This is a genomic window from Pseudomonas morbosilactucae, from assembly GCF_023241715.1.
In the GTDB taxonomy this organism is placed as follows: Bacteria; Pseudomonadota; Gammaproteobacteria; order Pseudomonadales; family Pseudomonadaceae; genus Aquipseudomonas; species Aquipseudomonas morbosilactucae.
In genome coordinates this window covers 1-57,671 of record NZ_JALQCW010000077.1, presented here as the reverse complement: position 1 = coordinate 57,671, position 57,671 = coordinate 1, and the positions used below count along the sequence as shown (strand labels likewise).

Genomic DNA, 57,671 nt, shown 5'->3' with positions numbered 1-57,671 from the left:
CCCGCTGGCCCCCACTTGCCGGTCGCGGCCCATGAAACCGTCGTCCACCGCCACCCGTGAAGCCCCCTCGGTGGCGCCCAGGGCGGCCGCGGCCTGGTGAAACAAAGGCCAGTCCTTGACCCCGTTGCCGCCAGAGAAGATGAACTCAGCCTCGGCCATGGGAATCGCCGCGGGGTCCACCGCCACCGCGCCCAAATCCTCGATCCGCGCCAAGCTGCGGGCCACGCTTGTGGATAATTCCACCGGCAGGGCCTCGTGGCGGGTTTCGCTGACCGGCTCCGCGCATTCCGCAGCTGCCAGGATCAGCCGTGCAGCGGGCCGCGCCAGGTCCTGCAGGCCGGCACCGGCACGGCCGATGCACTGCCCGTCCTTGACCTGCCAGACCCGGGTCGCCGGGCGCTCGCCCAAGGCCGCGGCAAAACGCCGGCCCAGCTCACCGCCACCGGAGCGGCTGTCAGGCAGCAGCCAGTGACGGGGGTTGAATTGGTTATCCACAGCCCGCAGGCCCTGCACCCGTTGTTCCGGTGCATAACCGTCGAACTCGCTGCCGTCCAGCACCAGTAGGCGATCGACGCCGGCCGTCTCAAAGGCCGACTCTTTGTGTTCGCCAAACACCACCGCCAGCACCGCACCGTCCTGGCCCGCCAGTTGATGGGCCAAGCCCAGCAAGTCGCGGTCGTGGCTGCTCAGGCGGCCACCGACCATGTCCGGCACCACGCTGATGTAGAACGCCGGTTGTGCCACCTGGTGCAATGGCAGCTGTACTTGCGCGGCCGCCGTGCGCTTGGTCGTGCCGCCCTGCTGGGCGCCACTGCGGTCGATGCGCTTGAGGCCGTTGGGGCCGATAAACCCGATGCCGTGGGGGTTCTTGCGGATCAGCCCGTTGGGCCCCATCCAGCTGTGCTCCACAGCCTGCATGGCCGCGTGCAGCGGGTGCAGACGGTTACGGGCAATCCATTCGGCCCGGGGATCGCGGCGGATAATGTCGCTCATCAGTGCACCTCCGCAGGTTCTGGCTTCACCGAGGCCGGCACTTTGCTCGGCGCGGCGTCTTCAAGCAGGGCATCGGCCACCAGTTCGGCGATGTCTTTGATCAGGGGCCGAGGCTCGACCACCCCTTCGAGCATCGCCGTGCACTGTGGACAACCCACGGCCACCAGTTCTGCGCCGGTTTCGCGGATGTCGTCCATGCGCATGTCGGGGATTCGCTGCTTGCCCGGGATGTCGGTGATCGGCGCGCCGCCGCCACCGCCGCAGCAACGGGAACGGAACCCCGAGCGCTGCATCTCCTTGACCTCGATACCCAGGGCCCGCAGCACGTCGCGCGGCGCTTCGTACTCACCGTTGTAACGGCCCAGGTAGCAGGGGTCGTGATACGTCACGCTGCTGCCCTTGTGCTGGCCCAGATTAAGGGCTCCGGCACCAATCAGCTCGGCCATGTAGGTGCTGTGGTGCTGCACCTGGTAGTTGCCGTCGAAGGCGCCGTATTCGTTTTTCAGCACGTGGAAGCTATGGGGGTCGCAGGTCACGATGCGCTTGAAGCTGTACTTGGCCAGGGTCTGGATATTGCGCTTGGCCAACAACTGGAAGGTCGCTTCGTCCCCCAGGCGTCGGGCCACATCACCGCTATCGCGTTCTTCCAGGCCGAGCACGGCGAAGTCCACCTTGGCTGCCTTGAGCACTTTGACGAAGGCCCGCAGGGTGCGCTGGTTGCGCATGTCGAAGGCACCGTCGCCGACCCAGAACAGCACGTCGGTGGTTTTCTTGTCGCTGAGCAGGGACAGGTTCAGGTCCGCTGCCCAGTTCATCCGACCACCCGGGTTGAAACCGCCGGGGTTGTCGGTGGCAATCAGGTTTTCCAGGACTTCGGCGCCCTTGTTCGGCGTGGCGCCTTTTTCCAGGGTCAGGTGGCGGCGCATATCAACGATGGCATCGACGTGCTCGATCATCATCGGGCACTCCTCGACGCAGGCCCGGCACGTGGTGCACGACCACAGGGTCTCGGCGTCCACCAGGCCGTTGACGATGGGCTGGTGCGGATTGCCGCCATGTTCGCCAATGGCTTTGCCAGGGTAAGGGCTGCCGGCGAACTGCGCATCGGTGCCGCCAGCCAGGCCGACCACCATGTCCTGAATCAGTTTTTTCGGGTTCAACGGCTGGCCGGCAGCAAAGGCCGGGCACGCCGCTTCGCACTTGCCGCACTGCACGCAGGCGTCGAAACCCAACAGTTGGTTCCAGGTGAAATCCTTGGGTTTTTCCACCCCCAGGGGAGCAGACGGGTCTTCCAGGTCCAGGGGCTTGAGGCCCGTGGAACGGCCGCCACCAAAGCGCTCCGAACGTCGGTGCCAGGCCAGGTGCAGGGCGCCGGCGAAGGCGTGCTTCATGGGCCCGCCCCAGGTCATGCCGAAAAACATCTCCGACACGCCCCAAAGCACGCCAAGCGCGAGGACTGCGGCCAACAGCCAGCCGCCGAAATCCGCCGGCAGAATGCCCGCCACCGGCAAGGTCACGAGGAAGAAGCTCACCGAGAACGCCAACAGGCTTTTCGGCAAGCGCATCCACGGCCCCTTGGACAGGCGTGCCGGTGGGTTGCGCCGGCGCTTGGCGACAAACAGCGCGCCGACAAACATCAGCGTGGTGGCCAGCAGCAAGGCGTAACCGAGGATGCGGTTATGCAGGCCGAAACCGTGCACCAGGATCGCCAGTACGGCAGCCAGGACAAAGCCGCCCGCCGTGGCCACGTGGGTATTGGCGATGTATTTGTCCCGGGCCACCACATGGTGCAGATCCACCATGTAGCGCTTGGGCATGGCCAGCAGGCCGCCAATCAGGTCGACCTTGGACGCCCGACCGCGGCGCCACATGGCCACACGGCGCAGAGCGCCAAGGACCGCAAGGCCCAGGGCGGCGAACAATAGGAGGGGAAGAAGGGTGTTCAACATCACAGTCACCTCTGGCGAGGTGCAAGCAGCAAGCTTCAAGCGGCAAGAAAGAGCAATGCTGAACGCCCGCTTTCACTTGCAGCTTGCAGCTTGAAACTTGCAGCTGCCGCTAAAAATCCTTACAGAGCCGAAGTGCGTCATAGATAGCGGCATGCGTATTGCGCTGGGACACACAGTCACCGATGCGGAACAGCAGGTAGCCCTCTCCCGCTTCGCTCAGGCACGGTTGCGGTTTGATCGCGAACAGCGCCTCGACGTCCATCTGGCCCTTGTTGCGCGAACCTTCCTTGAGCCCGTAATACAGGGCTTCGTCAGGACGCACGCCGTTCTCCACCACCACCTGGTCCACCACCCGCTCCTCGCGGGCGCCGGTGTATTCGTTCTCCAGCACCGCCACCAGCTTGTCGCCTTCGCGGTAGACCTTCTCCAGGGTCAGGTCCCCGGTCATGATCACTTCCTTGGGGTACAGGCTGCGGTAGTAGGTCGGGAACGAGGTGCCGCCCACGGCGATGCCCGGCTTGATGTCGTCGGTGACGATCTCCACTTGCGAGCCTTTGTCGGCGATGAAGTCGGTGACCGACATGCCGGTGAACTCACAGATGGTGTCGTAGACCAGCACGTTCTTGCCCGGCGCCACCTTGCCATCGAGGATGTCCCAACTGCTGACCACCAAACCTTCGGCGGCGCCCCAGTGTTCGTTCTGCTCGATGAAGGGATGGCCGCCCACAGCCAGCACCACCACATCGGGGCGCAAGTCGAGGATGGTCGCGGTGTCCGCGGCGGTGCCCAGGCGCAGGTCGACTTTCAGCCGCGCCAACTCCAGTTGGTACCAGCGAGTGATGCCGGCAATCTGGTCCCGTTGCGGGGCTTTGGAGGCGGTGGTGATCTGCCCGCCAATGGCCTCTTTTTTCTCGAACAGGGTCACGTCATGGCCGCGCTCGGCCGCCACGCGGGCGGCTTCCATACCAGCAGGGCCGGCGCCGACCACCACCACTTTGCGCTTGATGCCGGTGGTCTTTTCGATGATGTGCGGCACCCCCAGGTATTCACGGGAGGTGGCGGCGTTCTGGATGCAGAGTACGTCCAGGCCCTGGTACTGGCGGTCGATGCAGTAGTTGGCACCGACGCACTGTTTGATCTGGTCGATCTGGCCCATCTTGATCTTGGCAATCAGGTGCGGGTCGGCCATGTGAGCGCGGGTCATGCCCACCATGTCGACATAACCGCCTTCCAGAATGCGCGTGGCCTGGTTCGGGTCCTTGATGTTCTGGGCGTGCAGCACCGGGACCTTGACCACTTCCTTGATGCCGGCCGCCAGGTGCAGGAACGGCTCCGGCGGGTAGCTCATGTTGGGAATCACGTTGGCCAGGGTGTTGTGGGTGTCGCACCCCGAGCCGACCACACCGAGGAAGTCCAGCATGCCGGTGTCGTCGTAGTACTTGGCGATCTGTTTCATGTCCTCGTGGGACAGGCCGTCCGGGTGAAATTCGTCACCACAGATGCGCATGCCGACGCAGAAATCGTCACCGACTTCGGCGCGCACCGCCTTGAGCACCTCCAGGCCGAAACGCATGCGTTTCTCGAAGGTGCCACCCCATTCGTCGGTCCGCTTGTTGACCCGAGGGCTCCAGAACTGGTCGATCATGTGTTGGTGCACGGCGGACAGTTCCACACCGTCCAGGCCCCCGTCCTTGGCCCGACGTGCGGCCTGAGCGTAGTTGCCGATCACCCGCCAGATCTCTTCCGGCTCGATGGTCTTGCACGTGGCGCGGTGCACCGGCTCGCGCACGCCAGACGGCGACATCAGGGTCGGCCAGTTGAAGCCGTCCCAGCGCGAGCGGCGGCCCATGTGGGTAATCTGGATCATGATCTTGGCGCCATGCTTGTGCATGGCGTCAGCCAGGTTCTGGAAGTGCGGAATGATGCGGTCGGTGGACAGGTTCACCGAGCTCCACCATTCCTGGGGGCTGTCGATGGCGACCACCGAAGACCCGCCGCAAATTGCCAGGCCGATGCCGCCCTTGGCTTTTTCCTCGTAGTACTTCACGTAGCGCTCGGTGGTCATGCCGCCGTCAGTCGCATAGACCTCGGCGTGGGCAGTACTGAGCACACGGTTACGGATGGTCAGTTTGCCGATCTGGATCGGCTGGAACATCGCTTCGAAAGCCATTTTCTTAACTCCGCTTACAACGGTTTGACGACGAACAGGCCATCGTCGTGGCCTTCTTCGGAACCACCGTAAACCTGCTCTGCCACTGTGCGGATCGAGCTGCCGCGGGCTTGGAGAATCTGGTCCATGGCGCCGGCGAACCAGCCGGTGAACATGTAGTCCACCTTGCGCCCGACTTTGCCGTAGACGTAGACGAACGCCGAGTGCTCAAGCTTGACGCTGGCGGTGCCTTGGTCCAGGTCGATGTCCTGGATCTTGAACAGGCCCCAACCGCGTTGCGACAAGCGCTTCATGTAGTGCTCGAACACCGCCACGCCTTCCAGGCCATGGCATTCGGCTTCTTTTTCGCACCAGTGCCAGGCGGACTTGTAGCCGGCCTTGTAGAGGATTTCAGCGTAGGCTTCAGCGCCCAGCACTTCCTCGATGCCCATGTGGTTATTGACGAAGAAATGCCGTGGCACGTAGAGCATCGGCAGGGCGTCGGAGGTCCAGACACCGGTTTCGCTGTCGACTTCGATTGGCAATTGCGGGGCGATCTTGGCCATGGAAACTTAACTCCAGAAAATTCGTTTTGATGCCCCGGCGCGGATGGCCGGGGAAAAGAAGTGTCAGCGGTGGCTTACTCGCCCCAGACGTCCTTGAGGACGTTGACCCAGTTCTCGCCCATGATCTTGCGCACCACGCGCTCGCTATGGCCGCGCTTGAGCAGGGTCTCGGTAAGGTTGGGGAACTCGCCCACGGTGCGGATGCCCAGGGGGTTGATGATCTTGCCGAAGTTGGTCAGGCGCCGGGCGTAGCCCTTGTCATGGGTCAGCATTTCGAAGAAATCCTGGCCATGGCCCTGGGTGAAGTCGGTGCCGATGCCGATGGCGTCTTCACCGACGATGTTCATGGTGTATTCGATGGCTTCGGCGTAGTCGTCGATGGTCGAGTCGATGCCTTTGGCCAGGAACGGCGCAAACATGGTCACGCCGACAAACCCGCCGTGATCGGCAATGAACTTCAACTCTGCATCGGACTTGTTGCGCGGGTGCTCCTTGAGCCCCGACGGCAGGCAGTGGGAGTAGCAGACGGGCTTCTTGGATTCGAGGATGACTTCCTCGGAGGTCTTGGAACCGACGTGGGACAGGTCGCACATGATGCCGGCACGGTTCATTTCCGCGACCACTTCACGACCGAAACCCGAGAGACCGCCATCACGCTCGTAGCAACCGGTACCCACCAGGTTCTGGGTGTTGTAGCACATCTGTACCACGCCCACGCCGAGCTGCTTGAAGATCTCCACGTAGCCCAATTGGTCTTCAAAGGCATGGGCGTTCTGGAAGCCGAAGATGATCCCGGTCTTGCCCTGCTCCTTGGCCCGGCGGATGTCGGCGGTGGTTTTGACCGGGATCACCAGGTCGCTGTTGTCGCGAATCAGTTTCTGGCTGGCGACGATGTTGTTGATGGTGGCCTGGAAGCCTTCCCACACCGACACGGTGCAGTTGGCCGCGGTCAGGCCGCCCTTGCGCATGTCCTCGAACAGCTCGCGGTTCCACTTGGCAATGATCAGCCCGTCGATAACGATGCTGTCGGCGTGTAATTCGGCTGGGCTCATCAGGCTGTCCCCTTTTAGGCGATTCATGCGCCGAATCGTCTGCCGGCGCTTTGGGGTCAGCATATGCTTGAGGGCCGGGGCGACCGGGTGCAAAAACGACAGGGGAATTGCCGAAAGCGTCAACAGGCGACAAAGGGCCTGCAACCGGGCTATCGGGCCATCTGTTCTTTAGCCGGGGCTTACGCCAGAATTCGCCCCATCAACGGATGCTTCACTGGATTAGGGCGACGCTGCGATGAAACCGATTTTCCTGGCTTTGGCACTGATGGCGACCGGCGCACAAGCCGCCGAAGAGGCTGACAGCTCGCCATGCGACGGCGTCGAGAACGACGTGCAGACCCTGGAATGTGCCACCTACAACCGCACCACCGCCGAACAACTGCTCAACGACAACGTGCAGGGCCTGCTAGAGCGCCTAGGCACCCTGTACGGCCACGACAAGGCGCAACTCAGCGACGTCAGCGCCAAGGTCAAGAATGCCCAGCAACTGTGGCTCAAGCAGCGCGACGCCGATTGCGCGATCGAAACCTTCCCGGCCAAGCCCGGCAGCAAGGCCTACACCATCGCCAACAACGACTGCTTGTCGCGCATGAGCGACGAGCGCTCGGAATTCATCGAGTCCATCGCCCAGGAATAACCCCGTCGCCAACGCCGTTGTAGGAGCCGGCTTGCTGGCGAGGGGCCCTTCAAGATCGCCAGCGCTGGCAAGCCAGCGCCTACAGGATGGGTGAGGACCGACCCACTACCTGATGGGCAACATGTGGACAACGTTGCAGGGTTGCCAGTCCACACAGCGTCAGTAAGCGAAGAAGTCGCCACACGCCTGGGGGTTTCCCGACCGGCCTACGCCCAACAGGAAAGCGTGGCCAAGCCGCGCCGCGCCACCCGCGAGAAAATCGCCCAGGCATTTGGCATTCGCGCCGACCAGTTGGAGCTGTAAGCTGCACGCCATTACCGAATCTAAGGAACGCTCATGAGCATCTGCGGCATCGAAATCAAAGGCAGTGAAGCCATCTTCGCCATTGCCTCCTTGCAGGGCGACGCGCTGCAGCATGTGGCCATCGCCACCAAGAAAATCGCCCTTGAAGACGATGACGAAGCGGCCAACGTCAAGGCGTTCGCAGCCCAGGTCGCGGCCTTTGTCAGTGAGAACGGTATCAGCCGCCTCGCCATCAAGAAGCGCAGCAAGAAAGGTGAATTCGCCGGCGGCCCGACCACCTTTAAAATCGAGGGGGTGTTCCAGCTGCTGGACTGCGAGGTCACCCTGCTCTCGCCACAAACCATCAATGCGCAGAATAAAAAGCACAACTTCGAGCTGCCAAGCACCTTGAACAAGTACCAGCACGAAGCCTACAAAACCGCCTGTTCGGCCCTGCTGAAAAAATAACGGCGCCTACTCTATGGGCGCCTGCAGAGGGGCCGTGTGCGCAGCCTCTCGGCGCCGATCCTCCCGTGGGCAGCTGGCAAACCTGGCGCGGTAGCTGCGGGTGAAATAGGACGGCGATTCAAAGCCGCAGGCGATGCTGACTTCCAGCACGCTCATGTCGGTCTGACGCAGCAGTTGTCGGGCCTTTTCCAGGCGCAGCCCCAGGTAGAAGTTGCTCGGTGTGTCATTGAGGTGCAGGCGAAACAGGCGCTCCAGTTGGCGCCGGGTGACCTTGACCAACTCGGCCAGGGCCAGGGTGCTCAGCGGCGGTTCGCTGTGTTGCTCCATTTCGCCAATCACCTGCACCAGTTTCTGGTTACGGATGCCGTAGCGGGTGGCGACCTCCATGCGCTGGTGGTCCTTGCGCGGGCGAATACGCCCCAGCACAAATTGCTCGCTGACCTGGATCGCCAAGGGCGCGCCATGGGCCTGGCCGATCAGGTCGAGCATCATGTCGATGGATGCGGTGCCTCCGGCCGAGGTAATGCGTCGTCGGTCGATCTCGAACAGTTCCTGGGTGACGTGCAACTGCGGGTAGGACTCCTTGAATGCCTCGATCGCTTCCCAGTGCAGGGTCAGGCGATGGCCCTCCAGAAGGCCGGCATCGGCCAGGACCACGCTGCCGGTGTCGATACCGCCCAGGGTGACACCTTCCAGATCCAGGCGGCGCAACCAGTGCACCAAAGGCGCAGTGACGCACTTGAGCGGTTCGAACCCGGCCACCACCCACAAGGTTGCGCCTTTTTTCAGCGGCTCCAACGCAGCATCGGCGTTCAGCGACATGCCATTGCTGGCCAATACCGCCCCGCCGTCGCAGCTCAGCACATGCCAGCGATACAACTCCCCGCGAAAGCGGTTGGCCACCCGCAGGGGCTCGATGGCCGAAATAAAGCCGATGGCGGAAAAGCCCGGCATCAGCAAAAAGTAGAAATCCTGGGACATGAAACGCACTCCGAGGGGCGGGTAGCGTGGAGCCCGTGATACGCCAATCGCCAGCCCCCGACAAGGGCGGAGGTCGCTGCTGTGCAAGAGTGGGTCGCCACTGTGCGCTTTCAGCCGACGCCAGCTGCGTAACGTGGCGGCACCAGCGCACAAAGACGCCGGGACCGACAATAACGACCTGCCGAGGAACCCACCATGAAACGATTGATCAGCAGCTGTGCTCTTGCTCTCAGCGGTAGTGTTTTCTTGAGTTCCGGCGCCATCGCGGCCGATGCCGCCAGTTGCCAGAACGTGCGCCTGGGCGTGGTCAACTGGACCGACGTGATCGCCACCAGCGCCATGACCCAAGTGCTGCTCGACGGCCTCGGCTACAAGACCAAACAAACCAGCGCCTCCCAGCAAATCATCTTCGCCGGCATCCGCGACCAGCGTCTGGACATGTTCCTCGGCTACTGGAACCCGCTGATGACCCAGACCATCACGCCGTTCGTCGAGGCCAATCAAGTCAAGGTCCTGGCCGAACCGAGCCTCAAGGACGCGCGCGCCACACTGGCAGTGCCCACCTACCTGGCCGACAAGGGGCTGAAGACATTTGCCGACATCGCCCGCTTTGAAAAAGAGCTGGGCGGCAAAATCTACGGCATCGAACCCGGCTCGGGGGCCAACACCCAGATCAAGGACATGATCGCCAAGAACCAGTTCGGCCTGGGCAAGTTCCAACTGGTGGAATCCAGCGAGGCCGGCATGCTGTCGGCGGTGAGCCGCGCGGTGAAACGCAACGAAGCCATCGTGTTCTTCGGCTGGGCACCGCACCCGATGAACATCAATCAGAAAATGACCTACCTCACCGGCAGCGAGGGTGCCCTGGGGCCCAACGAAGGCATGGCCACGGTCTGGACCGTGACCGCGCCAAACTACGCCCAACAGTGCCCGAACGTCAGTCGGCTGTTGAGCAACCTGACCTTCAGCGCCGAGGACGAGAGCCGAATGATGCAACCGCTGCTCGACCACAAGGACGCCCTGGAATCGGCTCGGCAATGGCTCAAGGACCATCCGCAAGACCAGCAGCGCTGGCTGGAAGGCGTGACCACCTTCGATGGCAAGCCGGCCGCCGAACACCTGCAACTGACCGCCAAGTAAGCCCAATGCAACCGCGCCTCGCAGCCGTCCCAGGCTGCGAATGGCGCAGCCATGCCCAAAAATCACGCCTGTAAGGAACCTGCACCATGAACCACGACGTCATCATCACCTGCGCACTCACCGGTGCTGGCGACACGTCCGCCAAGAGCCCCCATGTGCCGGTCACCCCCAAGCAAATCGCCGCGGCCGCCGTGGAAGCGGCCAAGGCCGGTGCCACGGTGGTGCATTGCCACGTCCGTGCCCCGCAGACCGGCAAGTTCAGCCGCGACGTGGCGCTGTACCGCGAAGTGATGGAGCGTATTCGCGAAGCCGACATCGACATCATCGTCAACCTCACCGCCGGCATGGGCGGCGACCTGGAGATCGGCGCCGGTGAACACCCCATGGAGTTCGGCCCCAACACCGACATGGTGGGCCCCCTGACCCGTCTGGCCCACGTCGAGGCACTGCTGCCGGAAATCTGCACCCTGGACTGCGGCACCCTCAACTTCGGCGACGGCGACACCATTTACGTCTCCACCCCGGCGCAACTGCGGGCGGGCGCCAAGCGCATCCAGGCGCTGGGGGTGAAGGCTGAGCTGGAGATTTTCGACACCGGGCACCTGTGGTTCGCCAAGCAGATGATCAAGGAAGGCCTGCTGGATAACCCGCTGTTCCAACTGTGCCTGGGCATTCCATGGGGCGCGCCGGCGGACACCACCACCATGAAAGCCATGGTCGACAACCTGCCGGCGGACGCGGTCTGGGCCGGGTTCGGCATCGGCCGCATGCAAATGCCCATGGCCGCCCAGGCGGTGCTGCTGGGAGGCAACGTCCGGGTCGGCCTGGAAGACAACCTGTGGCTGGACAAAGGCGTGCTCGCCACCAACGGCCAATTGGTGGAACGGGCCACGGAAATCCTCAGCCGTCTCGGCGCCCGGGTCCTGACACCCGCCGAAGGCCGCAAAAAAATGGGCCTGACCCAACGCGGCTAACCCGAATCCACCGTCCCTCTGTAGGAGCCGGCGTGCCGGCGAAGGGGCCCGCAAGGTCGCCAACAGTTTCTCTGGCCAGCCAGCCCCTACGGATTGTTTATCTGGAGTACACGATGAGCTTTATCACTGACATCAAAACCTTCGCCGCCCTGGGCAGCGGCGTGATCGGCAGCGGTTGGGTGGCCCGTGCCCTGGCCCACGGCCTGGACGTGGTGGCCTGGGACCCGGCGCCGGGGGCTGAAGCCGGCCTGCGCAAGCGGGTCGCCAATGCCTGGGGTGCCCTGGAACAACAAGGCCTGGCGCCGGGTGCCGCGCAAGACCGGCTGCGCTTTGTCGCCACCATTGAGGAATGCGTGAAAGACGCCGACTTCATCCAGGAAAGCGCCCCGGAACGCCTGGAGTTGAAACTGCAACTGCACAGCCAGATCAGCGCAGCGGCCAAGCCCAACGCCCTGATCGGTTCCAGCACCTCGGGCCTGCTGCCCAGCGAATTCTACGAAGGCTCGACTTACCCGGAACGCTGTGTGGTGGGTCACCCGTTCAACCCGGTTTACCTGCTGCCGCTGGTGGAAGTGGTCGGTGGCAAACGCACTGCGCCGGAAGCTGTGCAAGCGGCGATCAAGGTTTATGAATCCCTGGGCATGCGCCCATTGCACGTGCGCAAGGAGGTTCCCGGGTTTATCGCAGACCGTCTCTTGGAAGCGCTGTGGCGCGAGGCCCTGCACTTGGTCAATGACGGCGTGGCCACCACCGGCGAAATCGACGACGCGATCCGTTTTGGCGCAGGCCTGCGCTGGTCGTTCATGGGCACCTTCCTCACCTATACCCTGGCCGGGGGCGACGCCGGCATGCGTCACTTCATGGCCCAGTTCGGCCCGGCGCTGCAACTGCCCTGGACCTACCTGCCTGCGCCGCAGCTGACCGACAAACTGATCGATGACGTGGTCGAAGGCACCGCCGAGCAACTGGGCCACCACAGCATCTCGGCCCTGGAGCGCTATCGTGATGATTGCCTGCTGGCGGTGCTGGACGCGGTGAAAGCCACCAAAGCCAAGCACGGCATGAACTTCCACGACTAACCCCGTGTAGGAGCTGGCTTGCCAGCGAAGACGCCCTGAAGCCTTGCAGCGCTCAGGTAGACGCCATCGCCGGCAAGCCGGCGCCTACAGACCAGGAGATATTTATGCCTGCGCTTACCCCTTACCGCACCCACGTCATCAGCGATTGGGTCGACTACAACGGCCACCTGCGTGATGCCTTTTACCTGCTGATTTTCAGCTACGCCACCGACGCCCTGATGGACCAACTGGGCCTGGACAGCGAACACCGCGAAGCAAGCGGTCACTCACTGTTCACCCTGGAGCTGCACCTCAATTACCTGCACGAAGTGAAGCTCGACACCCACGTCGAAGTGCACACCCAGATCATCGGTCACGACCGCAAACGCCTGCACCTGTACCACAGCCTGCATAAGGTCGGTGATCCCCAGGAACTGGCCGGCAACGAGCAGATGCTGCTCCATGTCGACCTCGCCGGCCCGCGCTCGACGCCCTTCAGCGAGGCGCTGCTCAATCGCCTGCAGGCCATCAGCGCCGAACACGCCAAGCTACCGCGACCGGCCTACATCGGCCGAGTCATGGCCTTGCCGCCGGAACGCTGAATAGGCGCAAACTCCCGGCAAAAAAAAGCCCCGATCAAGCCGTGACAAGATCGAGGCAGGGAGTGCTGTTGAGGAGCTGTGCGTGAGGGTGACCAAACCGTCCCGGTATCAGCTGAGCCCAGTGTGCACAGTCTGCGACGCCACAAGTTAGCCGAAAACGACCTGTTCATAGGTAAACGGGCCATCGCGACGATTTGCCCTTGCCGCCACTTGGAACGGCTACCAGAATCGGCTCACGACCACGCTCCCTGAAAAAGGATAAGAGTCATGATGCACGCGGATTTGATTGACCAGGACGACCTGCTGGGCCAACTCCGGGCCCTGGGTTTCGAGATGCCGGCCGTGCCAGCGCCGACGAAGCCTGCGAGTGTGCGGTACGGGGTTTGAGCGATGCCCGGGCCAAGGCCCTCAAGGGCATGGTGGAACAGATGCTGACCGGTAACGCGACCATTCTGCCGGCAGTGCGCCAAGCCATCGATCGCCAGTTGCTACCGGCGCTGGCCGAGTATCAGCAACACAAACGCGCCTGATACGGCCACGCCATCCAGGCCAGAAAAAAGGGCTCGGTTTCACGGAAACCGAGCCCTTTTTCATTCAGCCAACGCGCGGGGTCAGAGCCGTACGCTGGCGAAGGTCGACTCGTTGCGTGCCTGGCTCAAGGCCGACAGCGGGCCGGACAACGGCGCCAGCACCAGAGCTTGCGGCAGCGGCATCATCGCTACTTGTTGAGTGGTGTTGGAACCGACGCGCTCGTCACGCGGCGGAATGCCGAAGTACTCGCGGTAGCACTTGGAGAAGTGCGGCGTAGAAACAAAACCACAGACCGAGGCCACTTCGATGATCGACATCGGCGTCTGCTTGAGCAGTTGCCGGGCGCGGATCAGCCGCAGCTTCAGGTAATAGCGTGAAGGCGAACAGTGCAGGTACTTCTGGAACAGCCGCTCCAGTTGGCGTCGCGATACCGCCACATAGACCGCCAGCTCGTCGAGGTCGATCGGCTCCTCCAGGTTGGCTTCCATCAGCGCAACGATTTCCTGCAACTTCGGCTGGTTGGTGCCGAGCATGTGCTTGAGCGGCACGCGCTGGTGGTCCTGCTCGTTGCGGATGCGTTCGTAGACAAACATTTCCGAGATCGCCGCCGACAGTTCACGGCCATGATCACGGCTGATCAGGTGCAGCATCATGTCCAGCGGCGCGGTGCCACCGGAACTGGTGAAGCGGTTGCGGTCGAGGGTGAACAGGCGGGTGCTCATGGCCACACGGGGGAAGGCCTCCTGCATCGAGGCCAGGCATTCCCAGTGCACGCTGCAATCGAAGCCGTCCAACAGGCCGGCGCAGGCCAGGGCCCAACTGCCGGTGCAGACTGCACCCAGGCGGCGCGACTGGCGGGCCTGGCTTTGCAGCCACGACACGTGTTCACGGGTCACGGTGCGCTGGATGCCGATGCCGCCGCAGACGATCACGGTGTCCAGGCTCGGGGCTTTGTGCATCGCGGCGTCGGGGGTGATTTGCAATCCGTCGCTGGCCCAGACCTGACCGCCATCGACGCTGAGGGTGGTCCAGCGATACAGCTCGCGGCCGGACAGTTGGTTGGCCATGCGCAGGGGTTCGACTGCGGAAGCCAGGGAAATCAGCGTGAAATTGTCCAGCAGCAAAAAGCCGATGGATTGAGGCGTACGGTTCTGGGGTTGAGCCCCGGAGTTGAACGACGTCATCGCGATATCTCCTCACACAAAGCGGGTGGTGGCCTCAGGCGGAGGCTCTTGTTATTGCCATTGCTCTTGGGAGCCGGGCTTTGTCATGACAGAGCAATTGCCATGCCTAAAGTTGAATGGGTATTCAATAACTCCTGAAAACGACATCGGAGAGCGTCTATATAAGCCGCGTACAGAGTGTGGGTTATAAGCGTCACGAAGGCCGATCAGCGCCCTGACCCGGGTGCTGTGAGCAAATAGGTAGCACTTGTGGGAACGGCGTGTCGCGGCGTCCGCGAGGAGTGTCACCACAAGCACAGGCGACGGGTGGTCGCGTCCATAGAATGGCAGAGCGCGCCACCCGGGACTTATCCAAACGCGACGCGCCAAAAGGTGGCGCATCGCGGCACGCGTGGGCAATTTGCGCGCAGCACCCCACGAGCAACCGTCCACTGTAGGCGCTGGCTTGCCAGCGATAGCGTCCTTAAGGGCAATGCATGGCTTGAGGGCCTATCGCCGGTAAGCCGGCTCCCATGGAGTCAGCATTCCACGGCGCTGACGGCCAGGCCGCCGCGGGAGGTTTCCTTGTATTTGTCGTGCATGTCGGCGCCGGTGTCGCGCATGGTACGAATCACCCGGTCCAGGGAGATGAAATGCTGGCCATCGCCACGCAAGGCCATCTGCGCCGCGTTGATGGCTTTCACCGCAGCAATCGCGTTGCGCTCGATGCACGGCACTTGCACCAGGCCGCCCACCGGATCACAGGTCAGGCCCAGGTTATGTTCCAGGCCGATTTCCGCGGCGTTGCACAGTTGTTCCGGGCTCGCCCCGAGGATCTCCGCCAAGCCGGCCGCCGCCATGGCGCAGGCCGAGCCGACTTCACCCTGGCAACCCACCTCGGCACCGGAGATCGACGCGTTCTTCTTGCACAGGATCCCCACGGCCGCGGCACCGAGGAAATAGTCCACGACGTTGGCCTCGGTCACGTATTCGCTGAACTTCATGAAGTAGTGCAGCACCGCCGGAATGATTCCCGCCGCGCCATTGGTGGGGGCCGTGACCATGCGCCCGCCCGCAGCGTTCTCTTCATTGACCGCCAGGGCAAACAGGTTGACCCACTCCATGGCACTCAAGGTCGAGCCGATGACGTTGGGCTTGTTCAGCTCCTGCAGGCTGCGGTGCAACTTGGCGGCACGGCGGCGCACATTCAGCCCGCCCGGCAGAATGCCTTCGTGCTTCAGGCCTTGCTCGACGCAATCCTGCATGGCCCGCCACAAGGTCATCAGGCCGCTGCGGATCTCCTCTTCCGAACGCCAGACCTTCTCGTTGGCCAGCATCAGTTCGGCCACCCGCAGGTTGTGCGTGCGGCACAGACTGAGCAGCTCCACTGCACTGGAAAAATCGTAAGGCAACTCGGTGCGATCCAGGTCCACCACGCCGCTGCTGGCCTGGGCCTGATCGACGACAAAACCGCCGCCCACCGAATAGTAGGTATCGCGATACAACTCACCGCCCTCACCTTCGGCCACCAGGGTCATGGCGTTGGGGTGGAACGGCAGATTTTCGTCGATCAGGCGCATGTCCCGGGACCAGATAAAGGACAGCGGCAAGCGACCATCGAGCATCAGGGTGTTGGTTTCCCGCAGTTGCTGGATGCGCGGGCCGATCTGCGACGGGTCGATTGCATCCGGCCACTCGCCCATCAGCCCCATGATGACCGCGTTGTCGCTGCCGTGGCCGATGCCGGTGGCCGACAGCGAGCCGAACAGTTGCACTTCGACCCGCCGTACACGTTCCAGCAGGCCCTGTTCCCGCAACCCCTGAACGAACAACGCGGCGGCCCGCATCGGGCCAACGGTGTGGGAACTGGAGGGGCCGATGCCAATTTTGAACAGGTCGAAAACGCTGATTGCCATGCCTGCGAAACTCCTCGATGAGCACAGTCCAGGCGCCGAAAACGCCCGGTGACGGAGCTGCTACGCTCAAGCTGCAATCCGTCGAGAGAACTTCATCATCCGGCTTTTACGCTGAGGTTCGACGTCTCACACCGACCCACTCATGCCCACTAACGTCGCTCGGCGACAAGGGTGGTTTTTGCGCGGTTTTTGCGGCTCAGATGCCCGTAAAACCACGAAAAAAACACTGTAAGCGACCTCATCGACACTGGATGCGACCCTCCCTGTACTGGATACGACGCGCCCTGTAGGCGTCAGATTTTCACTGGTACATGATCGTCTCGACTCGATTGCAAGGCACTGTGGCAGAGCTGTCGCAGACGCCCCAACCGCCACACTGATAAGTGCGGTCCCAACGCCGCCAAAAAAGAACACCAAGGAGTCTCCCCCTATGAAAGGTTCCCCGTCGTTGTTGTTGGCTGCCATGCTGAGTCTGCCGCTTCTGGCGAACGCCGCAGAGCCGGCCCAATGCAGCACCGTAAACTTCTCCGATGTCGGCTGGACCGACATCACCGTCACCACCGCCACCACCAGCGTGGTGCTGGACGCCTTGGGCTACAAAACCAAGACCACGATGATTTCCGTGCCGGTGACCTACAAGTCCCTGGCCGATGGCAAGAACATGGACGTGTTCCTCGGCAACTGGATGCCGACCATGGAAAACGACATCAAGGCCTACCGCGAAGCCGGCACCGTCGAGACCCTGCGCGCCAACCTGGAAAACGCCAAGTACACCCTGGCGGTCCCCGAGGACCTGTACAACAAAGGCCTCAAGGACTTCGCCGACATCGTCAAATTCAAGAAGGAACTGGACGGCAAGATCTACGGCATCGAGCCGGGCAACGACGGTAACCGCCTGATCCAGAGCATGATCGACAAGAACGCCTTCGGCCTCAAAGACGCCGGCTTCAAAGTGGTCGAGTCCAGCGAAGCGGGCATGCTGTCCCAGGTCGATCGCGCCCAGCGGCGCGCCACCGCGGTGGTGTTCCTGGGCTGGGAACCGCACCCGATGAACACCCGCTTCAAGATGAAGTATCTGACCGGGGGTGACGACTACTTCGGCCCCAACTTCGGCCAGGCGACCATCTACACCAACACCCGCAAAGGCTACGCCCAGGAGTGCAGCAACGTGGGTCAGTTGCTGAAGAACCTGTCGTTCACCCTGAACATGGAAAGCACCCTGATGGGCAATGTGCTGGACGACAAGATGAAGCCTGATGCGGCCGCCAAGGCCTGGCTGAAAAATAACCCGCAAGTCCTCGACACCTGGCTTGCCGGCGTCACCACCATTGACGGTAAACCTGGCCTGGAAGCCGTGAAAGCCAAACTCGGGTTGTAATCGCTTACGCCGGGCGGGTTTGCCCGCCCGGGCTGTTTTTTCCTTGCATGCGGACGTTCGATACCATGCTTATTGATCAGAAAATCCCCCTAGGCCAGTACATCGCTGCCTTCGTAGAATGGCTGACGCAACACGGCGCCAGTACATTCGATGCGATTGCCACGACCCTGGAAACGATGATCCACGGTGTGACCTTTGCGCTGACCTGGTTCAATCCGCTGGCGTTGATCGGCCTGATTGCCTTGCTCGCGCACCTGATTCAACGCAAATGGGGGCTGACGGCGTTTGTCGTCCTGTCGTTCCTGCTGATTCTCAACCTGGGTTACTGGCAAGAGACCATGGAAACCCTGGCCCAGGTGCTGTTCGCCACCCTGGTCTGCGTGTTGATCGGCGTGCCTCTGGGTATCGTCGCCGCGCACAAACCGCTGTTCTACACCATGATGCGCCCGGTGCTCGACCTGATGCAGACCGTGCCCACCTTCGTCTACCTGATTCCAACCCTGACCCTGTTCGGCCTGGGCGTCGTACCCGGGCTGATTTCCACCGTGGTGTTCGCCATCGCTGCGCCGATCCGCCTGACCTACCTGGGCATCCGCGATGTACCACAAGAGTTGATGGACGCCGGCAAGGCCTTTGGCTGCTCGCGCCGTCAGTTGTTGTCGCGCATTGAGTTGCCCCACGCCATGCCGAGCATTGCCGCCGGCATTACCCAGTGCATCATGCTGTCGCTGTCGATGGTGGTGATCGCCGCCCTGGTCGGCGCCGACGGCCTGGGCAAGCCTGTGGTCAACGCCTTGAACACCGCCGACATCGCCCTGGGCTTCGAAGCCGGCCTGGCGATCGTATTGCTGGCAATCATGCTCGATCGCATCTGCAAACAACCTGACGCCAAAGTAGGGGGTGACGCATGAGCATAATCCGCTTCGATAACGTAGACGTTATCTTCTCCAAGGATCCACGGGAGGCGCTCAAGCTCCTGGATCAAGGCATGACCCGCAACGAAATCCTGAAGAAAACCGGGCAGATCGTGGGCGTGGAAAAGGCCAGCCTGGACATCGAAAAGGGCGAAATCTGCGTGCTGATGGGCCTCTCCGGTTCCGGCAAGTCGAGTCTCTTGCGCTGTATCAACGGCCTCAACACCGTGAGCCGCGGCCAATTGTTCGTCGAGCATGAAGGGCGGCAGATCGACATCGCCTCCTGCACCCCGGCCGAGCTGAAAATGATGCGCACCCAGCGCATCGCCATGGTGTTCCAGAAGTTCGCCCTGATGCCCTGGCTGACGGTGCGCGAGAACATCAGTTTCGGCCTGGAAATGCAGGGCCGACCGGAAAAGGAACGGCGCAAGCTGGTGGACGAAAAGCTGGAGCTGGTGGGCCTGACCCAGTGGCGCAACAAGAAACCCGACGAGTTGTCCGGCGGCATGCAGCAGCGGGTGGGCCTGGCCCGCGCCCTGGCCATGGATGCCGATATCCTGCTGATGGACGAACCCTTCTCGGCCCTCGACCCGCTGATCCGCCAGGGCCTGCAGGACGAGCTGCTGGAGCTGCAACGCAAGCTGAGCAAGACCATCGTGTTCGTCAGCCACGACCTGGATGAGGCGCTGAAACTGGGCAGCCGTATCGCCATCATGAAAGATGGGCGGATCATCCAGTACAGCAAGCCGGAAGAGATTGTCCTCAACCCGGCGGACGACTATGTGCGCACCTTCGTCGCCCACACCAACCCACTGAACGTGCTCTGCGGGCGCAGCCTGATGCGCACCCTGGACAACTGCAAGCGGGTCAACGGTTCGGTGTGCCTGGACCCGGGTGGTGATTCCTGGCTGGACCTAGCCGACGGCAATACCATCAAGGGCGCACGCAAGAACGGCGCGCAAATGGACTTGCAGAACTGGGCTCCGGGCCAGTCGGTGGAAGGCCTGGATCGCCGCCCGACCCTGGTGGACTCCAACATCGGCATGCGCGACGCCTTGCAGATCCGCTACCAGACCGGCAACAAACTGGTCCTGCACGACAACCAGCAAGTGGTGGGGATCCTCGGTGACAGCGAGCTCTACCACGCCTTACTCGGCAAGAACCTAGGCTGAGGGGCAGACACAAAAACGCCGCGAGCAATCGCGGCGTTTTGTTTTAGCGGCTGTGATCGCCATGACCTTTGTAGGAGCCGGCTTGCCGGCGAAGCGGTGTTCAGCAAGACCGCGGTGCAGCCATCGCTGGCAAGCCAGCGCCTATCTTGACTCAGCTATAGACACGGCTAAGGAGCTGCCGATGGCTTTCAAACTGATCGAGCACATCACGGGTGATTTGCTCAGGGGTGAAGCCCATCAAGTCGTACTCCTGGCTGCCGTTGTGCAGGTAAACCTCGGCGCGGTAGTAGCGCGTGCGCTCTTCCTCGGCGTCGGTGGACTCGCTCGGCGCCGCCAGGTAACCATCCAGGCTCACCTCGTAGACAAAGGGGTTACCCTCTTCCATCTCGACTCGCACGCCCATGCAACGCTTGGACTTGCCCAGCAGGGTCTGCACATCCAAGCCTTGGGCCCGCAACAGCACCGCCGCCTCTTCAAGGGCCGGGGTGACCTTTTTATCCATAAAACGCTGCACCACCGACTGGGTCGGTTGCAGGTCCAGCTGGGTCAGTCGCTCGCTGAAACCACGACGACCGCGGGCGGCCAGTTCCGCCTGCTCCAGCTCGATCTGAGTGTCCTGGCGCATGGCCTTGTGCAAGCCGAACATAAAGCACACCAGCACCACCGAGAACGGCAAGCCGGCCAGCACCACCATGGTTTGCATGGCTTCGAAATTACCGGCAAACAGCAAACCGATGGTCACCAGGGTGATGATCACCGACCAGAAAATCCGCAGCCAATGGGGGGCGTCTTCATCGACGTTGCCGCCTTTGCACGAAAGGTTGGCCATCATCACCGCTCCCGAGTCTGCGGGGGTCAGGAACAGCACGAAGCCGACAAAAATCGACACGCCGATGACCACTTTCGACGCTGGGTAATGCTCCAGCAACTGGTAGATCGCCATGGACGGCTGTTCCAGCGCCGTCTTGCCCAGCTCCACCGCCCCGTGGTTCATCACCAGGTCCAGGGCCGAGTTACCGAAGATCGACAGCCACGCCAGGGTGAAGCCCAGGGGAATCAGCAACACGCCTGCCACCAGCTCACGCACCGTGCGACCACGGGAAATACGCGCAATGAACATGCCGACGAAAGGAGCCCAGGAAATCCACCAAGCCCAGTAGAACAGGGTCCACAGGCCCAGCCAGCGATCAGACTTTTCGCTGTCGCCTGCATACACATACAAGTCGAAGGTCTTGAGCACCACACCGTTGAGGTAGTCGCCGATGTTCTGCACGAAGCCATTGAGCAGGTGCAGGGTCGGGCCGCACAGCAAGACAAAGATCAACAGGCCGCTGAACAGCACGATGTTCAGGTTGGACAGGCGGCGGATGCCGTTTTCCACACCGGACACCGCCGCGATGGTCGCCACAGTACTCATGACGATGATCACGATCAGCAGGTTGGTGTTGCTATGGGCGATGCCGAACAAGTTTTCCAGGCCGGACGACACCTGCAACGCGCCGATGCCCAGGTTGGTCACCAGGCCCAGCAGGGTCACGAACATGCCGAAACCGTCCACCGCGTGGCCGGCGGCGCCTTTGACCCAGCGCTCCCCCACCAGCGGGTACAACGCCGAACGCAAGGCCAGTGGCTGGTTGTGCCGGTAGGCAAAGTACGCCACCGCCAGCCCCACCAAGGCATATATCGCCCAGCCGTGCAGGCCCCAGTGAAGGAACGTCAGCTGCACCGCCTGGCGCGCCGCCAGGTTGCTGCCGGCCACGCCTTCAGGCGGATTGAAGTAGTGGTCCAAGGGCTCGGAGGCCCCGAAGTACAAGAGCGAAATACCGATCCCCGAGGAGAACAGCATGCCGGCCCAGGCGCCATAGCTGAAATCCGGGGTGTCTTGCTTGGTCCCCAGCTTGAGCTTGCCGTAAGAGGAAAATGCCAGGCCCACCACAAACACCAGGTAAGCGGCGATCACCACCATGTAGTACCAGCCGAAGCTGCGGGACAGCCAGGCCTGGGCGATGCCCAGCAGTCTGCCGGCATCTTTCGGGGCGTAGATCAGAATGGCGGTCAACAGCAGGATCAGCGCGGTAGAGGTGTAGAACACCCAACCGTTGACCCGCACCTTTTCCGGCGGGGTCTTTATAAGAGAGGCAGAACTCATTGCACAGATGCTCCAGGCAGTGCGAGAGAAGGACACAAGGCAACACGGTCCCCGACTAATCGGTTAGTTGGCAGCCGATCGTCGGGTGATATAAAGACACCCCGAAAAAACCCGAAACCGCAGAAACCGCGTTGCGCACCAGCATCGAAGGTTGGGCATGAACCTACCGTTCAACGCCTGGCCCCCGGAGCGTCCTGCCCCATCAACACGTCCGTTCTCTTGCCGGTCAACGCCATGCCACTGGTCGGTTCTGGTTTTTTCAGAGGCCGCTTTTCCGTCGTCTGCGAGCAGGTGAACCCCTCAGGCAGCGACGATTTGTCGCAGAGCTTATTCTTTGTTGATTGAACGTTCAATCAAAACAAAATAGACTGGCCCAGTTGCCGACAGCTGTATTACGTCTGCCGGCGGGCCTAAGGAGAGGTGCAAGATGCCCAAGGTCGGTATGCAACCCATACGCCGCCAGCAATTGATCGAAGCCACGCTACAGGCGGTTGATCAGGTCGGAATGGGGGACGCCAGCATTGCGCTGATCGCCCGTTTGGCCGGTGTCTCGAACGGCATCATCAGTCATTACTTTCAGGACAAGAACGGCCTGATCGCCGCCACGATGCGGTACCTGATGAATGTCCTGATAGAGAACGTCACCGCGCGTCGACTGGCGCTGACAGATGACAGCCCTCGGGCTCATCTGCAGGTGATTATCGAAGGCAACTTCGACGCCAGCCAGGTCAATGGCCCGGCAATGAAAACCTGGCTGGCCTTCTGGGCCACCAGCATGCACCACCCGTCTTTGCACCGGTTGCAGCGGATCAACGATCACCGCCTGTATTCCAACCTGTGCTGCCAGTTCCGCCGCGTTCTGCCTCTGAATGATGCACGCAACGCAGCCCGGGGCCTGGCCGCCCTGATCGACGGATTGTGGTTGCGTGGCGCGCTGTCGGGAGACGCTTTCGACACGGAGCAGGCGCAGCGAATCGCTTACGAATACATGGATTTCCAATTGGCCAAGCAGGTGAGTTAGAGCCCACATAAACGCTCAACCCCTGAACTGCTGCTGATCGGTGTTGCCAGAACCTTAAGGCTCACCCCAGCGGTCAACGCCAACCACTTATGCACTTGCGAGGACTTTATGGCCCGTTTCGAACTGCAAAAACTCTACATTGACGGCGGCTACAGCGACGCTGGCAGCGATGCCACCTTCGACGCCATCAACCCGGCTAACGGTGAAGTTCTCGCCAAAGTGCAACGTGCCACCCAAGCCGACGTTGAACGCGCCGTGGTCAGCGCCGAAAAAGGCCAGAAAATCTGGGCCGCCATGACCGCCATGGAGCGTTCGCGCATCCTGCGTCGCGCCGTCGAAATCCTGCGTGAGCGCAACGACGAACTGGCCGCTCTGGAAACCCTGGACACCGGCAAGGCGTTCTCCGAAACCAAGTATGTCGACATCGTCACCGGCGCCGACGTGCTGGAATATTACGCAGGCCTGGTGCCCGCCATCGAAGGCGAGCAGATCCCCCTGCGCACCACTTCTTTCGTCTACACCCGTCGCGAGCCTCTGGGCGTCGTGGCCGGTATCGGCGCCTGGAACTATCCGATCCAGATCGCCCTGTGGAAATCCGCGCCAGCCCTGGCTGCCGGTAACGCGATGATCTTCAAGCCCAGCGAAGTCACCTCGCTGACCACCCTGAAACTGGCCGAGATCTACACCGAAGCCGGCGTTCCGGATGGCGTGTTCAACGTTCTCACCGGCAGCGGCCGTGAAGTCGGCACCTGGCTGACCGAGCACCCGCGCATCGAAAAAATCTCCTTCACCGGCGGCACCGACACCGGCAAGAAGGTCATGGCCAGCGCTTCTAGCTCCTCGCTGAAAGACGTGACCATGGAACTGGGCGGCAAGTCCCCGCTGATCATTTTCGACGACGCCGACCTGGATCGCGCCGCCGACACCGCCATGATGGCCAACTTCTACAGCTCGGGTCAGGTCTGCACCAACGGCACTCGTGTGTTCGTACCGAGCCACCTGAAAGCCGCGTTCGAAGCCAAGATCGTTGAACGTGTAGCGCGCATCCGCATCGGCAACCCGGAAGACGAAAACACCAACTTCGGTCCGCTGGTGAGCTTCGCCCACATGGAAAGCGTGCTGGGCTACATCGCCAAGGGCAAGGAAGAAGGCGCCCGCGTACTGTGCGGCGGCGAACGCCTGACCGAAGGCGAATTCGCCAAAGGCGCCTTTGTTGCACCGACCGTATTCACCGACTGCACCGACGAGATGACCATCGTCCGCGAAGAAATCTTCGGCCCGGTGATGGCGATCCTGACTTACGAAACCGAAGAAGAAGTCATCCGTCGTGCCAACGACACCGACTTCGGCCTCGCTGCCGGCCTGGTCACCAAAGACCTGAACCGTGCCCACCGCGTGATTCATCAACTCGAAGCCGGTATCTGCTGGATCAACGCCTGGGGCGAATCCGACGCCAAGATGCCAGTCGGCGGCTACAAGCAGTCGGGCGTGGGCCGTGAAAACGGGATCAGCTCGCTGAACAATTTCACCCGCATCAAGTCGGTACAGGTCGAGCTGGGCGATTACGTCTCGGTGTTCTGAGCAGCCGCAAGCAACTAGCGACAAGCTGCAAGCAAAGGCCAAGGCATTTGCTTGCAGCGACCACCCGACTCTCAGAGAGCCTAATCGCTCACTGTTTTTCTCTTGCAGCTTGAAGCGTAAAGCTTGTCGCTGCATCCGGAGGATGCTTCATGGAATACGACTACATCATTGTGGGTGCCGGCTCTGCCGGTAACACCCTGGCGACCCGTCTGACTGAAGACGCCGGCGTCACTGTCCTGCTGCTGGAAGCCGGCGGCCCGGACTACCGTTTCGACTTCCGCACCCAGATGCCGGCGGCCCTGGCGTTCCCGCTGCAAGGCCGTCGCTACAACTGGGCCTACGAAACCGATCCAGAGCCGCACATGGACGGTCGTCGCATGGAATGCGGTCGCGGCAAAGGCCTGGGCGGCTCGTCGCTGATCAACGGCATGTGCTACATCCGCGGCAACGCCATGGACTACGACAACTGGGCCAAGCTGCCAGGTCTTGAAGACTGGGACTACCTCAACTGCCTGCCGTACTTCAGAAAAGCGGAAACCCGTGACATCGGTCCCAACGACTACCACGGTGGCGAAGGCCCGGTCAGTGTGACCACGCCCAAAGCTGGCAACAACCCGCTGTTCCACGCCATGGTCGAAGCCGGCGTGCAGGCCGGTTACCCGCGCACCGAAGACTTGAACGGCTACCAGCAGGAAGGCTTCGGTCCGATGGACCGCACCGTCACCCCTAAAGGTCGTCGCGCCAGCACCGCCCGCGGTTACCTCGACGTGGCCAAGCAGCGTTCGACCCTGACCATCGTCACCCACGCCCTGACCGACAAGGTCCTGTTTGAAGGCAAGCGTGCCGTAGGCGTGCGTTACCTGGTCGCGCCGCCGAAGAACGCGTGGAAGCCCGCGCGCGCAAGGAAGTGCTGGTGTGCAGCGGTGCAATCGCCTCGCCACAACTGCTGCAACGCTCCGGCGTCGGCCCGGCCAAGCTCCTGGAAAGCCTGGACATCCCGGTGGTCCACGACCTGCCGGGCGTGGGTGAAAACCTGCAGGACCACCTGGAGCTGTACCTGCAATACGCCTGCACCCAGCCAGTCTCGCTGTACCCATCGCTGCTGTGGTGGAACCAGCCGGCCATCGGTGCCGAGTGGCTGTTCAACGGTACCGGTATCGGCGCCAGCAACCAGTTCGAAGCCGGTGGTTTCATCCGTACCCGCGAAGAGTTCGAATGGCCGAACATCCAGTACCACTTCCTGCCGGTGGCGATTAACTACAACGGCAGCAACGGGGTAAAAGAGCACGGCTTCCAGGCGCACATGGGCTCCATGCGTTCGCCGAGCCGTGGCCGCGTGCAGCTCAAGTCCAAGGACCCGCGCCAGCACCCAAGCATCCTCTTCAACTACATGGCCACCGAGCAGGACTGGCAGGAATTCCGCGACGGCATCCGCCTGACCCGGGAAATCATGCAACAGCCAGCGCTGGACCCATACCGTGGCCGCGAAATCAGCCCGGGCATCGAAGTGCAGACCGACGAGCAACTGGATACTTTCATCCGCGAGCACGCCGAAACCGCGTTCCACCCGTCCTGCTCGTGCAAGATGGGCACCGACGAGATGGCCGTGGTCGATGGCGAAGGTCGCGTGCATGGCATGCAAGGTCTGCGCGTCGTGGATGCCTCGATCATGCCGATCATCACCACCGGCAACCTCAACGCACCGACGATCATGATCGCCGAGAAAATCGCCGACAAGATCCGTGGTCGCCAGCCGCTGCCACGCAGCACTGCCGACTACTACGTGGCCGGTGAAGCACCGGTACGTGGCAAGCCGCTGCGTGAAGTGAGCCCGACCGCGCAGTAAGCAACATCGGCGTCGACCGCAAGGGTCGGCGCCGTTTCACCTCGTTGCCCCCGCCTCATTCCCCCGCTTGATCCTGCGCCCTTCAGCGGCCTAATCTAGTCGCCTTCCCCAAAGCTCCTGTAGGAGCCGGCATGCCGGCGATCAAAGCCAGGCAGCCCCCGCGTGTCACAAGGAGGTCCCCGCATGTTCGACTTTCACCCCCAGCTCAAGCAGCGCTTCGCTGCCTTGCGCACGGGCGCCGAATTCTTTTCCCTGCGTTACGTGCGCGAGTCGGGCCAGTACCTCTCGGTGCGCAAGAACGTCGCGGAACCGCCCAGCCTGAGACGCGACGAAGGCGCCATGCTCACCGTGCGTGTGAAGGGTGTCGAAGCCTATGCGGCCACCAACGACCTGTCCCAGACCGGGCTCCAGGCCGCCCTGGAGCGCGCCGAACAGCAAGCCCGGCTAATCGCCGACCACGCCCTGTTGGACCTGCGCCAGCAAGCGGTTTCCAGTGATCGGGCTGATTATTTTTCGCCGAACCTAGAGCAGCCCTTCCCGTCTCTCAGCGAGTGCTACCAACTGCTGGGGGAAGAATCGGCCTCGGTGCCCCGGGACGACCGCCTGGTGAACTGGCAAGTGAGTATTGGCATCACCCACGTCGAGCAGATTTACCTCAACAGCGCCGGTGCAGAACTGCGCCAGGCCCAGCGCTTTGTCTACCCTGGCCTGGACGTGACGGCCTACGACGGCAATGACAGCCAGACCCGCAGCCTCGGCCGCGAGAACTTCGGCCAACAGGGCGGCGCCGACGTGATCAGCCGTTGCGGCCTGCAAGGCGCCGCGCCCCACGTGGCCGACCAGGCCCTGCAATTGCTGCTGGCGCCCAACACGCCCCAGGGCCCACGGGACCTGCTGCTGATGCCTGACCAGATGATGCTGCAGATCCACGAGTCCATCGGCCATCCTCTGGAGCTGGACCGGATCCTCGGCGACGAGCGCAATTACGCCGGCACCAGTTTCGTCAAGACCAGCGACTTCGGCCACTTGCAATACGGCTCCCGCCTGCTCAACGTGACGTTCGACCCGGACATCCCCGAACAGCTCGCCAGCTACGGCCATGACGACGACGGCAGCGCCGCCAGCAAACAATTCCTGATCCGCGAAGGCCTGCTGGTCCGCCCCCTCGGCGGCGCCCTCTCGCAATACCGGGCCGGCCTCGACGGCGTGGCCAACAGCCGCGCCTGCAGCTGGAACCGCCCACCCATCGACCGCATGGCCAACCTCAATATCGAGCCAGGGGACCAGCCCCTGGAGCAACTGATCGGCAACATCGAGCACGGCATCCTGATGTCCACCAACCGTTCCTGGTCCATCGACGACGCACGCAACAAATTCCAGTTCGGCTGCGAATGGGGCCAACTGATCGAAAACGGTGAACTCAAGGGCGTGGTGAAGAACCCCAACTACCGGGGCATCTCCGCGCGTTTCTGGGGCAACCTCAGCGCCGTGGGCGATGCCGGCACCTTCAAGGTCCTGGGCACGCCGAATTGCGGCAAGGGCGAACCGAACCAGGTGATCCGCGTCGGCCATGCCTCACCAGCCTGCGTGTTCAGCAAGATTGATGTATTCGGAGGAGACGCCTGATGAGCCCGTCCAAGAATCAGGCTACGCATTTCAAGGCCTTGGTCGCCTGGCTGCAGGATGCCTTGCGCGAGCCGGAACAGTTCACCCTGAGCTACGCCGCCGAAGCCTCGGAATTCATCCGTTTCAACCACGCCCAGGTGCGTCAGGCCGGCCAGGTGCAACAGGCCAGCCTGGGCTTCAAGCTGATCGACAACGGCCGCCACGCCGACCTGGACATCACCTTGGCCGGCGATCTCGAGGTCGATCAGCAGCGCCTCGCCGAAGGCCTGCAACAACTGCGGGACACCTTGCCCCTGCTGCCCAAGGACCCGTACCTGTTGCTCAATCACAACGCCTGGCAGACCCGCGATGTGCAGGAACACCCGCTGCCGGGCAGCGAACAGGTGGTGGCCGAAATCGGCCGTGCCGCCGCTGGGCTGGACCTGGTGGGCTTCTACGCCGCCGGCCCCATCAGCCGCGGTTTCGCCAGTTCTTCGGGGGCCTTCGGCTGGCACCAGGCCAACAGCTTCAACTTCGACTTCAGCCTGTTCCACGCGAACGGCGAAGCGGTGAAAGCCAGCTACGCCGGGCATGCCTGGAACAGCGAGGACTTTGCCCGGCGCTTCGAGCAGGCGCGCCAGCAACTGGAGTTCCTTGGCCGGCCGCTGCGCACCCTGGCCCCGGGGCAGTACCGGGCCTACCTGGCGCCGGCGGCCCTGGAAGAAATCATGGGCATGCTCAGCTGGGGCGGCTTCTCGGCCCAGGCCATTGCCAGCAAACACAGCCCGCTGCAGAAGCTCTATGCCGGCGACGCTCGCCTCAGCCCCTTGGTCTCCCTCGGTGAGCAGGTCAGCGGCTCGTTGAGCCCGGCGTTCTCCGACGAAGGTTATCCGCGCAGTGACCTGGCGCTGATCGCCCAAGGTGCCGCCGGGGATCAACTGATCAACTCCCGCAGCGCCGCCGAGTACGGCCTGACCACCAACGGCGCCGACGCCGGCGAGTCTCCCAGCGCACTGAACATGGCGCCCGGGCAGTTACCGCAGGAAGAGGTTTTGCGGCAACTGGGCACCGGCCTGTACATCAGCAACCTGTGGTACCTGAACTATTCGGACCAGCCAGCGGCGCGCCTGACCGGCATGACCCGCTTCGCCACCTTCTGGGTGGAAGACGGGCAGATCCAGGCACCGGTGAGCACCATGCGCTTCGATGACAGCGTCTACAGTTTGCTCGGCACCCAGCTTGAGGCCCTGACCCGCGAGCGCGATCTGATTCTGTCTGCCAGCACCTACAGCCAGCGGCAGACCGGCTCCATGGAACTGCCGGGCGCCCTGGTCAGCCGCCTGACCTTGACCTTATGAAATCAGCTGCAAGCAGCGAGCTTGCGGCTTGACGCTGCCTAACCGGTTACTGCCCTGAAGAGGTCCCATGCCCAACCGCCCGGTTCTTGACGCCACCACCACCCGCTGGCTGCCGTGGGTGGTGGCAATCGCCTTTTTCATGCAGTCCCTGGACGGCACCATCCTCAACACCGCGCTGCCAGCCATGGCCCGGGACCTGGCGGAAAACCCGCTGCGCATGCAGGGCGTGATCATTGCCTACATGCTCACCGTGGCCCTGCTGATTCCAGCCTCGGGCTGGATCGCTGATCGCTTCGGCACCAAGCGCATCTTCTTTGGCGCGATCTTGCTGTTCAGCATCGGTTCGCTGCTCTGCGCCCTGTCCAACTCCCTGAGCCTGTTGATTGGCGCCCGGGTGATTCAGGGCCTGGGCGGTGCGCTGATGCTGCCGGTGGGGCGATTGGTGGTGCTGCGTGCCTACCCGCGCTCCGAGCTGGTACGGATCATGGGCTTCATTACCATCCCCGGCTTGCTCGGGCCGCTGCTGGGCCCGACCCTGGGCGGCTGGATGGTGGAGTACCTGAGCTGGCACTGGATCTTCCTGATCAACCTGCCGGTGGGCGCTATTGGTTGCTACGCGGTGTGGCGCTTCATTCCAGACCTGCGCGGCAGTGAACGCACGCGTTTCGACGGCCCGGGCTTCTTGCTGTTCGGCGCGGCGATGGTGCTCATCACCATCGCCATGGAGGGCCTGGGTGAACTGCACCTGCCCCATCTGCGGGTGATGTTGCTGCTGTTCGGCGGCCTGGCGTGCCTGGCGGCGTACTGGCTGCGGGCGGTGCACATCGACAACCCGTTGTTCGCCCCGTCGCTGTTCAAGGTACGGACCTTTGCCGTGGGCATTCTCGGCAACCTGTTCGCTCGCTTGGGCAGCGGTGCCCTGCCGTTCCTGGTGCCGCTGCTGCTGCAAGTGGCGCTGGGCTATTCGCCGTCCCAGGCAGGCATGAGCATGCTGCCCCTGGCGGCGGCGGCAATGCTGGCCAAGTCGGTGGCGCGGCCACTGATCGAGCGCCTGGGTTATCGCGTGGTGCTGACCGGCAACACCCTGGCCCTGGGTTTGATGCTGGCCTGCATGGGCCTGGTGAGTGAACAGACACCCTACCCGTTGCTGCTGGCCATGCTCGGACTACTGGGGGCGATCAACTCGCTGCAGTTCACGGCCATGAACACCGTGACCCTGATCGACCTCGACGACGCCTCCGCCAGCAGCGGCAACAGCCTGCTCTCGGTGGTCGCGCAACTGTCCCTGAGCCTGGGGGTGGCGTGTGCCGGTGCGCTGCTCGGCGGCTTTACCGCCAAGGTCGGCAACGACGGCGTGGAGACCGTGCTGGGGGCCTTTCAACTGACCTTCCTCACCGTGGGGATCATGGCCATGCTGGCGGCGGGGATCTTCCTCCAGCTCTCCCCCACCGACGGTCGCCGAGCCCGCAAAGTCGAAGAACACATCGAACACTAGCCACACTGTAGGAGCCGGCTTGGGAGCTTGAGGCTTGCAGCGCTGTTGAAACCGCCATCGCTGGCAAGCCAGCTCCTACGTGCGACATAGGCGTGGTGTCGGGTGGCTGCTCGTCCAGAATTTGCAGGTTGAGGGAGCGGGACTGATACACTGCGCGACATTTTGTTTTGCAGGCCCAGTCCCGTGACCACCATTGCCACCGCTTTTAATACTTTGCCCCTGTCAGCCGCCATGCTGGCTAACCTCGAATCACTCGGTTATGCCCAGATGACGCCGATCCAGGCGCAAAGCTTGCCGGTGATTCTCAAGGGCATGGACCTGATCGCCCAGGCCAAGACCGGCAGTGGCAAAACCGCCGCCTTCGGCATCGGCCTGCTGAACCCGATCAACCCGCGCTACTTCGGCTGCCAGGCTCTGGTGATCTGCCCAACCCGCGAGCTGGCCGATCAGGTGGCCAAGGAAATCCGTCGCCTGGCCCGGTCTGAAGACAACATCAAGGTCCTGACCCTGTGCGGCGGCGTGTCCTTCGGCCCGCAGATCGCTTCCCTGGAGCACGGCGCGCACATCATCGTCGGCACCCCGGGGCGTATCCAGCAACACCTGCGCAAGGGTTCGCTGGTGCTTGATGGCCTGAACACGCTGATCCTCGACGAAGCCGACCGCATGCTCGACATGGGTTTCTACGACGCTATCGAAGACATCATCGAGCAGACCCCATCGCGCCGGCAGACCCTGCTGTTCTCCGCCACATACCCAGTGGGCATCAAGCAATTGGCGTCGAAATTCATGCGTGATCCGCAGACGGTAAAAGCCGAAGCGTTCCACGACGACACGCAGATCGAACAGCGTTTCTACGAGATTTCCCCGGAAGAACGCATGAGCGCAGTGACCAAAGTCCTGCACCACTTCCGCCCGGCTTCCTGCGTCGCTTTCTGCTTCACCAAGCAGCAAGTACAGGAAACCGTCGATCACCTGACCTCCAAAGGCATTTCCGCCGTCGGCCTGCACGGCGATCTGGAACAGCGTGACCGCGACCAAGTGCTGGCGATGTTCGCCAACCGCAGTACTTCGGTACTGGTCGCCACAGACGTGGCCGCCCGTGGCCTGGACATCGATGCGCTGGACATGGTGATCAACGTCGAGCTGGCCCGCGATTCGGAAATCCACATTCACCGCGTTGGCCGTACCGGTCGCGCTGGCGAGAAAGGTATCGCGGTCAGCCTCGTCGCACCGTCCGAAGCCCATCGCGCGCAAGCCATCGAACAGCTGCAGAAAGCCCCGCTGAACTGGGATCAGGTCGACAACCTCAAGTCCCAGGGCGGCGCCCCGCTGCAGCCACCGATGAGCACGCTGTGCATCGCTGGCGGGCGCAAGGACAAAGTGCGTCCGGGCGATATTCTCGGTGCACTGACTGGCGATGCAGGCATCCCGGGCGCCCAGGTCGGCAAGATTGCGATCTTCGACTTCCAGTCGTATGTGGCGGTTGAACGCACCGTGGTCATGCAGGCGCTGCAGCGTTTGAACAACGGCAAGATCAAGGGCCGTTCGCTGCGCGTGCGTGTTTTGTAACTGATCTTCCATCCAAAGGAGATCCCCTGTGGGAGCGAGCCGGCTCGCTCCCACAGTTTGTTTTGTCGCGCCCCACCAAGAGGACACCGTTTTGCGTTCTACCGAAGTCGTGATCATTGGCGCTGGCGCCGCAGGCTTGATGTGCGCGCTGACCGCGGCCGGCCGAGGACGCCAGGTGCTATTGCTGGACCACGCCAACAAGGCCGGCAAGAAGATCCTCATGTCCGGCGGCGGCCGCTGCAACTTCACCAACATGTACACCGAGCCGGCCAACTTCCTCTCGCACAACTCGCACTTCTGCAAGTCGGCGCTGGCCCGCTACACCCAGTGGGACTTCATCGGCCTGGTGGCCAAGCACGGCGTGCCTTACCACGAGAAGAAGCTCGGCCAACTGTTCTGCGATAACAAGTCCAGCGACATCCTCGGCATGCTGCTCGACGAGTGCGACCAGGTCGGCGTCGAGCTGCACCTGGACACCTCGATCCAGCAGATCGAGAAGCTGGAGTCTGGCTACCTGCTGCAAACCACCCTCGGCCAGGTGCAGTGCCAGTCCCTGGTGATCGCCACCGGCGGCCTGTCGATCCCGACCCTGGGCGCCACCGGCTTCGGTTATCAGGTGGCCAAGCAGTTCGGCCATGAGTTGCTGCCGACCCGTGCCGGCCTGGTGCCGTTCACCATCACCGACCAGCTCAAGGAATTGTGTGGCGAGCTGTCGGGCACCTCGGTGGACTGCCTGGTGAGCTGCAACGAGCAGAGTTTCCGCGAGAACATCCTGTTCACCCACCGTGGCCTCAGCGGCCCGGCGATCCTGCAGATTTCTTCCTACTGGCAGCCGGGCGACAGCATCGAGATCAACCTGCTGCCCGACCATGACGCCCACGGCTGGCTGCAACAGCAGCAGGCCGAACGGCCCAACAGCGAACTGAAAACCCTGCTTGGGGAAATCTTCACCAAGAAGATGGCCAACCTGCTGGCGGACAACTGGTTCGCCTCCAAGCCAATGAAGCAGTACACCCACGCCGAAATCGCCGAGATCGCCGACAAGCTGGGGCGCTGGACCTTGATCCCTGCGGGCACCGAGGGCTACCGCACCGCCGAAGTGACCCTGGGCGGGGTGGACACGCGGGAAGTTTCGTCCAAGACCATGGAATCCCTGAAAAGCCCGGGGCTGTATTTTGTCGGCGAAGTGCTGGACGTGACCGGGCACCTGGGCGGCTTCAATTTCCAATGGGCCTGGGCCTCGGGCTACGCCGCCGCGCAATACGTGTAAAAGGGTTCGATCAAGGAACAAATTTTGCTGGAGAAGGTGACGGCGCCATTGCATCGCCGTCATAACTCCCTCAATTTAGATCAATCGCTTAGCCGCAGGCCTCTTCCCTTCCATGGCATCGACCTCCTTTCATCAGTCTCTGCGCCGCCTCTGGGCGCTGGATAAATTCAGCTACAGCGTGCGGGTCTTCATCGCCCTGACGGGCAGCATGGCCCTGTGTTGGTACCAGGATGAAATGGCCCTGCTGATCCCGCTGTTCCTGGGGATTATCGCCAGCGCCCTGGCCGAGACCGACGACAGTTGGCAGGGCCGCCTCAATGCCCTGGCCGTGACCCTGGTGTGCTTCAGCGTCGCCGCCCTGTCCGTGGAACTGCTGTTCCCCTACCCGTGGATTTTCGTCATCGCCCTGGCCCTGGCCAGTTTCGGCCTGACCATGCTCGGTGCCCTGGGTGAACGCTACGGCGCCATCGCCTCGGCAACCCTGATCCTCTCGGTCTACACCATGATCGGTGTGGACCAGCGCGGCGGCGCGGTGATCGACTTCTGGCACGAGCCGGTGCTGCTGGTGGCCGGCGCCGCGTGGTATGGCCTGCTCTCCGTACTGTGGCAGGCACTGTTTTCCAATCAGCCGGTGCAGCAGAGCCTGGCCCGGCTGTTCCGTGAGCTGGGTTTCTACCTCAAGCTCAAGTCATCCCTGTTCGAACCGATCCGGCAGCTGGATGTGGAAGCCCGGCGCCTGGAGCTGGCCCAGCAAAACGGCAAGGTGGTGGCGGCCCTCAACGCCGCCAAGGAAATCATCCTGCACCGGGTGGGCAATGGCCGGCCGGGGTCGAAAGTCAGCCGCTACCTGAAGCTGTACTTCCTTGCCCAGGACATCCACGAGCGTGCCAGTTCATCCCACTACCCCTATAACGCCCTGACCGACGCGTTCTTCCACAGCGACGTGCTGTTCCGCTGCCAGCGCTTGTTGCGCCAGCAGGGCAAGGCCTGTCGCGCCCTGGCGGAATCCATCCAACTGCGCCAGCCGTTCGTCTATGACGCCAGCTTTGCCGAAGCCCTGGGTGACCTGCACGCGTCCCTGGAACACTTGCGGATCCAGAGCAACCCGGCCTGGCGCGGACTGCTGCGCTCCCTGCGTGCGCTGGCGGCCAACCTGGGTACGCTCGACCGCCTGCTCAGCGACGCCAGCAACCCCGATGCGCTGGCCGACGCCACCGACAGCAGCCTGCTGGACCGTTCGCCGCGCAACTTCAAGGATGTCTGGACCCGCCTGCGCACCCAGCTGACGCCGACCTCGCTGCTGTTCCGCCACGCCTTGCGCCTGCCGCTGGCGCTGACCATCGGCTATGGCATGGTGCACTTGATCCACCCGTCCCAGGGCTACTGGATCATCCTCACCACGCTGTTCGTCTGCCAGCCCAACTACGGCGCCACCCGGCGCAAGCTGGGCCAGCGGATCATCGGCACCGCCATCGGCCTGACCATCGCCTGGGCTCTGTTCGACCTGTTCCCCAGCCCGCTGGTGCAGTCGCTGTTCGCGATCGCCGCCGGCGTGGTGTTCTTTACCAACCGCACCACGCGCTACACCCTGGCCACCGCCGCGATCACCTTGATGGTGCTGTTCTGCTTCAACCAGGTAGGCGACGGTTACGGGCTGTTCCTGCCACGGCTGTTCGATACCTTGCTCGGTAGCCTGATCGCCGGCCTGGCGGTGTTCCTGTTCCTCCCGGACTGGCAGGGGCGGCGCCTGAACAAGGTGCTGGCCAATACCCTGAGTTGCAACAGCATCTACCTGCGGCAAATCATGCAGCAGTACGCCGCGGGCAAGAGCGACGACCTGGCTTACCGCCTGGCACGCCGCAACGCACACAACGCCGACGCGGCGCTGTCCACCACCCTGGCCAACATGCTCATGGAGCCGGGGCATTTCCGGAAGGAAGCCGACGTGGGTTTCCGCTTCTTGGTGCTGTCCCACACCCTGCTCAGCTACCTATCGGGATTGGGCGCGCACCGGGAAACCCAGTTGCCGGGGGAAGTCCGGGTGCACCTGATCAATGGCGCCGGGGTCAGCCTGGCGGCGAGCATCGACGAGATCGCCCAGGGCCTGGCCAACAAGACCCCGATCGCCATCCAGAGCGATGCCGAGGAGGCCTTGGCCAACGAGCTGGAGCAGATGCCGGATGAAATCGACGAAGGCCAGCGCCTGGTGCAGACCCAGCTAGCACTGATCTGCCGACAACTGGGCCCGTTGCGGACCCTGGCGGCGCATTTGATCAAGGCCGCTTGAGGGCCGCTACAAGCGGCAAGAGCTGCGCGAACGGCTCTGGCTTGCCGCTTGCCGCTCAAAGCCTGCCACTCCCCGCCTTACATCCCGTGCTGGCGCAGCAGGCGGTCGTAGCTGCCGTCGGCTTTCATGGCGGCGATCTCGCGGTCGAAGCCGGCGACGATCTGCGCATGCTTGGGATTCTTCAGGCTCACCAGGATATGCAGGCTGTTTTCGCTCAAGGGCTTGGGCAGGAACTCCACTGCATTGCGCACGCGCAATGACTCCCGGGCCAGGTAATAGCGGGCCACGTATTCATCTTCCACGGTCAACTTGACCCGGTCGGCCGCCAGCATGCGCACCGCCATGGCAAAGCTGTGCACCGGGACTTTCTGCAACTGCGGGTCGCCATCGAATTCGGGGGAATAGGCATAACCGCGCACCACCGCAATCGGGTATTCGTGCAATTGCTGCAGGTTGTTGTATTCAAGTGCCGTGTCCTTGCGCTTGATAAAACGCACGCGGTTAAGCAGGTACTCCGCGGAAAACTGCCCCAACTGGGTGCGCGCTTCGTTGTACCAGGCATTCACCAGTACGTCGTAGCGCCCCTCACCCACCCCCAACAGGGCTCGCGCCCACGGTACCTGTTCGAACTCGCTGGCATAGCCGGCCCGGGCCAGGGCCGTGCTGACGATGTCCGTGGCCAACCCGCCATTGACCAGGGTCGCATCGGTGAACGGTGGCCAGGCATCCGCCACCAGACGCAGTTTTTCTCCATGAGCTTGCGGGCCCAGCAACAGCAATCCGATCAAAGCCAAAGCTCGATACCGTCGCAGCATGCTTAAAGATCCTTAGCGGGCGCAGAGCCCGGCGCGTTCCAGCCCACACGACACGGGCCCATGGCCCAATCCAGCAACAGCCAGGCGTTAACCTTAGCTCACCAACACCACCTCACTGGGCCTGGATGCAGATTACACAAAGAACCCAAAGCCCAGCGAGGGAAAGTAATGGCATTTTGACCTAACTCACGGATTGCTCGGCTCCGGCAAGACATCCGCAGGTCAGACGCTTAGTATTCGTGCAGCTTTTTCAAGGGACATACACATGACAATCGAATGGGTCTGCAAACATCACACCGACTTGGGCAAAGAACAGCTCTACGCAGTGCTGCAGCTGCGTACGGAGGTCTTTGTGGTCGAACAGAAATGCCCCTACCAGGAAGTCGACGGCCAGGATCTGGAAGGCGACACCTGTCACCTGATGGCGTGGCAGGACGACCGGCTGCTGGCTTATCTGCGCCTGCTGGACCCGACCTCCCAAGGGGGCGACGTGGTCATCGGCCGCGTGGTGATCGCGGCCGAGGCGCGGGGCCAAGGCCTTGGGCATGAACTGATGGAGCAGGCCCTGAAGCAGGCGGAAAAGCATTGGCCGCAGACGCCGATCTACCTTTCGGCGCAGGCACATTTGCAAGGCTATTACGGGCGCTACGGTTTCACCGTGGCCAGCGAACCCTACCTCGAAGATGGCATTCCCCATATCGGCATGCGTCGGACCTGAGGCCCGGTTCCGGCCAGCGGCGAATCAGGGGTAGCCGAGCACACTCTTGATCTGCCGCAGATTGGGCTCGATCCAGCCTTTGTCGATCGCCCCCCAACTGTGGATACGGTAGCGCCCAGCATGATTGCGCCCGCCGTCCTGCTGCTCGAACTCGCAGAGGATGTCCAGATCGGCCAGGGCCGCGATGGTGTCCTGGGCCGTGCGCCGGGGCATGCCGGTGACTTCGGTCAAGGCCGGCACGTTGCTGGCCAGGCCGCTGTCGATCAAATAGGCCACGTACAAGCGGCGGTAAAAACTGCTCTTGGTCTTGCTGACATCCATCGCCTACTCCTTGCTTTGCAGGTCACGCCAGGTCAGATAAACCCGCAGGTCGAATTCCAGCTGGTGGTAGCCCGGCAGCATGTGCTCGCAGAGCTTGTAGAACGCTTTGTTGTGGTCGCTTTCCTTGAAGTGGGCCAATTCGTGCACCACGATCATGCGCAAGAATTCCGGCGCCGCCTCCTTGAACAACGACGCAATGCGGATCTCTTTCTTGGACTTGAGCTTGCCCCCCTGAACCCGCGACACCGTGGTGTGCAACCCCAAGGCGCGGTGGGTCAGGTCCAGGCGGTTGTCGAACAGCACCTTGTCGATGGGCGGCGCGTTGCGCAGGTATTCCTGCTTCAGCTCCAGGGCGTAGCCGTACAGCGCCTTGTCGCTCTGCACCGAATGCCGTTCGGGGTAACGCTGGTTCAGGTAATCGCCCAAGCGCCCCTGGGCAATCAGCTGTTGAACTTGCTCTTGCAAGGCGGCCGGGTAGGCCTGGAGGTATTTCAGCGCGGTCATGGGGGCGGTAACGCAATCACGAAAGTGCGCCAGTGTAGCGAATTCAAGCCTGCAGCGCGCTCCAGTCAAAGGGCTGGGCAAAGCCACTGGCATCGCTGGCGATCAGGGGGCGGGCCACCAGGAAGCCCTGTACATACTCACAACCGTGGGCCTGCAGCCATTGGTACTGCTCAATGGTTTCCACCCCCTCGGCAATCACCAGCAGGCCGAACTCTTTACTCAGTTCGATGACGCTGCGGGCCACCGCCGCGTCCCGTGGCGAATCCAGCAGACGGGCGATCAGGTGCCGGTCGAGCTTGAGAGTGTCGAGCTCCAAATCCCGCAGATGCGCCAGGGAACAGTTGCCCGAACCGAAGTCGTCCAGGGCCACCCGCACCCCCAGCTCACGCAGCAAGCGCAGTTGCTTGCGGGTGTCGTCGAGGTTTTGGGTCAAGGCCTCTTCGGTGACCTCGACTTCCAACTGCTGGGGCCGCAACCCGTGCTGCTCCAGGACCTGCCTCAATTCCGCGACCAGGTTCGGCATGGCGAACTGGGTGGCACTGAGGCTGACCCCAAGCACCAGATCGCTGCTGAACACCGACTCCCAGGCCTGGCGCTGGGCAGCGCCCTGCTGATAGATCCAGCTACCCAGGCGGCTGATCAGTCGCGCCTCTTCCAGCAACGGCAGGAACAGCCCCGGCGGCACATCGCCCACACTCGGGTGACGCCAGCGCAGCAACGCCTCGAAGCCCCGCAGACGACCGTCGGCAACGGCCACCTGGGGCTGGTAGACCAAGTTGAATTCCTTGCGCCTCACCGCGCTGCGCACACTCTCTTCAAGCATCAACCGCGAGCGCGCGCGGCCGTTCATTTCCTGGTCGTAATAGCGGTACTGCTGGCGACCGGCGCGCTTGGCTTCGTACATGGCGATATCCGCCGCGCGCATCAGGCCCTCAAGGTTGGAGCCGCAATCCGGGTAGATGGCGATGCCGATGCTCATGCCCATGGTCACTTCCAGGCCATCCAGCTGCTGGCAGATCGAGACCCGTTCGATCAGGCGTTCGGCCACCTTCGCCGCCTGCTCGGGGAACTCCAGCTCCAGCAAGGCGGTGAACTCATCCCCGCCCATACGCGCCAGAACATCGAATGAATGCAGGCAATCCTTCAACTGCTCCGAGACCCAGCGCAGCACCCGATCGCCAGCATCGTGCCCCAGGCAATCGTTGATCCGCTTGAAACCGTCGAGGTCGAGGTAGAGCAGCACCAGGGACTTTTCCGAACGCTCGCTGCGCAACAGGATGCTTTCCACCGTCTGGTAGAAGCCCCGGCGGTTGAGCAAGCCGGTCAAGGGATCGGTGACCGCCTGGTACTCCAACTGCTGGTGCAGGTGCCGCACCTCGGACATGTCCAGCAGGGTAACCACCATCGCCTGCTGCTCCTTGGGCAACGCGGCACAAGACAACGCCACCGCGACCTGCTGCCCCGGCGCGGTACGCAACAGGGCGTCGTGCAGGCGATAGGTCTCGCCCTTGCGGTAGCTGGCGTACAACTCGGAATCGGCCCAGTTCGGCAGGTGGGGCTTTTGCAGGAAATCCAGGAAGGGCGCGCCTTGCAGCTCCTTGGCCTGGGCATTGAGCAAGCGCGAGACCGCCGGATTGGCGAAGCGGATCAACCCTTCTTCGTCCACCACCAGGATGCCCTCGGCGGCGTTGTTCAGGACCGAAGCGTTGAACGCCCGGGCCGCTTCCAGGTCATGGCTCAGGCGCTGCAGGGCCCGGCGATTGCGCTGATGTTCCAGCAAGGCCTGGACCTTGGGCTTGAGGATCTGCGGGTCGAAAGGCTTGAACAGGTAATCCACGGCACCGCTGGCGTAGCCCTTGATCACGGCGTCCTGGGACTGTTCGTTGGCGGTGAGGAAAATGATCGGAGTCAGGCGCGTACGCTGGCTGCCACGCATCAGACGCGCGACTTCAAAGCCATCCATGCCGGGCATCTGCACATCCAGCAGGACCAGGTCGACTTCATGGCGCAGCAATAACTCCAGGGCCTCGATACCCGACACAGCCGTCATGACTTGCCAGTCCTGACGCTGCAACAGGGCACGCATGCTGATGAGGTTTTCCGGGTAATCGTCGACGATCAAAAGAACTGAGCTGCCGTCATTGGGAGTCGGTTGCACGCATTCCATGCTGCTTCTCTTGTCTGTATGAGGGCTCTTGTGGGGATAACCGCACGAAAACTGAGTCTTCACTCTAGACCCGGATCCAGAAAAGCAGAAGCTGTCATGAAGCCATCATTTAGCCAAAGTCCATGGCTCCCGACTAACGGTCAGTCCGCAAGCCCAACAAATACAGCGAAGGTGGCTTTTTGACATTTGCTTGACGTCAAGCGTCCGCCGTACGGCGCTCGCCAAGGCTTGCATCTACGTTATAAAGGCGCCTCCAAATGCTCAGACTAGAGCCTTCGCCGACCCGTAATTGTGGAAGCTGTAACTATGATCGACCTGGCAACCTGGAACCTCAGCGTTCCCGTCGGCTCCCCGCCGGCCACCATCGACACCCCAAAACTGGTCAGCGGTTTCAAAAACCAATATTTCCATTCCAACACCGGCACTCTGTTCTTTTGGTCACCGGTCACCGGCTCAAAAACCGAGAACGCCATCTATCCGCGCACCGAATTGCGGGAAACCTACTCCAACGGCACCCTGCGCAACTGGACCTACCCCGAAGCCGACAACCTGCTGTACGCCACCCTCGCGGTCAACAAGGTGCCGTCATCGGGCAAGATCGTCATCGGCCAGATTCATGCCTACAACAGCACCAAGCCGCTGGTGAAGGTGGAGTACCAGTACAAAACCAGCAAAGCCGCCGGCAACATCGTAGTAAAGGTGCGCCTGCGCCCGGACGATGCCGAGGGCCGGGTGATCACCATCGCCGAGAACGTGAAACTGGATCGGGATTTCTCCTACCTGATCCACCTGAGCCCCGGCGGCGCCTTGAGCGTCAGCGCCGCTGGCAATCAGTGGGACACCAAGATCAGCGCCACCTGGCGTAACAAGCCGCTGTATTTCAAGGCCGGCGTGTATGTCCAGGACAACGAGGGCAAGACCAGCGAAGGCGGCCAAGTGACCTTCAGCAAGCTGGACATCGACCACAACAAAACCTGACGTCTCTTGTAGGAGCCGGCTTGCCGGCAAATCGCCCTCCCCCGACACACAATCCACAGGCACAAAAAAGCCCGCATCGCTGCGGGCTTTTTCATTCAACGCTAGGGCTTAGTTGACCTTGGCGTTCAGCTCACCCTTGAGGTAACGCTGGAACATCGCTTCCAGGGAGATCGGTTTGATCTTCGAAGCGTTGCCTGCGGTACCGAAGGCTTCGTAACGGGCGATGCACACGTCACGCATGGCCGTCACGGTGGCACCGAAGAACTTGCGCGGGTCGAACTCGCTCGGATTGGTGGCCATCAGGCGGCGCATGGCACCGGTGGACGCCAGGCGCAGGTCGGTGTCGATGTTGACTTTACGCACGCCGTACTTGATGCCTTCAACGATTTCTTCAACCGGCACGCCGTAGGTTTCTTTGATGTCGCCGCCGTACTGGTTGATGATCGCCAGCCACTCTTGTGGAACCGACGAAGAGCCGTGCATCACCAGGTGAGTGTTAGGGATGCGCTTGTGGATTTCCTTGATGCGGTCGATGGCCAGCACGTCGCCGGTAGGCGGCTTAGTGAACTTGTAAGCACCGTGGCTGGTACCGATGGCGATAGCCAGGGCGTCGACCTGGGTCTTCTTGACGAAGTCCGCAGCTTCTTCCGGGTCGGTCAGCATCTGGCTGTGGTCGAGCACGCCTTCAGCGCCAATGCCGTCTTCTTCACCGGCCATGCCGGTTTCCAGGGAACCCAGGCAGCCCAGCTCGCCTTCAACCGACACGCCGCAGGCGTGAGCCATGGCTACGGTCTGTTGGGTGACGCGCACGTTGTATTCGTAATCGGTTGGGGTCTTGCCGTCTTCGCCCAGGGAGCCGTCCATCATGACCGAGGAGAAGCCCAGCTGGATCGAGCGCTGGCAAACGTCAGGGCTGGTGCCGTGGTCCTGGTGCATGCACACCGGGATATGCGGGAATTCTTCGATGGCGGCCAGGATCAGGTGACGCAGGAACGGGGCACCGGCGTATTTGCGAGCACCGGCGGAAGCCTGGACGATCACCGGGGAGTCAGTCTTGTCAGCCGCTTCCATGATGGCGCGCATCTGCTCAAGGTTGTTGACGTTGAAAGCTGGAACGCCGTAGCCGAATTCGGCTGCGTGGTCCAACATCTGGCGCATGCTGATGAGTGCCATTGTGTGTGTCTCTCCCGGTCGAGGGTCGTTAATCGTGCAAGCCTGCCGGAGCGGCGGCTGCTATTCAAGTGATTGCGGATCGGGGGTCAGCCCGCTCCGTTTGATTCGGTAAAGCTCATTCCATACAGCCTTGTAGCAGCCGACTTGCCGGCGAAAGGACCACTGGGCCTCTACAGGTCCATGAAGCCGCTTTCACTGGCCAACCAGTTCCTACGGGGCTTTGCAGCCGCGGCCGATCAAATCGTTGGTGGCGACCCAGTAAACCAGGCCTTCATCACCCTTTATGTGAAACGCCAGCATGTCATCGCTGTACAACGAACCCGATGCACCCGGCTCCAGCTTCAAGCGACGCACCTGATCGGCACCACCCAGACGCACCTCGACTTCTTCGCGACGGCTATCGGTGTAGCGCCACACCACTTGTGCCTGGCTATCGCACACCCAGGTGGTCCAAGGGTCGGTCGGTGACGACTGGAACAGGTTCAGGTTGGCGCAACCTGCAAGCAAACCCAGCATCGCCAGGGCGATCAAGCCTTTCATCGGTGTTCCTCGGTCGACGGCACGCGGCCGTCGACACTGCGCGTTATCGAATCTGACCCGTCAAGGGCAACCCTGTTCCCGAGCCTTTGACGGTGTCTCGTATTTGTCCAAGCCATCGGGGCCCAGACGCTTGTTGATCACCGGAGCGGTCTCGGCCTGCCAATCAGCCTGGTAGCAGCCCTCCTCCGGCGGCTTTGCCTCGGCGTCCGGGCCAACCTGCGGGTCACTGCTGCACCCCGTCAATAGCGCCGCAACGATCAGCAACGGCAATGTCGTCTTGACCATATGAACACTCCTTTGCCTGGCCAACGGGTCCGTCAGGCCTTGGCCCGCGCTTCCAGAACTTCAACCGCCGGCAGCACCTTGCCTTCGACGAATTCCAGGAACGCGCCACCACCGGTGGAAATGTAGGAGATCTGCTGGGCAACGCCATATTTGTCGATGGCTGCCAGGGTGTCGCCGCCGCCAGCGATGGAGAACGCCGCGCTGTCAGCAATAGCCTGGGCCAGGACCTTGGTGCCGTTGCCGAACTGGTCGAATTCAAACACGCCGACCGGGCCGTTCCAGAGAATGGTCTTGGAGGTCTTCAGCAGTTCAGCGAAGTGCGCGGCGGTCTGCGGGCCGATGTCCAGGATCATGTCGTCAGCCGCGACGTCAGCGATCAGCTTGACGGTGGCTTCGGCGCTTTCAGCGAATTCCTTGGCCACGACCACGTCCACCGGCAGCGGCACGCTGACCTTGGCAGCGATGGCGCGGGCGGTGTCCAGCAGGTCCGGCTCGTACAGCGACTTGCCCACCGGGTGGCCGGCAGCGGCCAGGAAGGTGTTGGCAATACCGCCGCCGACGATCAGTTGGTCGCAGATCTGGCTCAGGCTGTTGAGTACGTCGAGCTTGGTGGACACCTTGGAACCGGCGACGATTGCCGCCATTGGCTGGGCCGGAGCGCCGAGGGCCTTGCCCAGTGCGTCCAGTTCAGCAGCCAGCAATGGGCCGGCCGCCGCGACCTTGGCGAACTTGGCCACGCCGTGGGTCGAACCCTCGGCACGGTGGGCGGTACCGAAGGCGTCCATCACGAACACGTCGCACAGCGCAGCGTATTGCTGGGCCAGTTCGTCGGCGTTCTTTTTCTCGCCCTTGTTGAAGCGCACGTTTTCGAACAGCACGATGTCGCCGGCCTTGATGTCAACGCCGCCCAGGTAATCGGACACCAGCGGCACGTCGCGGCCCAGGGCCTTGCTCAGGTAAGCGGCGACAGGCGCCAGGCTGTTCTCGGCCGAGAACTCGCCTTCGGTCGGACGGCCAAGGTGCGAGCAGACCATCACGGCCGCACCTTTTTCCAGGGCCAGCTTGATGGTCGGCAGCGAAGCCAGGATTCGCGCATCGCTGGTGACAACACCGTCCTTGACTGGGACGTTGAGGTCTTCGCGGATCAGTACGCGCTTACCTTGCAGATCGAGGTCGGTCATCTTCAACACGGTCATGGGTCGCAATTCCTGGGTTACTGAATTTTAGAGACTGGGAGTGGAGCAGCGGCATGCAGATAGTGCTCTGCAACATCCAGCATTCGGTTGGCAAACCCCCATTCGTTGTCGAACCAGGCCAGGATGTTCACCAGCCGAGGGCCGGAAACACGGGTCTGACTGGCATCGACGATCGCCGAATGTGGGTCATGGTTGAAATCACAGCTGGCGTGGGGCAACTCGGTGTACGCCAACAAGCCCTTGAGCGGGCCGCTGGTGGCGGCCTCGCGCAGGATCCGGTTGACCTCGCCGGCGTCGGTATCGCTCACGGTCTGCATCGTGATGTCGAGGCACGACACGTTGACCGTCGGCACGCGCACAGCTTTGGCCTGAATTCGCCCGGCAAGTTCCGGCAACAGCCGCTCGATACCGCGCGCCAGACCGGTGGACACCGGAATCACCGACTGGAACGCCGAACGGGTGCGGCGCAGGTCTTCGTGGTGATAGGCGTCAATCACCGGCTGATCGTTCATGGCCGAGTGAATCGTCGTGATCGACACGTATTCCAGGCCAATGGCCTGGTCCAGCAGGCGCAACAACGGCACGCCGCAGTTGGTGGTGCAGGACGCGTTGGACACCAGCAGCTCGGCGCCGGTCAGGCAATCCTGGTTCACCCCGTAGACGATGGTGGCGTCGACATCCGCCTCGCTGGCCATCGGCTGGGAGAACAGCACGCGCGGCGCGCCGGCGTCGAGGAAACGCTGGCCGTCTTCGCGGGTGTTGTAGGCACCGGAGCATTCCAGCACCAGATCGACGCCCAGGGACGCCCAATCGATGCCTTCGGGGGTGGCACTGCGCAGGACCTTCACGCAGTTGCCATTGATATGCAGACAATCGCCATCGACCTTCACCTCACCGGGAAACCGCCCGTGAGTGGAGTCGAAGCGTGTCAGGTACTCGATGCTGGCCAGGTCAGCCAGATCGTTGATGGCGACAATCTCGAACCCGGCCGCAGCCCCCCGCTCGAACAGAGCACGCAAGACGCAACGACCAATCCGGCCGTAGCCGTTGAGTGCAACTTTGTAGGGACGCGGTTGAGGCATGGGGTTCTCGATCAGGCACAGGCAGACGAACTTGTTATATGCACCCCCAATTTGTAGAAGCTGGCTTGCCAGCGATCAGCGGTGCGTCAGGCGTACCGCGAATCGCTGGCAAGCCAGCTCCTACAGGGGATCGCGGTGTTGTTGGCCACCGCGTGCTTTTTAGTCTTCCAGCAGCTCTTCGGCCTGACCCAGGATGTTGTCCAGGGTGAAACCGAACTCTTCGAACAACGCCGGCGCCGGGGCCGACTCACCGTAGGTGGTCATGCCAATCACGCGGCCTTCCAGGCCCACGTATTTGTACCAGTAGTCGGCATGAGCGGCTTCGATGGCGATACGGGCGCTGACCTGCAACGGCAGGACCGATTGCTTGTAGCCGGCGTCCTGAGCGTCGAACACGCTGGTGCACGGCATGGAAACCACGCGCACCTTGCGGCCTTGCTCGGTCAGCTTGTCGAAGGCTTGCACCGCCAGGCCCACTTCCGAACCGGTGGCAATCAGGATCAGCTCAGGCTCGCCTGCGCAGTCCTTGAGCACGTAACCACCACGGCTGATGTCGGCGATTTGCCCGGCATCACGGGTTTGGTGCTGCAGGTTCTGACGGGAGAAGATCAGCGCCGATGGGCCGTCCTTGCGTTCCAGGGCGTATTTCCAGCTCACGGCCGACTCAACGGCATCGGCTGGGCGCCAGGTGTCGAGGTTCGGGGTGCAGCGCAGGCTGGCGATCTGCTCGATCGGCTGGTGAGTCGGGCCGTCTTCGCCCAGGCCGATGGAGTCGTGGGTGTAGACGTGGATCACCCGTTGCTTCATCAGGGCCGACATGCGCACCGCATTGCGGGCGTATTCCATGAACATCAGGAAGGTCGCGCCGTAAGGTACCAGGCCACCGTGCAGGGCCACGCCGTTCATGATGGCGGTCATGCCGAACTCGCGCACGCCGTAGTACATGTAGTTGCCGCTGGCGTCTTCAGCGCTGACGCCCTTGCAACCTTTCCACAGGGTCAGGTTGGAACCGGCCAGGTCAGCCGAACCGCCGAGGAACTCAGGCAGCAATGGACCGAAGGCGTTCAGGGTGTTCTGGCTGGCTTTACGGCTGGCGATGGTTTCGCCCTTGGCCGCGACTTCAGCGATGTAGGCGTTGGCCTTTTCGGCGAAGTCCGCTGGCAGATCACCGCTCAGGCGACGTACCAGTTCGTTGGCTTCGCTTGGGAAGGCTGCGGAATAGACCGCAAAACGCTGGTCCCATTCGGCTTCTGCGGCGCGACCGGCTTCCTTGGCGTCCCACTCGGCATAAATGTCGGCCGGGATTTCAAAAGGACCGTGCTCCCACTTCAGCGCAGCGCGGGTCAGGGCGATTTCCTCGGCACCCAGTGGCGCGCCGTGGCAGTCTTCCTTGCCTTGCTTGTTCGGCGAACCGAAGCCGATGGTGGTCTTGCAGCAGATCAGGGTCGGCAGCGGGCTTTTGCGCGCGGTGTCGATCGCGGTCTTGATCTCTTCCGGGTCGTGACCGTCGACGTTGCGGATCACTTGCCAGTTGTAGGCTTCGAAACGCTTCGGCGTGTCATCGGTGAACCAGCCTTCGACTTCGCCGTCGATGGAAATGCCGTTGTCATCGTAGAACGCGATCAGTTTGCCCAGGCCCAAAGTGCCGGCCAGGGACGCCACTTCGTGGGAAATGCCTTCCATCATGCAGCCATCACCCAGGAACACGTAGGTGTGGTGGTCGACGATGTCGTGGCCAGGGCGGTTGAACTGGGCCGCCAGGACTTTTTCCGCCAGGGCGAAGCCCACGGCATTCGCCAGGCCCTGACCCAGTGGGCCAGTGGTGGTTTCAACACCTGGGGTGTAGCCGAACTCCGGGTGGCCCGGGGTGCGGCTGTGCAGTTGGCGGAAGCTTTTCAGGTCATCGATCGACAGGTCATAGCCGGTCAGGTGCAGCAACGAGTAAATCAACATCGAGCCGTGACCGTTGGACAGCACGAAGCGGTCACGGTCGGCGAAGGATGGATTGGTCGGGTTGTGCTTCAGGTAGTCACGCCAAAGTACTTCGGCGATATCCGCCATACCCATAGGGGCACCGGGATGGCCGCTGTTGGCTTTTTGCACGGCATCCATGCTGAGGGCACGAATGGCGTTGGCACGCTCACGACGGCTGGGCATCGCTGATCTCCTGGGGGATTGAATAAAACGAAACGGAAAAAAGGCGTGCATTTTCCCTCAGCGATAGGCCGGGGGCAATGACAGATAGTCACTCAGACGTGTTTTTCCTATGGATAAGGGGGCAATCGCCTGGTGAAACCTTTCCGCGGTTCGTCTGTTAGAGACCAGGTCCCTGGGCAAGTGCCATTTATCTCCCAATATCAAAACTTTTTGATATTGGTCTTGCGGGGTTTTGGACGCGTCACTAGACTGCTGCCCCTATGAACCTGAGCCTGCCGTCCATCGGCCACGACGACTGCGACGAACTGGCGACCTTGTGCAAGGCCGGCGGCGACCCGTTGCGACTCAATGTGCTGCGGGCGCTGACCAATGATTCGTTCGGCGTACTGGAACTGGCGCAGATTTTTGCCATTGGCCAGTCGGGCATGAGTCATCACCTCAAGGTCCTGGCCCAGGCCGGCCTGGTGGCGACCCGCCGGGAAGGCAACGCGATCTTTTACCGCCGCGCCCTGCCCCACACCGAGCACTTGGGTGGCCGCCTGCATGCGGCGCTGCTCGAAGAGGTCGATCAGTTGGCCTTGCCCAGTGACGTACAGGGGCGTATCGGCTTGGTGCACCGGCAACGGGCCGCAGCCAGCCAGGACTTTTTTTCACGGGTGGCGGAGAAATTTCGTGCCCAGCAGGACCTGATCGCAGGACTGCCCCAGTACCGCGACAGTGTGCTCGCGCTGCTGGATAAGCTGAGTTTCAGTGACGAGGCCACGGCCATTGAAGTCGGCCCCGGCGATGGTGCCTTCCTGCCGGACCTGGCCCGCCGCTTCAGCCAGGTCACGGCGCTGGACAACAGCCCGGCGATGCTGGAGCTGGCCAGTCAGTTGTGCGAGCGCGAGGCGCTGACTAATGTCCGCCTGCAACTGGCCGATGCATTGAACGGCACGCCACACCGGGCCGACTGCGTGGTACTGAATATGGTCCTGCACCATTTCGCTGCACCCGCCGACGCCCTCAGGCACATGGCAGATTTGCTGCAACCAGGCGGAAGCCTGTTAGTGACAGACCTGTGCAGCCATAACCAGAGCTGGGCCAAAGAGGCCTGTGGTGATCTCTGGCTGGGGTTTGAACAGGATGATTTGGCCCGCTGGGCCGCCGCTGCGGGACTGACTCCCGGGGAAAGCCTCTATGTGGGCTTACGTAATGGTTTCCAGATCCAGGTCCGCCACTTTCAGCGACCGACTGGCGACACTCACCATCGGTAAATTTAGGAAACCGTCGAGATGAGCGAATACTCCCTTTTCACCTCCGAGTCCGTGTCTGAAGGGCATCCGGACAAAATCGCTGACCAGATTTCTGATGCCGTGCTGGACGCCATCATTGCCCAGGACAAACACGCTCGCGTAGCGGTTGAAACCCTGGTCAAGACCGGCGTTGCCATCGTTGCCGGCGAAGTCACCACCAGCGCCTGGGTCGACCTGGAACAGATCGTTCGCGACGTGATCTGCGACATCGGCTACACCAGCTCCGACGTCGGCTTCGACGGCGCGACCTGCGGCGTGATGAACATCATTGGCAAGCAGTCCCCTGACATCAACCAGGGTGTCGACCGTGCCAAACCTGAAGATCAGGGCGCCGGCGACCAGGGCCTGATGTTCGGCTACGCCAGCAACGAAACCGCAGAACTGATGCCAGCACCGATCGCGTTCTCGCACCAACTGGTGCATCGCCAGGCCGAAGCCCGCAAATCGGGCCTGCTGCCTTGGCTGCGTCCGGACGCCAAATCCCAGGTCACCTGCCGCTATGAAAACGGCATCGTGGTCGGCATCGACGCGGTGGTGCTGTCGACCCAGCACAACCCGGAAGTGTCCTACAACGACCTGCGCGAAGGCGTGATGGAGCTGATCGTCAAGCACGTGCTGCCGGCTGAACTGCTGCACAAAGACACCCAGTTCCACATCAACCCGACCGGCCAGTTCATCATCGGCGGCCCAGTGGGCGACTGCGGCCTGACCGGCCGCAAGATCATCGTCGACAGCTACGGCGGCATGGCCCGTCACGGCGGTGGCGCGTTCTCCGGCAAGGATCCATCCAAGGTCGACCGTTCCGCCGCCTACGCCGGTCGTTACGTGGCCAAGAACATTGTTGCCGCCGGCCTGGCCGAGCGTTGCGAGATCCAGGTGTCCTACGCCATCGGCGTGGCCCAGCCTACATCGATCTCCCTGAACACCTTCGGCACCGGCAAAATCAGCGACGACAAGATCGTCAAGCTGGTTCGCGAGCACTTCGACCTGCGCCCTTACGCAATCACCACCATGCTCGACCTGCTGCACCCGATGTATCAGGAAACCGCCGCCTACGGTCACTTCGGCCGCGCGCCACAAACCAAGACTGTGGGTGACGACACCTTCACCACCTTCACTTGGGAAAAAACCGATCGCGCCGACGCCCTGCGCGCCGCTGCCGGTTTCTAAGCAACACCCGGCAACACCCAAAGCCCCGCCCGGCTGGTCCGGCGGGGCTTTTTTGTGGCCGAAGGTTTCACTCTCCAGCCCCCTGCACCCCGAATCCACGCCCCGACGCCAACACAGAAGGGGCCGCGACCAGCCCGGGCAACACCCTGCAAACAAGCGACGGCCTCCACGCCCGGTCCCCTGCCTACCCTTTAAAGCATGACCCACCCGAGCAAGGACGCTCCCCATGCTGCCAAGAATCCCAGCCTTTGTGCTCCTGACCCTGAGCCTTATCTGCCTATCCGCCCAGGCACATTGCCCGGTCGGGTCCGCCACCCAGGCCGTTGATGAAATCCCGCCCCTGCAACAACAACTTGAGCACTGGGACGACAGCTACCATCGCCTGGGCCGCTCGGACGTCGCCGATGAACTCTACGACCAGGCACGCGCACGGCTGGCGGCGTTGCGCGCCTGCGCTGCCCAGTCACCGACACCAGAGGACCAGCCACTGCGCAGCGCTGCCGGCAGCATCGCTCACCCGATCGCCCACACCGGAGTGGAAAAACTCCACGACGCCCACACCGTGCAACGCTGGCTGAGCAGCCGCCAGGAGGTCTGGGCACAACCGAAGATCGACGGCGTCGCGGTGACCCTGGTCTATCGCCAAGGCGCTTTCACCAAGCACTGAGCCGTGGCGACGGCCTGCACGGCCATGACTGGACCGCCGCGGCCCGACACATCGACGCCATCCCCAAACAACTGCCACAACCCGTCGACCTGCTGCTCCAGGGCGAGTTGTATTGGCGCTTGCAGGATCACGTCCAGGCCAAGGCCGGCAGCCTGAATGCCCGCAGCCAGGTGGCCGGACTGATGGCGCGCAAGCACCTGCCGGCCGCGGACGCCGCGCGGATTGGTCTGTTTGTCTGGGACTGGCCTCAGGGCCCGAACACACTGCCCGAACGCCTGGCCGGGCTACAGGCCCTGGGGTTTGCCGAAGGCCGCGACTACAGTCGGCCAGTCGCCCGCTTCGCCGATGCCCAGCACTGGCGCGACCATTGGTATCGCTCGCCCCTGCCCTTCGCCACCGACGGCATCATCCTGCGCCAGAGTCGGCGCCCGGAAGCCCAACACTGGCAAGCCAAGGCGCCGCACTGGATCGTTGCCTGGAAATACCCCTTCACCCAGGCCCTGGCCCATGTGCGCGACGTGCACTTCAAGATTGGGCGCACCGGGCGCATCACCCCCATGCTGGAACTGGAACCGGTCACCCTCGATGATCGCCAAGTGCGCCGGGTCAGCCTCGGTTCGCTGAAGCGCTGGCAGGCGCTGGATATCCGCCCCGGCGACCAGGTTGCAATCAGCCTGGCCGGCCTGACCATTCCGCGCCTGGAACGCCTGGTGCTCAAGGCCCAGGTTAGACCGCCCGTCAACGCCCCCGACCCCGCGGCGTTTCATCTATTGAGTTGCTGGGAGCCTGTGCCCGGTTGCCAAAGCCAATTTCTCGCTCGACTGACCTGGCTCAGTGGCCCCAAGGCCCTGAACATGCCCAATATCAATCGCCAGACCTGGCAGACCCTGGTTGAAACAGGACGAATCAAAGGCTTGCTCGATTGGCTGACCCTTGAAGCCACGGAGCTTGCTAACATTGCCGGCTTCGGTGAACGCAGCCGTGCGCGCCTGCTCAACAGCCTGCACAACGCCAGACGGCAACCGTTCGAACGCTGGTTACAGGCCCTCGGCCTGCCGCCTAGCGGCAACGCCAATCTGGCGGGCCCCTGGCAGAGGCTGGCGAGCAGAAACACCGAACAGTGGCAAGCCGAAGCCGGGATCGGCCACGGACGAGCCGCCCAATTGAGTGCTTTTTTTCGTGACCCGCAGGTGCTGGCCTTGAGTGCAGAATTACGTGCCGCCGGCATCGACGGTTTTGAGTGATCTTTCTATCTACGCTGTGTTGAACCACAGGCGGCGAATCGGTTCAAAAAGCCCATTCGCAGGCACAGCTGACAGCGACCTTTTTCCTTCGGAGCCTTTATGAAACGTCTTGCACCGCTCGCTCTTCTCAGCCTTTTCAGCCTGATGGCCGCCCCCTTGATGGCCGCCGAGGAAGCTCCCGGGCTGACCGGCTGCGCCGCCAAGCGCCAGGCCATCAGCACCCAGATCGAACAGGCCAAGGCCCATGGCAACAGCGAACAACAGGCGGGCCTGGAAAAAGCCCTGAGCGAAGTCACCAGCCATTGCACCGACGCTTCGCTGAAAAAAGAGCGGGAGAACAAGGTGCTCGACGCCAAGCACGAGGTCAGCCGGCGTCAGGCCGATCTGGAAAAGGCCATGAAAAAAGGCGATTCCGAGAAGATCAACAAGCGCAAGGACAAGCTCGCCGAGTCACGCAAGGAGCTGCAGCAAGCGTTGGACGAGCTGGACAAGTAAACCCTTGGCAATGGAGCCCTGTCGATGGCCGTGCACCGGCCAGGGATGGGCTCCACAGACAGTGAATCAGTGGTCGCGAAACTCTTTATGGCAGGCACTGCACGCGTCTTCGACCTTCTGCACCGAAGGCCCCAGGTCAGCGGCCTTCAGGGGCTGTACTCGGCTGGCGACAACCAGCGCGCCGGTGGCGGCCTCAAGGTTGCGGGCCAATTCCTGGAAACGCGCCTGCTTGCGCCAGACATCGTCCGTGGCACTGGTGTGATCTTCTTCCTTGACCTCGGGAAAATGCTTCCAGGGCTCATGGGACAAGCTGTCGAGCTTGACCGCACCCTCGGCGAAACGAGGGCCATCGAAGGCGATACGCCCCCGCAACATGCCGCCCAGGTCTTCACCGGTCTTGAGCATTTGTTTGAAGATCGCCTTGCGTTGCCCCAGGGGCGAGTTCGGGTCCACGCCGCCACAAGCGGTCAGCGTCAGGCAGGCCAGCAATACCACAGCACATCGTTTAAAAGTCATGGCGGCTTCAGGTCACGGAAAACGGCGGCCAGTATCCCCGCCTACCCGGCAAAGACCAATAGCCCTATCAATAATATGGGTAGTCTGCGCGTGCCAAGCACCCGGGCCACCTCCAAAGGAACAACTCGATGCACCTGAGTTTCATGAGCTGGCGCCGCCTCGGCTGGACTTTGCCCTTCGTCGCCCTGCTGGCCGGCTGCAATGGCGGGGACAACAGCAAACCCCAGCCAACACCCGAACCGCCCAAGCCCCACGCCATTGCCACTTACACCAGCGCGTCCTGGGACAGCCTGCCCAGCGTTGCCGACAATGACCTGCTGGCGGGTTTCGGTTCCTGGCGCAGCGCCTGCACTCGGCTGAAAGCCGACCCGATCTGGGGCGCCACCTGCGCCGCGGCGGCCAACGTGCCGCAAACTGCGGACGCGGTGCGCGGGTTCCTGAAGGATCAGTTGCAGGTCTATGGCCTGCGCTCGGCCGACGGCAACAGCAACGGCTTGATCACCGGCTACTACGAGCCGGTCTACCCGGGCAGCCTGAAACAGACCAAGGTGGCCAATGTGCCGGTCTATGGCGTGCCGGAGGACATGATCATCGTCGCCCTCGACAGCCTCTATCCGGAGCTCAAGGGCAAGCGCCTGCGCGGGCGCCTGGAAGGCCGCGTGCTGAAACCCTATGACGACGCCGCAACCATCGAGAACAACGGGGTCAAGGCCCCGGTCATTGCCTGGCTGACCGACCCCATGGACCTGCAATTCCTGCAGATCCAGGGCTCGGGGCGGATCCAACTGGCCGACGGCCGACAACTGCGCATTGGCTATGCCGACCAGAACGGCCATCCGTACCGGCCCATCGGCCGCTGGCTGGTGGAGCAGGGAGAGCTGACCAAGGAAGAAGTGACCATGGGCACCATCGCTGCCTGGGCCAAGGCCCATCCGGAGCGGATTCCCGAACTGCTGGGCAGCAACCCGAGCTACGTCTTTTTCAACCGCAACCCCGACAGCAACGAAGGCCCTCGCGGCTCGCTCAATGTACCGCTGACCGCTGGTTACAGCGCAGCGGTGGATCGCAAGGTCATCCCCCTGGGCAGCCTGCTGTGGCTGTCCACTACCCGGCCCGACGGCAGCAGCCTGGTACGTCCGGTTGCCGCCCAGGACACCGGCGGCGCGATCACCGGCGAGGTGCGGGCAGACCTGTTCTGGGGCACCGGCGACGCTGCCGGGCAGTTGGCCGGTGACATGAAGCAGCAAGGCCAGATCTGGATGCTCTGGCCCAAGGGTGCCGCGCTGCCCAAGGTTCCGGAAGTCACCGATAAACCCTGACCCCGCAGGAGCCGGCTCGCCGGCGATAGCGCTCGCAAGACCGCCTTCGCTTGGAAGCCGGCCCTAACCAGGGCAGGCGTCAAATCGAGACGAAAAAGAAGCTGGCAATCAGTGCCATACCGACCGCCCACACCAACGAGCGCAGGATCGCCCAGTCCGCCAGGTAGCAAATGATGTAAAGCAGGCGACTGGTGATAAACAGCACCGCCAGGACGTTGATGGTCACCAATTCGGCGTTGCCTGCCACATGGGCAATGAGCACCGCTGCGGCAAACGCCGGGGTCACTTCAAAACTGTTGAGCTGAGCCGAATGGGCGCGCTTGGCAAAACCATCCAGGGTTTCCAGAAAAGCCCGCGGGTCATGGTTCTGCCGCGCTCCGAACTTGCCACCGCTGAACTTGGCCACACCGGTGCACAGGTACGGCAGGAAGATGGCGATCAATACACACCAGAAGGCGACGGTCATAACGGAATCCTTTTTAGAGTTGTGTGTGGGGCCGATCAGAATTTCATCACCAGTATGCCGATCAGCACCAGCCCACAGGCTAAGAGCCGCGGGCGGCCGAAAGGTTCTTTCAGGTAACGCATGCCAAACAACACCACCAGGATCACGCTGATTTCCCGCAGCGCCGCCACTTCGGCAATCGATCCCAGTTGCATGGCCCAAAGCACCAAAGCGTAGCTGAACAACACGCAACATCCGACACTCAATCCCAGGCGCCACTGCTCACGCCAGAACAACGCAAACGCCGGGCGCTTGCACACCAGGGCCAGCAAGGGAAAGGGCCAGGCACTGAGCAACGTGACCCAGGCCAGGTAATGCAAAGGGTGCGGCCAACGCCGCAGGGCCTGGCCATCGATAAAGGTGTAGCTGCCGATGCACAGGCCGATCAGCGCCACCACCGGCAGCATCGACCAGGGCAACCGGGCACCACCGCCGCCCTGCCACAACAGGCACAGCATGCCGAAGGGGATCAACAGAATGCCGATCACTTGCTGCGTACTCAGCACTTCGCCGGCAAAGATCAGGGTCAGCGCCAGCACCACCAAGGGCGACAAACCGCGCATCAGCGGATAGACCAACCCCAGGTCACCCACCCGGTACGCCTGGATCAACAAATAGCGATAGAGCAACTCAAATGCCGCCGAGGCCAGGATCCACGGCCAGATCTGCGCTGGAGGCCAATCGACGAAACCCATCAGCGGCACTACCAGCAACAGGGCCACCGCGTCCATGCAGGCCACCACCAACAGCCGCTGCCCACTGAACTTGATCAGGGTGTTCCACGCCGCATGCAACAACGCAGCCATCAATACCAGAACGGTTGCCAGCACTCCGTGCTCCTTATTGCAGTGACGATGTTCGATTCGGAATAGGTCAGCCGCTACTTAATACTGATAACGACTCTGCCGCCAGGCGCATGCCGATCATCTCAAACTTGAAACTTGGCGCCTGAAGCCTGAGGCTTGTCGCTGTTTTTTCCGCTGCTGTATATCCAAAGGACTTCGGATGCTTGAACTTGTTGCTGCTTTTATCTGCCTGACCACACTGCTCACCTATGTGAACTTCCGTTTTATCGGCCTGCCACCCACCATCGGTGTGATGGTCACCGCCCTGCTGTTCTCCCTTCTGCTGCAAGGCCTGAGCTTTATCGGCTACCCCGGCCTTGAAGAACACGTGCAACAACTGATCGGCCAGATCGACTTCGGCGACTTGCTGATGAACTGGATGCTGTCGTTCCTGCTGTTTGCCGGCGCGCTGCACGTCAACCTCGCCGACCTGCGCAGTTACCGCTGGCCCATCGGCCTGTTGGCCACAGTGGGCGTACTGATCGCCACCTTTGTCATCGGCAGCCTGGCCTACTGGATTTTCGGCCTCTTCGGCTGGCAGGTGAGTTTCCTCTATTGCCTGCTGTTCGGCGCGCTGATCTCCCCCACCGACCCGATCGCCGTGCTCGGTGTGCTACGGACCGCCAACGCCTCCAAGCCACTGAAAACCACCATCGTCGGCGAGTCGCTGTTCAACGATGGCACCGCGGTGGTGGTGTTCACCGTGCTGCTGGGTATCGCCCAACTGGGTGAGACGCCGACCCTCGGCGCCACCGCCATGCTGTTCGTTCACGAAGCCGTGGGCGGCGTGGCCTTTGGCGGGCTGATAGGCTACCTGGTGTACCTGATGATCAAGAGCATCGAGCAGCACCAGATCGAGGTGATGCTGACCCTGGCCTTGGTGATCGGCGGCTCGGCAATGGCCTCCGAACTGCACGTTTCGGCGCCGATTGCGATGGTGGTGGCGGGTCTGATCATCGGTAACCTGGGTCGCAACCTGGCGATGAACGACATGACCCGGCGCTACCTGGACGGTTTCTGGGAACTGCTGGACGACATGCTCAACGCCCTGCTCTTCGCCCTGATCGGCATGGAACTGTTGCTGCTGCCGTTCAACTGGCTGCACTTGCTGGCCGCCAGCCTGCTGGCAGTCGCCATCGTGCTCTCGCGCCTGCTCACGGTGGCCCCGGCCATCCTGTTGCTGCGCCGCTGGCGCACGGTGCCCCGCGGCACCATCCGGGTGCTGACCTGGGGTGGTCTGCGCGGCGGCGTGTCGGTGGCCCTGGCCCTGGCGTTGCCGCTGGGCCCGGAACGCGACCTGGTGCTGAGCATCACCTACATCGTGGTGCTGTCGTCGATCCTCTTGCAGGGATTGAGCATCGGCCGACTGGTGCGCCACGTGACTCACGACGCACCGGTAGAAGCTGCCAAGGCCGACGCCCACTGATCATTTTTTGATCTGCCGCGATCGGAGCCGGCTCCCGATCCGCCGCCTTGTTGGGCTGGCCACTTTCACTGCGCACCTGGGCATGGCTGATCAAGGCAAAGATGCAACTGCCGCCGATGATGTTGCCCGCCAGGGTCGGACCGGCAA

The 57,671-nt window shown here is 62.4% G+C and carries 46 protein-coding genes and 5 pseudogenes (1 of these 51 running past the window's edge); 28 read left to right on the top strand and 23 right to left on the bottom strand.

Annotated elements, in window-relative coordinates:
- The 5 genes from etfA to M1B34_RS26195 form a co-directional block, all read right to left on the bottom strand.
- Window positions 1-993: the 5' portion of an electron transfer flavoprotein subunit alpha gene (etfA, locus tag M1B34_RS26215; RefSeq protein WP_123327542.1), read on the bottom strand. 228 nt of this gene lie to the left of the window's left edge; only the first 993 of its 1,221 coding nucleotides appear in the window; it begins with the start codon at window positions 991-993; its stop codon lies beyond the left edge, outside the window.
- Entirely contained in the window at window positions 993-2,942 is a 1,950-nt protein-coding gene (dgcB, locus tag M1B34_RS26210; RefSeq protein ID WP_268266644.1) for a dimethylglycine demethylation protein DgcB, read from the bottom strand. The genes etfA and dgcB overlap by 1 nt, the downstream gene beginning before the upstream one ends.
- Window positions 2,943-3,051: 109 nt before the next feature.
- Window positions 3,052-5,112, bottom strand: coding sequence for a dimethylglycine demethylation protein DgcA (gene dgcA, locus M1B34_RS26205; RefSeq protein ID WP_123327544.1), 2,061 nt, complete (start codon window positions 5,110-5,112; stop codon window positions 3,052-3,054).
- A 14-nt stretch (window positions 5,113-5,126) separates the two neighbouring features.
- Window positions 5,127-5,657 (bottom strand): 4-vinyl reductase, encoded by a 531-nt coding sequence (locus M1B34_RS26200; RefSeq protein ID WP_123327545.1) that lies wholly within the window; start codon window positions 5,655-5,657, stop codon window positions 5,127-5,129.
- A gap of 74 nt (window positions 5,658-5,731) precedes the next feature.
- Window positions 5,732-6,709 carry a dipeptidase gene (locus M1B34_RS26195; RefSeq protein ID WP_123327546.1) on the bottom strand — a complete coding sequence of 326 codons (978 nt, stop codon included), beginning with the start codon at window positions 6,707-6,709 and terminating at the stop codon, window positions 5,732-5,734.
- 235 nt (window positions 6,710-6,944) lie between these two features.
- Here M1B34_RS26195 and M1B34_RS26190 point away from each other — a divergent pair, with 235 nt between their 5' ends.
- From M1B34_RS26190 to M1B34_RS26180, 3 genes and pseudogenes are all read left to right on the top strand, one after another.
- A complete protein-coding gene (locus M1B34_RS26190; protein WP_123327547.1) occupies window positions 6,945-7,346 on the top strand; it encodes a lysozyme inhibitor LprI family protein in 402 nt (133 codons plus the stop codon).
- 168 nt (window positions 7,347-7,514) lie between these two features.
- Window positions 7,515-7,649: pseudogene (locus M1B34_RS26185) on the top strand (helix-turn-helix domain-containing protein); the annotation flags it as partial.
- 33 nt (window positions 7,650-7,682) lie between these two features.
- Window positions 7,683-8,096 (top strand): DUF3010 family protein, encoded by a 414-nt coding sequence (locus M1B34_RS26180; protein WP_123327548.1) that lies wholly within the window; start codon window positions 7,683-7,685, stop codon window positions 8,094-8,096.
- A gap of 6 nt (window positions 8,097-8,102) precedes the next feature.
- Here the strand turns inward: M1B34_RS26180 and M1B34_RS26175 are convergent, their stop codons facing one another.
- Window positions 8,103-9,077 carry a GlxA family transcriptional regulator gene (locus tag M1B34_RS26175; protein ID WP_268266643.1) on the bottom strand — a complete coding sequence of 325 codons (975 nt, stop codon included), beginning with the start codon at window positions 9,075-9,077 and terminating at the stop codon, window positions 8,103-8,105.
- Window positions 9,078-9,272: 195 nt separating this feature from the next.
- Between M1B34_RS26175 and choX the strand changes: the two genes are divergently transcribed.
- The 5 genes and pseudogenes from choX (at window position 9,273) to M1B34_RS26150 (ending at window position 13,381) form a co-directional block, all read left to right on the top strand.
- On the top strand, window positions 9,273-10,217 hold the full coding sequence (choX, locus tag M1B34_RS26170) for a choline ABC transporter substrate-binding protein (protein WP_268266642.1): 945 nt from the start codon (window positions 9,273-9,275) through the stop codon (window positions 10,215-10,217).
- An 86-nt stretch (window positions 10,218-10,303) separates the two neighbouring features.
- On the top strand, window positions 10,304-11,191 hold the full coding sequence (cdhC, locus tag M1B34_RS26165) for a 3-dehydrocarnitine:acetyl-CoA trimethylamine transferase CdhC (protein ID WP_268266641.1): 888 nt from the start codon (window positions 10,304-10,306) through the stop codon (window positions 11,189-11,191).
- A gap of 113 nt (window positions 11,192-11,304) precedes the next feature.
- A complete protein-coding gene (locus tag M1B34_RS26160; RefSeq protein ID WP_268266640.1) occupies window positions 11,305-12,270 on the top strand; it encodes an L-carnitine dehydrogenase in 966 nt (321 codons plus the stop codon).
- A gap of 104 nt (window positions 12,271-12,374) precedes the next feature.
- Complete coding sequence (locus M1B34_RS26155) at window positions 12,375-12,851, top strand: thioesterase family protein (protein WP_268266639.1); 477 nt, start codon at window positions 12,375-12,377, stop codon at window positions 12,849-12,851.
- Between the two features lie 267 nt (window positions 12,852-13,118).
- Window positions 13,119-13,381: pseudogene (locus M1B34_RS26150) on the top strand (hypothetical protein).
- 81 nt (window positions 13,382-13,462) lie between these two features.
- Here M1B34_RS26150 and gbdR read toward each other — a convergent pair.
- Together gbdR and M1B34_RS26140 are read right to left on the bottom strand one after the other, a co-directional pair.
- Window positions 13,463-14,566 carry a choline metabolism transcriptional regulator GbdR gene (gene gbdR, locus M1B34_RS26145; RefSeq protein WP_123327555.1) on the bottom strand — a complete coding sequence of 368 codons (1,104 nt, stop codon included), beginning with the start codon at window positions 14,564-14,566 and terminating at the stop codon, window positions 13,463-13,465.
- A 518-nt stretch (window positions 14,567-15,084) separates the two neighbouring features.
- On the bottom strand, window positions 15,085-16,461 hold the full coding sequence (locus M1B34_RS26140) for an L-serine ammonia-lyase (RefSeq protein WP_123327556.1): 1,377 nt from the start codon (window positions 16,459-16,461) through the stop codon (window positions 15,085-15,087).
- A 430-nt stretch (window positions 16,462-16,891) separates the two neighbouring features.
- Here M1B34_RS26140 and M1B34_RS26135 point away from each other — a divergent pair, with 430 nt between their 5' ends.
- The 3 genes from M1B34_RS26135 to choV all read left to right on the top strand — a co-directional run bounded on the left by M1B34_RS26135 (window position 16,892) and on the right by choV (window position 19,925).
- On the top strand, window positions 16,892-17,839 hold the full coding sequence (locus M1B34_RS26135; RefSeq protein WP_123327557.1) for a choline ABC transporter substrate-binding protein: 948 nt from the start codon (window positions 16,892-16,894) through the stop codon (window positions 17,837-17,839).
- 65 nt (window positions 17,840-17,904) lie between these two features.
- Complete coding sequence (gene choW / locus M1B34_RS26130) at window positions 17,905-18,750, top strand: choline ABC transporter permease subunit (protein WP_123327558.1); 846 nt, start codon at window positions 17,905-17,907, stop codon at window positions 18,748-18,750.
- Entirely contained in the window at window positions 18,747-19,925 is a 1,179-nt protein-coding gene (gene choV / locus M1B34_RS26125; protein WP_268266638.1) for a choline ABC transporter ATP-binding protein, read from the top strand. The genes choW and choV overlap by 4 nt, the downstream gene beginning before the upstream one ends.
- 151 nt (window positions 19,926-20,076) lie before the next feature.
- Here the strand turns inward: choV and M1B34_RS26120 are convergent, their stop codons facing one another.
- Window positions 20,077-22,017 carry a BCCT family transporter gene (locus tag M1B34_RS26120; protein WP_268266645.1) on the bottom strand — a complete coding sequence of 647 codons (1,941 nt, stop codon included), beginning with the start codon at window positions 22,015-22,017 and terminating at the stop codon, window positions 20,077-20,079.
- A gap of 484 nt (window positions 22,018-22,501) precedes the next feature.
- Here M1B34_RS26120 and betI point away from each other — a divergent pair, with 484 nt between their 5' ends.
- The 9 genes and pseudogenes from betI to yccS all read left to right on the top strand — a co-directional run bounded on the left by betI (window position 22,502) and on the right by yccS (window position 36,106).
- Window positions 22,502-23,095, top strand: a complete 594-nt coding sequence (gene betI, locus M1B34_RS26115) for a transcriptional regulator BetI (RefSeq protein ID WP_268266637.1) — start codon at window positions 22,502-22,504, stop codon at window positions 23,093-23,095.
- Between the two features lie 108 nt (window positions 23,096-23,203).
- Window positions 23,204-24,676 (top strand): betaine-aldehyde dehydrogenase, encoded by a 1,473-nt coding sequence (betB, locus tag M1B34_RS26110; RefSeq protein ID WP_123327562.1) that lies wholly within the window; start codon window positions 23,204-23,206, stop codon window positions 24,674-24,676.
- 149 nt (window positions 24,677-24,825) lie between these two features.
- A pseudogene (gene betA / locus M1B34_RS26105) lies at window positions 24,826-26,522 on the top strand (choline dehydrogenase).
- A gap of 183 nt (window positions 26,523-26,705) precedes the next feature.
- Window positions 26,706-28,148, top strand: a complete 1,443-nt coding sequence (locus M1B34_RS26100; protein WP_268266636.1) for a TldD/PmbA family protein — start codon at window positions 26,706-26,708, stop codon at window positions 28,146-28,148.
- Window positions 28,148-29,485 carry a TldD/PmbA family protein gene (locus M1B34_RS26095; RefSeq protein ID WP_268266635.1) on the top strand — a complete coding sequence of 446 codons (1,338 nt, stop codon included), beginning with the start codon at window positions 28,148-28,150 and terminating at the stop codon, window positions 29,483-29,485. The genes M1B34_RS26100 and M1B34_RS26095 overlap by 1 nt, the downstream gene beginning before the upstream one ends.
- 67 nt (window positions 29,486-29,552) lie before the next feature.
- On the top strand, window positions 29,553-30,980 hold the full coding sequence (gene mdtD, locus M1B34_RS26090; RefSeq protein WP_268266634.1) for a multidrug transporter subunit MdtD: 1,428 nt from the start codon (window positions 29,553-29,555) through the stop codon (window positions 30,978-30,980).
- A 231-nt stretch (window positions 30,981-31,211) separates the two neighbouring features.
- The gene (gene dbpA, locus M1B34_RS26085; protein WP_259740332.1) at window positions 31,212-32,549 is read left to right on the top strand and encodes an ATP-dependent RNA helicase DbpA; all 1,338 of its coding nucleotides are present in this window, start codon (window positions 31,212-31,214) and stop codon (window positions 32,547-32,549) included.
- A 91-nt stretch (window positions 32,550-32,640) separates the two neighbouring features.
- The gene (locus M1B34_RS26080; RefSeq protein WP_123327568.1) at window positions 32,641-33,819 is read left to right on the top strand and encodes a BaiN/RdsA family NAD(P)/FAD-dependent oxidoreductase; all 1,179 of its coding nucleotides are present in this window, start codon (window positions 32,641-32,643) and stop codon (window positions 33,817-33,819) included.
- A 112-nt stretch (window positions 33,820-33,931) separates the two neighbouring features.
- Window positions 33,932-36,106, top strand: coding sequence for a YccS family putative transporter (gene yccS / locus M1B34_RS26075; protein ID WP_268266633.1), 2,175 nt, complete (start codon window positions 33,932-33,934; stop codon window positions 36,104-36,106).
- 77 nt (window positions 36,107-36,183) lie between these two features.
- Here the strand turns inward: yccS and M1B34_RS26070 are convergent, their stop codons facing one another.
- Window positions 36,184-36,921 carry a substrate-binding periplasmic protein gene (locus tag M1B34_RS26070; protein WP_268263476.1) on the bottom strand — a complete coding sequence of 246 codons (738 nt, stop codon included), beginning with the start codon at window positions 36,919-36,921 and terminating at the stop codon, window positions 36,184-36,186.
- Window positions 36,922-37,186: 265 nt separating this feature from the next.
- On the opposite strand from M1B34_RS26070, the gene M1B34_RS26065 reads away from it, so the two are divergent.
- Window positions 37,187-37,639: a GNAT family N-acetyltransferase gene (locus M1B34_RS26065; protein ID WP_268266632.1), complete on the top strand. Its 453-nt coding sequence runs from the start codon at window positions 37,187-37,189 to the stop codon at window positions 37,637-37,639.
- 24 nt (window positions 37,640-37,663) lie between these two features.
- On the opposite strand, the gene M1B34_RS26060 is transcribed toward M1B34_RS26065, so the two are convergent.
- Genes M1B34_RS26060 through M1B34_RS26050 form a run of 3 tightly spaced genes read right to left on the bottom strand, consistent with a single transcriptional unit; the run spans window position 37,664 to window position 40,631 of the window.
- The gene (locus M1B34_RS26060; RefSeq protein ID WP_123327572.1) at window positions 37,664-37,960 is read right to left on the bottom strand and encodes a winged helix-turn-helix domain-containing protein; all 297 of its coding nucleotides are present in this window, start codon (window positions 37,958-37,960) and stop codon (window positions 37,664-37,666) included.
- A 3-nt stretch (window positions 37,961-37,963) separates the two neighbouring features.
- Window positions 37,964-38,464: a M48 metallopeptidase family protein gene (locus tag M1B34_RS26055; RefSeq protein WP_268263477.1), complete on the bottom strand. Its 501-nt coding sequence runs from the start codon at window positions 38,462-38,464 to the stop codon at window positions 37,964-37,966.
- 43 nt (window positions 38,465-38,507) lie between these two features.
- Complete coding sequence (locus M1B34_RS26050; RefSeq protein WP_268266631.1) at window positions 38,508-40,631, bottom strand: putative bifunctional diguanylate cyclase/phosphodiesterase; 2,124 nt, start codon at window positions 40,629-40,631, stop codon at window positions 38,508-38,510.
- Between the two features lie 306 nt (window positions 40,632-40,937).
- Between M1B34_RS26050 and M1B34_RS26045 the strand changes: the two genes are divergently transcribed.
- Complete coding sequence (locus M1B34_RS26045; protein WP_123327575.1) at window positions 40,938-41,609, top strand: polysaccharide lyase family 7 protein; 672 nt, start codon at window positions 40,938-40,940, stop codon at window positions 41,607-41,609.
- Between the two features lie 108 nt (window positions 41,610-41,717).
- On the opposite strand, the gene fba is transcribed toward M1B34_RS26045, so the two are convergent.
- The 6 genes from fba to tkt all read right to left on the bottom strand — a co-directional run bounded on the left by fba (window position 41,718) and on the right by tkt (window position 48,042).
- A complete protein-coding gene (gene fba, locus M1B34_RS26040) occupies window positions 41,718-42,782 on the bottom strand; it encodes a class II fructose-bisphosphate aldolase (protein ID WP_003229012.1) in 1,065 nt (354 codons plus the stop codon).
- 210 nt (window positions 42,783-42,992) lie between these two features.
- Window positions 42,993-43,322: an MliC family protein gene (locus M1B34_RS26035; RefSeq protein WP_268263479.1), complete on the bottom strand. Its 330-nt coding sequence runs from the start codon at window positions 43,320-43,322 to the stop codon at window positions 42,993-42,995.
- 60 nt (window positions 43,323-43,382) lie between these two features.
- Complete coding sequence (locus M1B34_RS26030) at window positions 43,383-43,607, bottom strand: hypothetical protein (protein WP_268266630.1); 225 nt, start codon at window positions 43,605-43,607, stop codon at window positions 43,383-43,385.
- A 32-nt stretch (window positions 43,608-43,639) separates the two neighbouring features.
- Window positions 43,640-44,803 (bottom strand): phosphoglycerate kinase, encoded by a 1,164-nt coding sequence (locus tag M1B34_RS26025; RefSeq protein WP_268266629.1) that lies wholly within the window; start codon window positions 44,801-44,803, stop codon window positions 43,640-43,642.
- A 17-nt stretch (window positions 44,804-44,820) separates the two neighbouring features.
- Window positions 44,821-45,885 (bottom strand): erythrose-4-phosphate dehydrogenase, encoded by a 1,065-nt coding sequence (gene epd / locus M1B34_RS26020; protein WP_123327579.1) that lies wholly within the window; start codon window positions 45,883-45,885, stop codon window positions 44,821-44,823.
- Window positions 45,886-46,044: 159 nt separating this feature from the next.
- The gene (gene tkt, locus M1B34_RS26015; protein WP_268266628.1) at window positions 46,045-48,042 is read right to left on the bottom strand and encodes a transketolase; all 1,998 of its coding nucleotides are present in this window, start codon (window positions 48,040-48,042) and stop codon (window positions 46,045-46,047) included.
- A gap of 260 nt (window positions 48,043-48,302) precedes the next feature.
- On the opposite strand from tkt, the gene M1B34_RS26010 reads away from it, so the two are divergent.
- The 4 genes and pseudogenes from M1B34_RS26010 to M1B34_RS25995 all read left to right on the top strand — a co-directional run bounded on the left by M1B34_RS26010 (window position 48,303) and on the right by M1B34_RS25995 (window position 52,913).
- A complete protein-coding gene (locus M1B34_RS26010) occupies window positions 48,303-49,298 on the top strand; it encodes an ArsR/SmtB family transcription factor (RefSeq protein WP_123327581.1) in 996 nt (331 codons plus the stop codon).
- A gap of 18 nt (window positions 49,299-49,316) precedes the next feature.
- Window positions 49,317-50,507, top strand: a complete 1,191-nt coding sequence (metK, locus tag M1B34_RS26005; RefSeq protein ID WP_123327582.1) for a methionine adenosyltransferase — start codon at window positions 49,317-49,319, stop codon at window positions 50,505-50,507.
- Window positions 50,508-50,733: 226 nt separating this feature from the next.
- A pseudogene (gene ligB / locus M1B34_RS26000) lies at window positions 50,734-52,418 on the top strand (NAD-dependent DNA ligase LigB).
- A gap of 99 nt (window positions 52,419-52,517) precedes the next feature.
- The gene (locus M1B34_RS25995; RefSeq protein ID WP_123327584.1) at window positions 52,518-52,913 is read left to right on the top strand and encodes a DUF1090 domain-containing protein; all 396 of its coding nucleotides are present in this window, start codon (window positions 52,518-52,520) and stop codon (window positions 52,911-52,913) included.
- Between the two features lie 66 nt (window positions 52,914-52,979).
- On the opposite strand, the gene M1B34_RS25990 is transcribed toward M1B34_RS25995, so the two are convergent.
- Entirely contained in the window at window positions 52,980-53,429 is a 450-nt protein-coding gene (locus M1B34_RS25990; RefSeq protein WP_123327585.1) for a c-type cytochrome, read from the bottom strand.
- Window positions 53,430-53,557: 128 nt separating this feature from the next.
- Between M1B34_RS25990 and mltA the strand changes: the two genes are divergently transcribed.
- Window positions 53,558-54,748, top strand: a complete 1,191-nt coding sequence (gene mltA, locus M1B34_RS25985) for a murein transglycosylase A (RefSeq protein WP_123327586.1) — start codon at window positions 53,558-53,560, stop codon at window positions 54,746-54,748.
- A 79-nt stretch (window positions 54,749-54,827) separates the two neighbouring features.
- Here the strand turns inward: mltA and M1B34_RS25980 are convergent, their stop codons facing one another.
- Window positions 54,828-55,214, bottom strand: coding sequence for an MAPEG family protein (locus M1B34_RS25980; protein WP_123327587.1), 387 nt, complete (start codon window positions 55,212-55,214; stop codon window positions 54,828-54,830).
- Window positions 55,215-55,249: 35 nt separating this feature from the next.
- Entirely contained in the window at window positions 55,250-56,083 is an 834-nt protein-coding gene (locus tag M1B34_RS25975) for an EamA family transporter (protein WP_123327588.1), read from the bottom strand.
- Window positions 56,084-56,258: 175 nt separating this feature from the next.
- Here M1B34_RS25975 and M1B34_RS25970 point away from each other — a divergent pair, with 175 nt between their 5' ends.
- A complete protein-coding gene (locus M1B34_RS25970; protein ID WP_123327589.1) occupies window positions 56,259-57,524 on the top strand; it encodes a cation:proton antiporter in 1,266 nt (421 codons plus the stop codon).
- A 64-nt stretch (window positions 57,525-57,588) separates the two neighbouring features.
- Here M1B34_RS25970 and M1B34_RS25965 read toward each other — a convergent pair.
- Window positions 57,589-57,671 (bottom strand): annotated as a pseudogene (locus tag M1B34_RS25965) (hypothetical protein); the annotation flags it as partial.

Excerpts from the sequence above, each read along its gene's own strand:
- dgcB (WP_268266644.1), bottom strand. The coding sequence starts at position 2,942 with ATGTTGAACACCCTTCTTCCCCTCCTATTGTTCGCCGCCCTGGGCCTT.
- dgcA (WP_123327544.1), bottom strand. The coding sequence starts at position 5,112 with ATGGCTTTCGAAGCGATGTTCCAGCCGATCCAGATCGGCAAACTGACC.
- M1B34_RS26200 (WP_123327545.1), bottom strand. The coding sequence starts at position 5,657 with ATGGCCAAGATCGCCCCGCAATTGCCAATCGAAGTCGACAGCGAAACC.
- M1B34_RS26195 (WP_123327546.1), bottom strand. The coding sequence starts at position 6,709 with ATGAGCCCAGCCGAATTACACGCCGACAGCATCGTTATCGACGGGCTG.
- M1B34_RS26190 (WP_123327547.1), top strand. The coding sequence starts at position 6,945 with ATGAAACCGATTTTCCTGGCTTTGGCACTGATGGCGACCGGCGCACAA.
- M1B34_RS26180 (WP_123327548.1), top strand. The coding sequence starts at position 7,683 with ATGAGCATCTGCGGCATCGAAATCAAAGGCAGTGAAGCCATCTTCGCC.
- M1B34_RS26175 (WP_268266643.1), bottom strand. The coding sequence starts at position 9,077 with ATGTCCCAGGATTTCTACTTTTTGCTGATGCCGGGCTTTTCCGCCATC.
- choX (WP_268266642.1), top strand. The coding sequence starts at position 9,273 with ATGAAACGATTGATCAGCAGCTGTGCTCTTGCTCTCAGCGGTAGTGTT.
- cdhC (WP_268266641.1), top strand. The coding sequence starts at position 10,304 with ATGAACCACGACGTCATCATCACCTGCGCACTCACCGGTGCTGGCGAC.
- M1B34_RS26160 (WP_268266640.1), top strand. The coding sequence starts at position 11,305 with ATGAGCTTTATCACTGACATCAAAACCTTCGCCGCCCTGGGCAGCGGC.
- M1B34_RS26155 (WP_268266639.1), top strand. The coding sequence starts at position 12,375 with ATGCCTGCGCTTACCCCTTACCGCACCCACGTCATCAGCGATTGGGTC.
- gbdR (WP_123327555.1), bottom strand. The coding sequence starts at position 14,566 with ATGACGTCGTTCAACTCCGGGGCTCAACCCCAGAACCGTACGCCTCAA.
- M1B34_RS26140 (WP_123327556.1), bottom strand. The coding sequence starts at position 16,461 with ATGGCAATCAGCGTTTTCGACCTGTTCAAAATTGGCATCGGCCCCTCC.
- M1B34_RS26135 (WP_123327557.1), top strand. The coding sequence starts at position 16,892 with ATGAAAGGTTCCCCGTCGTTGTTGTTGGCTGCCATGCTGAGTCTGCCG.
- choW (WP_123327558.1), top strand. The coding sequence starts at position 17,905 with ATGCTTATTGATCAGAAAATCCCCCTAGGCCAGTACATCGCTGCCTTC.
- choV (WP_268266638.1), top strand. The coding sequence starts at position 18,747 with ATGAGCATAATCCGCTTCGATAACGTAGACGTTATCTTCTCCAAGGAT.
- betI (WP_268266637.1), top strand. The coding sequence starts at position 22,502 with ATGCCCAAGGTCGGTATGCAACCCATACGCCGCCAGCAATTGATCGAA.
- betB (WP_123327562.1), top strand. The coding sequence starts at position 23,204 with ATGGCCCGTTTCGAACTGCAAAAACTCTACATTGACGGCGGCTACAGC.
- M1B34_RS26100 (WP_268266636.1), top strand. The coding sequence starts at position 26,706 with ATGTTCGACTTTCACCCCCAGCTCAAGCAGCGCTTCGCTGCCTTGCGC.
- M1B34_RS26095 (WP_268266635.1), top strand. The coding sequence starts at position 28,148 with ATGAGCCCGTCCAAGAATCAGGCTACGCATTTCAAGGCCTTGGTCGCC.
- mdtD (WP_268266634.1), top strand. The coding sequence starts at position 29,553 with ATGCCCAACCGCCCGGTTCTTGACGCCACCACCACCCGCTGGCTGCCG.
- dbpA (WP_259740332.1), top strand. The coding sequence starts at position 31,212 with ATGCTGGCTAACCTCGAATCACTCGGTTATGCCCAGATGACGCCGATC.
- yccS (WP_268266633.1), top strand. The coding sequence starts at position 33,932 with ATGGCATCGACCTCCTTTCATCAGTCTCTGCGCCGCCTCTGGGCGCTG.
- M1B34_RS26070 (WP_268263476.1), bottom strand. The coding sequence starts at position 36,921 with ATGCTGCGACGGTATCGAGCTTTGGCTTTGATCGGATTGCTGTTGCTG.
- M1B34_RS26065 (WP_268266632.1), top strand. The coding sequence starts at position 37,187 with ATGACAATCGAATGGGTCTGCAAACATCACACCGACTTGGGCAAAGAA.
- M1B34_RS26060 (WP_123327572.1), bottom strand. The coding sequence starts at position 37,960 with ATGGATGTCAGCAAGACCAAGAGCAGTTTTTACCGCCGCTTGTACGTG.
- M1B34_RS26055 (WP_268263477.1), bottom strand. The coding sequence starts at position 38,464 with ATGACCGCGCTGAAATACCTCCAGGCCTACCCGGCCGCCTTGCAAGAG.
- M1B34_RS26050 (WP_268266631.1), bottom strand. The coding sequence starts at position 40,631 with ATGGAATGCGTGCAACCGACTCCCAATGACGGCAGCTCAGTTCTTTTG.
- M1B34_RS26045 (WP_123327575.1), top strand. The coding sequence starts at position 40,938 with ATGATCGACCTGGCAACCTGGAACCTCAGCGTTCCCGTCGGCTCCCCG.
- fba (WP_003229012.1), bottom strand. The coding sequence starts at position 42,782 with ATGGCACTCATCAGCATGCGCCAGATGTTGGACCACGCAGCCGAATTC.
- M1B34_RS26035 (WP_268263479.1), bottom strand. The coding sequence starts at position 43,322 with ATGAAAGGCTTGATCGCCCTGGCGATGCTGGGTTTGCTTGCAGGTTGC.
- M1B34_RS26030 (WP_268266630.1), bottom strand. The coding sequence starts at position 43,607 with ATGGTCAAGACGACATTGCCGTTGCTGATCGTTGCGGCGCTATTGACG.
- M1B34_RS26025 (WP_268266629.1), bottom strand. The coding sequence starts at position 44,803 with ATGACCGTGTTGAAGATGACCGACCTCGATCTGCAAGGTAAGCGCGTA.
- epd (WP_123327579.1), bottom strand. The coding sequence starts at position 45,885 with ATGCCTCAACCGCGTCCCTACAAAGTTGCACTCAACGGCTACGGCCGG.
- tkt (WP_268266628.1), bottom strand. The coding sequence starts at position 48,042 with ATGCCCAGCCGTCGTGAGCGTGCCAACGCCATTCGTGCCCTCAGCATG.
- M1B34_RS26010 (WP_123327581.1), top strand. The coding sequence starts at position 48,303 with ATGAACCTGAGCCTGCCGTCCATCGGCCACGACGACTGCGACGAACTG.
- metK (WP_123327582.1), top strand. The coding sequence starts at position 49,317 with ATGAGCGAATACTCCCTTTTCACCTCCGAGTCCGTGTCTGAAGGGCAT.
- M1B34_RS25995 (WP_123327584.1), top strand. The coding sequence starts at position 52,518 with ATGAAACGTCTTGCACCGCTCGCTCTTCTCAGCCTTTTCAGCCTGATG.
- M1B34_RS25990 (WP_123327585.1), bottom strand. The coding sequence starts at position 53,429 with ATGACTTTTAAACGATGTGCTGTGGTATTGCTGGCCTGCCTGACGCTG.
- mltA (WP_123327586.1), top strand. The coding sequence starts at position 53,558 with ATGCACCTGAGTTTCATGAGCTGGCGCCGCCTCGGCTGGACTTTGCCC.
- M1B34_RS25980 (WP_123327587.1), bottom strand. The coding sequence starts at position 55,214 with ATGACCGTCGCCTTCTGGTGTGTATTGATCGCCATCTTCCTGCCGTAC.
- M1B34_RS25970 (WP_123327589.1), top strand. The coding sequence starts at position 56,259 with ATGCTTGAACTTGTTGCTGCTTTTATCTGCCTGACCACACTGCTCACC.